Below are 57,671 nucleotides of genomic sequence, written 5' to 3'. Positions count from 1 at the left end.
GATGATATGCTGAAACATTTTTCTATTCCGAGAATGAAAGTGAGCAGCGTAGATCTTACAGTGCCTTTTGCGCAGGCCGGAGCTTCAGCTAAAATGAGTTTTAAAGAATTTATATATGATGAAATTACGACCATTGTAAAAGAAGATTACGACCCGCTTGATGAATCAAACAATACAATTTTAAAAAATTATTTATCTTCTTTAGAACCAGAGTATAATAAGATTATAACAACTATTAAAGCTTATGAAATGCGACTAATAGATACATCAGCTTATCAATTGGACACTCAAATTCAGCGATCAATTGTAGCAGATGATCATCCGCTGATCAAAGAAGGCACTTTTGACGCTTTATCGAAACAAATTCTTACATTTTGCTTAAACAATTTCAACTGGATAAAAACAATAGATGAAAATCTGTTTACTCAAAGCATACGCAACAGAATGATCATAGAATACGAAAACGGTATTAAAAATCTGCCAACTCAGACTAGTGAAATCATTGTAGAAGCAAGCCAACTGATGAAAATAGACCCTAAATATCTGATCTATGCTAAAATGACAATCACAGAATCCGGAATGGAATGGAGTAAATATGAAAACATTAATGGTGATATTGTAGAAACTCTAATACCTGAATAATACGATGAAAAAATCACAATTTATTTTAGTAAGCCAATTAAAAGAAAAACTACAAGAGTTTCCAAACATTGTTTCATCACTGGAAACAAAAGATCCTTATTTTATTGAAAGAATATTATCCTGGTTAAAATCTGTAGAAGATATCCTGTCTACAAATAATATCAGCGAAGTCTCAGAAATGGCAGGCTTTAGAAGTAAAATACTTACTGCTAAATTCAGTAATGAAAGAGGCACAAATATTAAGAAAAATCAAATAAAAATTGCTGCAGGAAGTCTTTATGACATACAAAATACTGTACTCAATGTTTTGATGCCTTATGAACAAAAAATGAATGAATGTCGGGAAATTATCAAACAATTATTGGTTTTAGCAACCCAAACAAAAGCAGTAGAATATGACAGCAAAATAGATTTTGAAGATTTTGTGAGAAAAATATGGCAATATATACTTTATGATGACAACTTAAGAGCCGGAGCTGCAAGACTAAAATCTGTACTTTCAGATATGGATATCATCATGCTTATCGCTGATGAAATTAATCCTGAAGATTTTTCATAAACAAAAAAAATAACTCAAATTTTTTGAGTTATTTTTTTTTATACGTCACCTTTTGTCGCTTCCCTCTTCTATCTTTGGAATAGAAATAAAAACACAAAAAACAATCATTAAAATCTTTTAAAAGCGCTTGAATTCATCATTTTAATATGCTGAACAGCCAGAAATATGTGGAAAATTTACTAAAATTCAAAACCAACAACAACATGGAATCACCAGATCACAACACCGACCTCATCATTGATAAAGATATTTACACCATCAATTGGAACGACATTGAAAATATCGAAATAGACTATAATAATTATCTCAACGAAATTGAAAATTTCTTCAGAGAAGATTTCGAGAATGACATTCTTGAAGAAGATATTTTTTAAATAAAGTTTTACAACACGTCAAGTTTTGTCGCTTCCCACTATTACTTTTGAAATATAAATAAAACACAAACAATCAACTTAAATTTTCCGAAAAGCCTTTGAATTCACCATTCACAAAATGCTGAACAGCCAGAAATATGTTCAAAAACCAACAAATAAAAACATAAAAATGACATTTCCCAACAAAAATTAAGGTGGACATCCTTTGCTGGAAACCACCCTAAAAAATAAGGCTGAAACATGAAGTGACTCTACTAAAAAGGGACTTCGAAAATTTAAATATTATAAAAAAACAATTTATACAAATGAAATCAAAAGAAGAATTGAAACGTTTTTTCGAAAACGGAGACATCCCCAAACAGGAAGAGTTTTGGGAATGGCAGGAGTCTTATTGGCATAAAGACGAACAACTACCTGCAGACCGAGTAGATTATGACTTTTCTCAAAAAGCTGATTTAGTCGACGGAAAGGTTCCTGCATCGCAGTTACCAAGTTATGTGGATGACATATTAGAATTTGATTCAGTAGAAAGTCTTCCAAACCCCGGTGAAAAAGGTAAAATTTATCTAATAACTAATGATAATGTACAGTTTAGATGGAGCGGTTCCGAATATATACAAATTAGTTCGGGGAAGAATTTGATGACAACTGATACATATCAGGAAGTCACAGGCACAAAAAGGTTTTTTAATACAGGAAATTCAGTTAATGATTTAAATCTACAAGTATGGGGTAAAAATGGTGCTAAGGCTGGAGTATTCTTTTATAGTGAAGGAATGGATACAGCGCAAATTAACTTTGACGGATATTTCAATTTTAAGAATCAGAATGATGAAGGATATAGAAATATAAAGTCGGCAGGTTTTATAAAAGATGGATATAACAACGGTTTCATTCTTTTAGCCGGCGGAGGGCATATACCTATTACTGAATTTGTTGCGAATTCTGATTTTGATAATCAATTAGCTTTAGTACATAAAGCAGATATTACAGGTGGTATTTATAATGGTTCTACTGGGAGAACTAACAAATCTTGGTTTGATTATAATTGGGCAGGTACAGGTGGTGCTGGTTCAGTGATGAATTTTTCAGGTTTAGGAGGTAATTACTCTACTGAATTATTTGCGAGCTATAATAACCCTGATAATATAGGGATAAGAACCCATCAAGGTGACACTGGTACATGGAACGAACCGGTATTTTTATGGCATGATAAAAATCTTAATCCTAGTGCTATAGTGCCATATGATAATGCAACTAAAGATGTAAATCTTGCTGCTAAAAAAATTACTTTCATTGAAAATGGTAATATCGTAAAAAAGCAAAATAGTGTACAGATTGCAAATAAAGTTTATCAAAATTATTATGATGCAGGAGTTCACAATGGAATTCTATCAGTAAAATTTCCCGAGGTAAATCCTAATCCAACCATACTTACTGTTGATATTAATATTTATGGATATGGCACAACATATTTAGGAAAACTAACCGTTTCTTTTTATAAATATTTAGGAGGTATAATTACAAATGGATCAAAGGCTATATGGGAAGTAACTGACAATTTTCCTACTACTTTAGTAAGAGCCGGTATGAAAGGAGATGGTTATGTATCTATTTTATTGGGTGAGCCTGATACTGCTTGGGGAGAATATTTTTCTCTTGAAGTCAGTAAAGTTAAAACTCAATATGGAGAGTGGAATAGAGATTGGACTCAAGGCTGGTTTGATGTTTTCGAAAATAACATGTCAGATTATACTACATTAATTGATATACCTTCAGATGTAGCAGCTACTCAATCATGGATTAAAAATAATTTAGAAGATAATTATTGGAAGAAAAATGATATATCAACTACTTATTGGGGACTAGATTCTAATAGACCAATTGCACTTTTAAACAATAATCAAGCTCAAAAAGTATATACAGGCGGATTATTAGCTTCTGACTTTTATGACGATGGAATTAATATCCCTACCAATGGAATCTATTCTAAAGGCAACATCAAAACTCTTAATTATGGTTCTGCAATAGAATGGGCTATAGCTTATAATTGGACTCAAAATGAGGGCGCAACAACGAATTGGGTTAACCAGAATTACATCCCAAAAACTCACCCCGCTAATCATGTTACTGTTGCTAATATTGGTAATTGGCTATCTTATACCAATCATAACTATAATATGTCGATTCAGCCGGATCAGGTTGGTAATAATGAGTTCCAAACGGGCTTTGGTTCCTGGAACAATAATGGGGGTGGCGCAGGAGGTTATATGGATTATATTCATTTTGGAGGTTATATTGATTCTTCAGGGGGCAATCAGAATTTAATCGCTTTCAGAAAAAACGGTCCGGGCTTAAGGCAATTTCAAAACACAAAAGGAAGCCCTACAATTTATGGTGATAATGGCACCTATGTTGACTATTGGCACACAGGAAATTTTGACCCTGCTGACTATGCTACAACAACACAGCTGGATACAGCAGTAGCTAATGGTAGCACTGCATTTAACTGGGGCAATCACGCTTCAGCAGGTTACGCACAAGCCCAGGAAAACGCATCGGCAATAGGTTTTGAATTAGGAAATCCTGAACAGCCCTACATCTATCACAATACAGATGGTCATAAATTTTTAGCGACTACAGATTGGGTTCAATCACAAGACTACACAACTCTCGCATTTGTTGAAGAAAGCATCAATGCAATCACACTAGAAATTACAAACCCAAGTCATTCTGTTGACGCTACAAACAAATTCGTTACCATCATCATTACAGATGATTTCCCTAGCGAGTCTATAGAATGGGAAATATTAAGCCCTGAACAGAATATCACCGTGATCAATCTCGGAATTCATACCATAGATCTCAATTTTGAGGGGAAAACATTTGATCGGCTTGGAGAAAGAGAAACCTCTGAATATTATATCAATAAGGACCGAAAGCTGATAAGAAAAGCAAATTATAAAGAAACCGATGTATTAATATCATAGCCAGTTATCAATTTTCAAATATTATAATAATCTTAAATTAAACAAAATGTCAACAAACAACAAAAACAACGCTTCACAAACCCTTTTTAGATTTGTAAGCTTAAGAAACCCACAATTAACCGAAACTAAAGATAAAAACTTAGGCTTTATTCATAGACCCGGAACATTGACCAGTGCCTTTGATAACCATGTATCTGCAAATGATTCTGCAATAGCAAAATTTCAGGCAATGGAACGTGCTGCAAAAAATTTTATTCCTACCGGATTCGAAAAGGAAGCAGACATTGAATCAGGAGTTTTTGCAGAAGCTTTAAGAATAGGGAGAAAGATTGCCAAAAGAGAAGAACTTTCGGATCAGGACAGAGATTCTGCAATAGATCTACATATTGACAGTACTCAGGATCAATATAAAACGTTATGGGATAACCTTATGTTCCAAACGGTAATGCAGAGTGATTTTTATGTGAAAGAAGCAATCATTCATATTTTGAAAGCATTTCATTTTGGATATGTTTGTCAATTACAGCCTACAGAGGAACTTACAAAAATCAATGGGGACGATTACAAAGTAAAAGCTCTTGAAGCAAAGGTGGTCTTACCTTTAAGATTTTTCGGGGATGGCACAGATAACAGCAATTCGCCAGTATCATATAACAGAGCATTTACTGTCGGGAGATCAACAATCGGAACTGAAGATTCTATCAATTCCCAGCAACTTCCTGTTTCTGTTCAGGAACAGTTAAAAGCTGAAGGAGAAAAAATCTCAGAACTTTCTAGTCTCAACTTAGACAAACAAGGCCTAGACTTACTCAAATCCGAATTGGAAAAAATTCAGAAGTCATATTACAAGATGAAAAATAAGGCTTATGATGTTGCTTATCAAGAATATCTGACACAATATCAATCTGATATTGATGAATACAATAGAAAATCGGAAGAAATTGAAGCTCAGATAACAGAAGAAACACCTGAGGAAGAAATCAGAGCTTTATATGAAGAACTGGGGGAATTGAATGTTCCTCAATTTACATTCAATTATAGAGATGAACTTAATTTTGACGATTTCAAAGCTAAACTTTCTTTAGAGTCTTTAAAACTGTTTGTCAATATTTTCACTGATGCCGGAAGCAGAGATTTAGATTTTTCAAGTGTTAATGTATTGTCTGATCGTCAGCTTCAAATTAGCGAAATGCTTGTGAACATAAATGAAGAATATGATACATACGTTGAAGTTTTTGAAAAATTAAATGAAGATGTTTCTGCGCATTCTCAATCTTTATTTGAAAAAACAGTTTTGAATGAGAGACTATATGCTAATCTGGGTGGAGTTTTGATTCCGGTTAACAATACGACCAGTAGGTCATCAAACGTTATATCAAGAACTTACTACCTGAAAGCTCATCAGTCAAATGGTACAATGTGTTATGCGACTTTCTATTATCAGGCAGAAAGCAACGTTTGGGGATTGGCTTCTGCAAAAATAACGGCAAGTACAGATGTCGGATTATTTGAAGAAACCTATTCAAGCATCAATGTAAGTGGAGACAAAATCACCTTCCCTCCTATCTTGATCAACAAATTTGCAAAATCAATCAGAAGTTTGAAAATACAAATTTTCTTCAACAATGGTGAGGAAGCAAATCTTGATCTTTCAGCAATACAGTTAGAAACTCCATATACTGGGATTTTATATACTGAAAGAGTCAGACAGGAAATTGAAAACCCTACTGAAGTGGGAACCACTCCAAAACCTGGAACTTTTATCCCAAAACATTTTGGGGTCAAGAGACTGGGTATTGCAGATTATTTAAAAGTTGAACAAAGTGTTCATGCTTATGTTCCGGGAGAAGTTTCTAATATTGAAAACGTAATGGCGAGCGAATTGCGTCACAAATCTTCAGTTTCCAGAGATTATTCTGAAATCACCGATACAACATCAGAATCTATCGAAACCGAAAAAATTTCTGATACTACAAAAACTGACAGAAATGAAATGCAGTCTGAAGTTGCCAAAGAGATCGATAAGCAGCAAAGTATTACTGCAAGTACAAGATTCAGCTATGGAGCGGGTAAAACAGTCTTTGAAATAGGAGCGGGTTATGCTAACAATACTGCCCAGCTGGATAGCACAAGACAAGCGGTAACAAAATCTCAGGAAATCACTGAGCGTGCAATGGAAAGAATTCTTACGAAAATCAACAAAGAACGTGTTCAGAAAATCATAAAAGAATATACAGAAACCAATGTGCACGAATTTGACAACCGTGGAAAAGTAACAGATACCGATAATCCTGATGCAGCACAGCCGAAACACATTACCGGAGTTTACAGATGGGTGGATAAGAAAATGAAAAACCAGATCTATAACTATGGTAAACGTACCATGTTTGAATTCATGATTCCAGAACCCGCAAAACTGCACCGTCTGGCTGCTTTTGTGAATAAAGAAACATTCAAAGAACCTGTAGATCCAGAAAAGCACCAAGACCCAATACGATGGCCGATCCGAAATCTGCTACAAAAGAGTTGCTGGAATACTGGGCTAATATTTATGGGGTAACATTAAATCCTCTTCCCGAATTGACAAAGTCTTATAATATCGGAAGACAGAATTTCAGCGGAAATGACGGAAGTCTATTAATTTCGATCCCAGCTAATTACACTGCAAAATCTGCAAAAATTATGTTCGGACACAACAGAGACAAACATGGATGGTTGGGAAACAAATCTCATTCATTACACTTTAATAATTTTAATGGTGGTGAATATCATTCTACCAGTACTATTACTTACGAGCCTAGAAGTGGGCATAAAGAAATCGGTTTTTTTGGAGTCAATATCACAGGGCAGTATAATTATACTTTTAGAGGTGATAATCTGAACGGATGTTTTTTCGCCTTTAATTTTAATTGTGAGCTTTCACAATCATTTTTAGATGCGTGGAAACAGGAAAGTTTTGATGCCATTATTAAAGCTTATGAAGCTGCTTACGCTGATTTCCTTGTTAAGCAAAAAGAAGCAGATGAAAAAGCAAAACAGCAGGAAGAGGAAAACAAAAACAAACTCTCCGTTTTTTACAGAGATATGGAAAGAGTAATTCTGAAGCACAACTGCATTGCATACTTATTACAAGATTACCTAAATGTTTTAGGGCAAAACTTCACTTCTGGTGACCAGATGAAAAACTTCCAGGTCATCTTGGGAGAAGAGCTGGAACAGTACGCTGCTTTAGCCAAATTTATGGAACAGGCATTTGAATGGGAAATCATGGATTATACATTCTACCCTTATTACTGGGCAAACCGTGACGAATGGCAAAAAATGTATCTGACAGAAAATGCTGATCCTTTATTCAGAAGTTTCTTACAATCTGGTATGGCAAGAGTAATTGTTACCGTAAAGCCCGGCTTTGAAGATGCTGTACAATTCTTTATGACAACAGGAAGAATCTGGAATGGCGGCGAAGTTCCTGTAATCGGAGATCCGATGTACATGTCTATCGTAGATGAAATGAGACAGCCAACAGGAGAGCCTCAAGGTAAATTCTGGATTTCGAGAATCCCTACTACTTTGACGATATTACAGGCAGAATCTGTAGGACTAAAAGTAGATCCTGATCAGCCTTTACCAATTTTTGTTGAGGAACATCCTGAGAATTGTGAAAATCCGAAGGAATTGGAAGGTGAAACGAGTTTTAATCAAATTGGATATCATTTAACCGAAGGTAAGGATACGACAACTTTGCCGAAAGAACTAACCACAATTATTAATAAAAAGTAATTTTTTTTGCAGAACTGGGCGCTATATCATATTGCCGCCCTGCTTCTGTAACTATTTAATTTTCAAAAATTTTAAATTATGTATGATTACACACCTATAGGGATATATTCTGCCAAAGCTTTAGCAGATGAGGAAAGAGAAGATAGAAAAAATTTTGAAGAAACAAGAATATTTGATACGGATAAAAATTTCTCACAATTGGCTAATAATATTGTCAGAGAAAACCCAAACATAAAACCTGCAAGACTAAAAGAGTTTTATGATCAAATTATTAAAAGAGATGGAGAACTTTTAGTAGTTAACAATGAAATAAAGCAGATTTATACAAAATTATTAAATTTTCAAGTTCCTAAAAAAGGTATAGACAGATTAACAGCAATTGGAGGGAAAATGCAATATATAAGGGGAAATGATGAAAAGCAAAGTAAAAATGTAAATATGGATTATTTTTCTGTCAGAATTGATAAAATGCCTACATTTGCAGGTAATTTAGCTGATGTTGGAATGCTTTTTAAGAAGATCAGAGATAATTTTTTAATTCTTTCAAAAGGAGATGTCTCTTTTGAATCATATTGTAGAGAAATAACAGTAGGTGGAAATTGGGAATTCATGCCTTATCCCAAAACTTCTCAAGAGGAAATGAGACGGTGGGAAAAACAATTAGGTTTCTCTATATTCAAAATTAAGGCTGGAGGAGATTTGGTTTCTAAAGCAACAGGTGATCATGGTGCTGTGCTTGAAAGTGAAATCTCACAAAACAGTTGGATATTCACTACTGTTTATACGCCGGAGAGTGATACTCAACCATTTTCTGGTCACAGGCAATTTGGTATACATAAAGATGAAGAAGGAAATTATCGTTTCTTCGCTCGAGCAGTTGATAGGATTTGGCCTAGTAGTTTTATAACATTTTGGAATGGAAAAGAATGTTCTGTTTTAGATTATTTACATATTGCAGATTCTACTTGGAATAATTTAATAAGCAATGTATCAAAATTTATAAATAAGAATGGAGGAAAAACAACTGTAATGACGCCTGAACTTAAAAGAGTTAATTTTAATATCTTCTTCAAAAAATTCAGATCCAACAAACCAGTAAATTTTATTGGCAATATAAACCAATTTAAAACAAATTAATTTAAATGAATTCTTTAAAGTCACAAAATATTTCAAATATTTCAATAATTACATTCATATTAAAAATATGGATACTAGGAAATATATTTTCATCATTTTTTTTAGTGTTAATTGAAAAATTAATTGATAAAGAAAATTTTCAAATTCAAGAAATATTGAGTGAAGGAGTATTTTGGGAAGTAATTTTTTATATTATTTGTATCGGTTTAATTCTTTCCGTACCAGCATTATTTATTTTAGCATTAGTAATGAAAATATTAACTAATAATAGATTAATATTAGTTGCAATTATTATAACTCTAATTATTATTACATTTTATTTCACAGGATCAATGAACCTTAAAAATTCTAAATTTCCCATTCCTCTTCCTCCTACTATTTATTCAGCAGTTATATCATTATTGATATTAACAATGAAAATTAAGAAAAACTCTAATAAATTAGATCTGTAATGATTGCTGGAGACAATAGTCAAATTACTTCTATTTAAATTAAAACTGCAAAGTCATCGGCTTTGTAGTTTTTTTATTAATAATTATCAGTATTTGCAATAGATTTAAAAATAGATTGTAAAATTGTTTTCTAGTCTATAATTTGTTTTTTGCTAAAAATAATATAATGAAACCTTACAAAAAGTTTTAGAGTTTATAGCCTATGCAAGCGACTTAGATTCAAAGGTTAAAATTGTAGATAAACTTTTTGATATGAGAGAGCCTTTTCCTCTTTCCTTAATCTATCAGCCATCATACACATATATGAGGATATAGCGGAGAAATCTAACTATATTACAGAAAAAAACCTCACATAAAATGAAAAAATTCTTGCTTTTATTTGTAATTGTATTTTTAAGTTCATGTGAAAAAAAATTACACCCTATTATTGATTCCGATCTCAAATCAATTAATCAAGTTAGGCAGTTAGGACTATACGAATATGATAAAATTGGTAATGATAAAAATGGGGATAAAACTATTTTTTTCTCTAATATTAAACCTGATTATATTTTAAAGTACAGAAAAGATTACCCTTTAGGAAGGTTAAAAAGTTATTCATCTAAAAATCCAGAAGTATTAAAATATTTTGACCAAGAGCTTAAAAATGAGTTTATTTACTATCAATTCCGAAATGATTCATTAATATCGAGACTATATATTATTGATAATTTTTTAAACGAAAATAAAAAAGTTACAAAACTTAGTGAGGTGAAGAAGATTCTGGATTCTCTGAAAACTAATTATAGCTCCTCAGGCTCATATGAAAATTTACTTAGAGAGAAATTTAACTACAAAACGCCTACAACAGATGACATCTTTTTAATTAACAATAAATATCCCGCTATAATACATGCAACACCTAAATTATTCTTTATAGAGATTTTTTATAATAAGAATGATAATTTTAATACGATTTGGTCTTTAGAAAACTAGATTATAAACTCTCTCGCTGCCGCACGATTACATCGTGTGGCTTTTTGTTTTCAAACACTTTTCTATCTTTATAAAAAACACAATAATGAGTCGTAATTACAAATTCTACAATCCCGAAGGATTACACTTAAGTTTTGCCGTTATAGTTGGCTAGATGTATTTATCCGAAACAACAAAGAAGTTCTTTTGCAACGTTAAGAATAAACTCCCAAAAAACTTATCCACAAAAATAAAACACGACACCGTTTGTCGCATTAACCGCATATATTTGTTTTAGAAAATACCAACTGAAAAGCTGGCGTTCCAATTGAAAAAATAGAATACACCAAAGCTGCAAACCTAAAAATACCCGAATGAAAAAAGATTTTTACCTTACAAGATATGCCTTAATTATCAAGAAATTAGAGAGTGCTCCCGCTACCTATTCCCAGTTGGAGGACTATCTTCTCAACTCTTTTGAATTTCAGGATGCAGGAATCAAGAGCTACTCGATCCGTACTTTGCAAAGGGATATCCGTGAAATCTCAGATCTTTTTAATCTTTCCATTCACAACAAAAAGAAGGGCGATAACCGGTATTACATCGAAAGCCGGCCGATGATGGAAGTTGATGAATACAACCAAAAACTTCTGGAATCTTTCCAGGTCAGCAATGCCTTAAATCTACATCCTGATTTTGCAGATTTCATCTTTTTTGAAAGCAGAAAACCGACAGGAGTTGAGCATTTTTATGACCTTTTCTTTGCCATCCGTAATAAAAGAGTGGTCACTTTTGAGCATTATAATTACAAAAACAAACTGATGACTTCCAGAAAAGTTCATCCCCTCGCTCTAAAAGAATCCAAAGATAGATGGTATCTGATCGCCATTGACACCAAAGATAAAGTGCTAAAATCTTTCGGTTTAGACAGAATCAATTATCTGGACGTGAACGCTGCAAAATTCAGAGAAAAATATAAATACAATTTCAGAGAACATTTTAAAAATGCTTTCGGAGTGATGAATTTAACCGAACAGAATCCCCGGAAAATTGTTTTGAAATGCAGCAAACACCAAGGAGAATATATCCGTAGTTTTGCCCTTCATCAGTCTCAGAAAGAAACCAAAGAAACATCGGATGATATTTATTTTGAGTTCTTCCTCCACCCTACTTACGATTTTATGCAGGAGATTTTATCTTACGGAAAAGAGGTGAAAGTTTTAGAACCTAAAGATTTAGTTGAGAATATTAAAAAGCATTTGCAAGAATCGCTCAACAGTTATTTTGAAGATTAATGGTTTTGCATCTTTTTTATTACATTTACATAAATAATAACTTTTGAAAGCCCTGTGTCTCTTTTTTGTATTTCTTTCAGCATTTTGTTTTTCTCAGCAGACTGAGGAATTCAGGCAGGTGAAAAACTATTACGATCAGCATAGAAGTATGCTCAATCAGGAATTTAAAAAGAAATTTGACGCAGAAAAAAACAGCATTATAAAAACTTCCATCAAACAGGATTTTCTTTTCTTTATGAAAAAGATGGACAGTATTGAGAATGTTGCCCTTATCGGAGCTTTGCTTAAGGTAAAAAACCTTGAAGATTTAAGTAAAATCAAAACCAGACTTACACCAGCATCACCTGCTATTTCTAATACCACAGAGCAAACGGCAAATTATCCCGGCGGAATCAATACTTTGAGACAACAGGTTACCAATCTTTTCTATGGAGATGGTGTTTTCAGCGAAACGCAAAACATCAAAACAGTGGTTGCTTTTATTGTAGAAAGAGATGGCAGCATCAGCAATGTGCAGGCAGAAGGAGAAAATTTCACGTTTAACCGTCAGGCTGAGATCGCATTGTATTTGGTTCCGGATAAATTTTCGCCCGCTTCTATTAACGGAATCCCCGTCAGATATAGATTCAGACTGCCTTTGACAATGAATTTTGAGTAATTCTTAAATTTTTCATAGTTGTATCGTTTTAAATATTACTTTTAAAAAAAAAATAACATGAAAAAAATCTTTACCATCTTAACGGTCTCATTAAGTCTGTTCTCTCTTAATGCACAAGAACTAAATTCGAACCAAGAAAACAATTCGGAAAGAAAAAATGACATTCTGATAGATCCATTCTTACTGATAGCAGTGCCGTTGGCAAACGTTTCTTACGAAAGGCTCATCAATAAAGATATGGGGATTGGAGTAAACGCTATGATTACTTTGAGTGATGAGGTAGAAGATTTCAAGCAGTTTTCGCCTTATTTCAGATATTATTTAGGGAAAAAATATGCTTCAGGTTTGTTTTTTGAAGGTTTTGTACCTGTAACGATCCAAAGAGACGATGTTTATTACAACGAATACGACAGCCCAACCAATAGCATTTACTACCAATATGGCGGAGACAAAACAGTTACCACGGTAGGCGTTGGATTCGGCATTGGAGGAAAATGGGTAATCAAAGACCGATTAGTGATAGAAGCAAGTGGAGGTATTGCCAGAAGATTTGGAGACTTCGACAAATACGACATGGGACCTGTAACAGGAAAAATCATGGGCGGAATCGGATATCGATTCTAAATTTTAAAATATATGTTGATGAAAAGCTTAGTTTTGTACTAAGCTTTTATTGTTATGTTTACCGACGAATATTTTATGAAAATGGCTTTTCAGGAAGCCGAAATTGCTCTAGAGAAAGATGAGGTCCCTATTGGATGTGTAATAGTTTCCAACAACCGGGTCATTGCGAGAGCACATAATCTTACCGAAACCTTAAATGACGTTACCGCTCATGCAGAAATGCAGGCTATTACTTCTGCTGCCAATTTTCTGGGTGGAAAATATCTGATCAACTGTACTTTATATGTGACTTTAGAACCATGCGTGATGTGTTCGGGAGCGCTTTCATGGTCGCAGATTTCAAAAGTGGTGATTGGAGCAAGAGACGATCAGCGAGGATTTATCAATAAAAACCTAAAACTTCATCCCAAAACAGAAATCATCACCGGAATTATGGAAAACGAGTGTTCTGCTATTGTGAAAGATTTTTTTAAGTCGAAGAGGTAAATTAATACAAAATCATATTTAAGTTTATCATTCCGCAGGAATCTCAACAGTTTTTACTCGTTTTGTTGAGATTCCTACGGAATGACAAAAATGTTGTTAAATTATTATTGCTTTTGTAATTAAAATTAATCTAAATCTTTTCCTAAAAAGTACAGTCCTTTCAAAGTATGCAGCCTGTCGGCAACATGAATTTTGTCTGTAAGTGGTTTGTAAACGTGAGAAACTCCGCCGGTTGCGATGACAAAACAATCGTCATTCACCTCATCATTGATGCGATCGATAAAACCTTCCACCATCCCCAGGAAACCGTACACCATTCCGCTTTGCATACAGCTGATGGTATCTAATCCCAATACAGATTTCGGTTTTACCAGTTCGATTTCCGGGAGCTGGGCGGTCTGACTGATCAGAGAATTTAATGAAGTAACGATTCCGGGCGCAATGATGACGCCTAATGTTTCTCCATTTTCAGCCACACAACTTGCCGTAAGTGCGGTACCAAAATCGAGCACTATTTTTTTTCTGTCAGGATAAAGATTGTGAGCAGCAACAAGGTTGGCGTAAATATCCGTACCCATCTGCTTAGACTTTGCTATGACTTCTGATGGCGTGTTACGATCTACCATTACAGGAACGATCCCGTGAATTTTTCTTATCGCAGACGTTATTTCCCTTGTCAGTTGAGGTACTACAGAGCCTATGATAATTTTTGTGATATTTTTAGGATCAACTTTATAGGTTTGATATAAGATCAGCATCTGACCATGCAGTTCATCGGCAGTACGGTACGGTTTTGTATTGATCACCCATGAGATATCACAATTATCATCATCAAAAAGACCAAATCTGACATTGCTGTTTCCAACATTGATTACAATAGAATTCATTGAATAGCTTTTCGGTGGTAAATGTAACGATTTTAATAAAAAAGAGTCTTTCAATATTTACAAAAATGGGTTATCATTGTAAAATACATTTTATGAAACTTAAAACTCCTATGAAAAAACTTTTAATTCTGCTTTTAATCAGCCATTTTGCAATACTTTTTTCTCAAAAGAACGTCAAAATGTATTACGAACAAAAACAAGATACTATCACTTATTATGTAGACAATCTTGAAATTTATCCTGCATCCATTAGTTTTGACAGTCAGCCAGAATTAGAGAACATGAAAAAACCTGATCTCTTTAGGACCATTCAAGCATTTCCTGCTAAATCGACGAGAAACAGGGTTACTTACTTTGTAGTAAACGATAAGAAAAAAAGATGGGGAATCAAGAGAATGCCCAGTTATAAAACATTTATCGGAGATATTACCATAAGAAAGTACGACCACACCTATCCATATGATCTTCCTTTTCAGAAAGGAAAATCTTTTACAGTTTATCAAGGATACAACGGAAAGTTTTCTCACCAAAACGAAAATTCTTTAGATTTTACGATGCCTGAAGGAACAGAAATCTTGGCAGCAAGAGAAAGGTCTGGTGATTGACGTAGTTCAAAGCAATAACAAAAGTTGCCCGACCAAAAACTGTGCACCATTCGGAAACTATGTTTCCATCCTGCATTCTGACGGAACGATTGCACAATACTTTCATTTACAGCAAAACGGTGCAAAAGTAAACATCGGAGATACCGTAACCAAAAGCCAACTGATCGCCTTAAGCGGAAATACAGGCTGGAGCAGCGGACCACATCTGCATTTTGTATGTTTCGTTCCGAGTGCTGTTGCCGATAAAAACAGAATTACAGTGAAGACTCTTTTTAATACCGGAAATGAAGATAAGGTGCATTATCTGGAGGAAGGTAAATCTTATGCGAGGGGATATTAAATTACTTAAAAAGAATCTGATGGAGAAATACAAAATCACAATCTTTAGGCAGTCACGTATCTTGCTATGTTTGTTTTCATTACCCCTATTTGTAATTCTCATAATTTTTATTTCAGCAGAAATCAATTCACTGTTGGTTACAATTCCATTCCTTTCACTTATACTTTGCTCAATGTATTATTTTTCTGTTGGAAATCTGGAAATAATAATTGAAAACAATGAGGAAATCATTTTTGAATGGAAAAAGAAATTCATTTTTAATTACAAACCGATTCCTCCTGTCAAAATATCTGATATACAAACTATCGTTGTTGATAGTAATCAATTTATTAGAACAATAAAAACCCGTAGTAGAAAAATATTTATTAATAATTCAAAAATACAGCCTAAAGATGCAGAAAAACTTATGTTAAGACTCGAAAATATTGCTGTAAAATATGACATAAAAATCATCGACAGTTGGATGGAGATTGCTAAAAAAAAGAATTGTTTTTGATATAACTACCGATCTGGCAAATTTGTAATCCGTAAGAATCTGTAAGAGCTTACATTGCTAATAAATGGTCATGACTTACAAATCCACAACATCTATAAAAAATTTAATTTTCTTTAATTCAAAACTTATCGGTTTTAAACAAAACGCAACTTACAGAAAACCCAAACACTCTTTGTCTGTAACCAAATACAGTTTGCATTGATACAAAACAAAATCCCCAAAGAAAAACTCTTCGGGGATTATTTATTATTAAAACTCCATTATTTCACCTCCACAAAATTGTTTTCAGGATTCACATCAGCCATTCTCTGGCTTAAATCTATTCCTAATAATGACAATTGAGATTTTGTGTAAGGAATCGTCAGTGTATATTCTTTCTGCGTCCACGGCCAATATTTTTCAGTGGTAAAATCACCGTAACCGTCTTCCTTTTTCCATGTGTGCGTCATGTTCATCGGGATGTAGTAAGTGACAATTTTCTTGTCGGTTGTCATTACACTGAAATCAATAGGCATCGGAATCTGACTATTATTCAATAAAGTTATGGTTGTAGATTTTGCATCGTATTTTACATTTTTAATTCCGTAATCGATGGTTTTTGTCGTGTTAATCCAATAATGATGAAACCATTTGAGATCCATCCCAGAAACTTTTTGTGCGATATGCAAGAAATCTCTGTCGGTAGGATGTTTCATGCTCCACTCTCTGAAATATTCCGTCATTATTTTTTCCAAATTCTGTTCGCCAACGATATAGCCCAACTGCACCAGATACAATTCACCTTTCACATAACTTGCAAAACTGTACGCCGTACCATTATCGTGATGATCGCCCAACCAAACGGCAGGCTCTTCGATTCCTTTTTGTACAATATTCCGGTATGCGTTGATTTTATCAACGAAAGGATTTGGTCTTTCGTCTTTTGGAGGAAACAGCTGATGCATCACTAGGCTTTCTGCATAACTTGTAAAACCTTCATCCATCCACGGTCTCAGAGGTTCGTTGGTTGCCAGCATTTGCTGATACCAAGAGTGTGCACCTTCGTGAACCATGAGTCCCATTAAATCTTCAATATTATTTGCTTCACCTAAGATCATGGTACACATTCCGTACTCCATACCGCCATCACCACCTTGAATGAAAGCGTAAGAAGGATAGGCATATTTCCCGAATCGGGAATTCATAATCTGGAAATATTTTGTGATGTAAGGCTTTGCTTCACTCCAGACTTTAGTCTTATCATTTTTCTGATATACAAAAAATACTTTCGGACCTTGTTGAACATCAAAACTTTCCACCGAATAATCTTTATCTGCCGCCCATGCAAAATCGAGCATATTTTTGGCAGTCCATTTCCAGGTTGCTTTATTTTTATCAACTTTAATGTTTGCTGATGCATCATAACCTTTCACTTCTGCAGGATTCAAAAGCGTTCCGCCCGCTCCTATTAAATAATCTTTGTTGATTTTAATGGTTACATCAAAATCTGCAAACGGCGCATGAAATTCTCTTCCCACATAGTCGAAAGTTGCCCAGCCATCGTAATCGTATTCTGCAATTTTCGGATACCACTGTGTCATCGTCATATCGACCCCTTCACGGTTATTTCTTCCGCTTCTTCTGATTTGCTGAGGTATTACAGCATCCCATTCCATAGTAAAAGTAGTTTTTGAATTGGGCTTGATCGGTTCATTTAAATACACCTTCATCACCGTTTCCTGAATTTCAAACTTCAGATCTTTTCCATTTTGTTTGATCCAGTGAATATTTTGTGCACCTTCCTGATCTTTCGGAATCGAAGCCAATCTTGAATTACCATCTTTCTGTAATCTTGAATCACCATTTTTTCCCTGTCCGGCAACTCTTTGATCCATCATAGAGTTTGGTTTAAAGGCATTCCAGTACAAATGAAAATACACAACATTGAGTTCGTCTGGTGAGTTGTTGGAATAACTTAGGGTTTGATTTCCCTCGTAGGTAAATTTTTCTGCATTGACGTCAATTTCCATTTTGTATTGGGCAGCCTGCTGATAATAAGCGTTCTGCTGTGCCTGAAACTGTGAAAAGATAAACGCAAAAAGGATTGCAACCGATTTTTTCATTGAAGATTTTATTTTTTTTAAAGGTAAGTAATTAAAATAAAAGCCTCAAATGTGGAGTTTGATGAGGTTTTTGTTTTAGATTAAAATTAATTTTGATTGTTAAGTTTTCTCTTATTTAATGCAATTTCCTAATCTCTTTCATATTTTTGACCAACTGAACTTAAATCATCAAATAAATCGCCTGAAAAATCATTGACGAAAATGTTTTTTAGCTGTTTTTGATTTTCTTTAAAATTTTCATATTCAGTTTTATTAGTTCTCATATTATAGAAATCATTCTTTACCGTATAATCTCCTGTAATTAAATTATACATTTTATTGCAATGTCCACCGGGAACTCTATAGCTATAATCGTATCCTATAAGTTGAATGTCTTTTACTTTTTGGTTAAATCTCAGTTTCAAAGTATGACCACGAACTCCAGTTCCTTCCTCTGTAACTGAAAATGTTAGAACCCCATTCTTATATTTTAAAGGCATCACGTATACTCCATTAAAAATATCAAAATCGATATAATAGTATTTACTTTTTGAAGACAGATAAATTAACAAATATTTTTTCTTTGAAGCATAAAAATCATTTCCCGATTGATAAATAATAGTAAAAGTATCGTCTTTTTTATCTTCATCAAAATCAACAGTAATCCTTTTCATGTCTTTTCCAATAACAGAACCTCCTTTAAATTCAGAAAAACCTTTTGGAATTTTAAATTGAGAAAAACAGTAAAAAGGAAATATTAATAATAAAAGAAAATATATTTTCATTGCTCTTTCAATAATTTTTTAATCAAAGTAATCTGCCCCAAATGATAATAAGCATGCTCAATCATGCCGTCAATATTCCTTACATAAGTTCCGTATTTTTCATCGACAAAAACTTCATTCAGTTTAGAATCAGGCATCTGTTCTAATAATGTTGCGAACTTTTCAGAATCATTCCATAATTTATTTAAAAGTTCTTCCCACTGCTCCTGAGATTCAATCGGAGGAAAGTCAAAGCTGAACTTATCTTTAATTTCCAAATCTCCACCTTCAAAAACATTCAGAATTCCAGAAATGTAATAATCGATGTGAAAAGTTAGCATAGCGATGGTGTTTAAGTCTGCAATTTTCGTTGTTGCTTGCTCCCAAGTGACATCTGAAAGCTGATCTTTAAAATTGGTATTGGCGATCCACAAACCGTCGAGGGTAACTTCTCGGAATCTTTTTGCTAATTGTGAGGTTGTACTCATTTGTTTAGTTTTAATAATTTTAAAGATAATATTTTTTGAGTTTCCCACAGATTACACGGATTCTACAGATATTGCGATTAAAATTTGTGAAAGATTCTTTAAAAGAAATTTTCTTTCCCCAACCCTAAAGGGTGGAAAATTGCTCAAAGTTCAATAAAAGCCTTTAGGGACGGGGAAATTAATTTTGATGCATTTGGCGAGACATTTAAACAAATAATTAGTACTATTCGTAATTTTTTAAACAAAAACCTCAAATGCAAAACACCTGAGGCTGATAAAATTTTAAACTAAATTATTTTGTAGAAGGAATTTCTTATTTTCCGCTTTGTAGAATCTTTTCGAGAATTCTTAGCGTAATCAGGTAGGTTGGCTTTACTCCGGTCAATCCCAAACCACCTGAAGAAAGGGTGGCTCCTGTTTCCAAAGGATTATCTGAAGCATAGTAAGCATAACTTACAAACAGATCCGGTGCAATATGATGTCTGATTTTTGAGGCAACCTGGATCGCTTTCTGGTAATGCGCACCTTCCATTTCGAGCCCGATTGCCTTCCATGAAGTATTCATAAAATATTGTAGAATGTCTCTGTTCTGAAGGGAAGTTCCTAAAACGGTAATCATCGGTCCCTCAAAAGCTTTCAGTTCATCATCTCTAAAATCATCCAGTTTCAAAGCATTTTCAAAAGGATAATTATCTGCGGTTCCTTCAAAAATATGAGAAGTCGGGATCATGATATCTCCTTTTCCACCTGCAAGAATTCCTGCTTTTCCCATGATAGAGACAGATTTCACCTTCATCATATAGACTTCACCTTTTTGCTCGAAAGGTCTCAGTAATTCATCCATTACCTCAAAAGCCTGCTCGCCAAATGCATAATCGAAAACCATGATAACATCATTTCCGTCGTATTTCAGATGTCCGAAAGGAGTGTTTTTAAGATTTGTTTTGCTTAAATCAATGATCTGAACATCGATATTACTCCCGCTTTTGTCATTGATATAAATTAAACCTTCTTCTAAGGCATACTTTGAAACTTTGTCACGAAGATCTTTTTTATCTGAAATCTCTCCATATAATTTGTAATCTACGTCTTTGGTGTCTTTTTTCTTTAAAGCGTCATTACCGTAAAGCATATTTTTTACTGAGTGCATATTTGCGGAAATAATATGTAACGGACGCATGTGAAGGTCGTTTTCAAATAAAATTTCTTTCACTTTGTGAGCCCATTTTTCCCCAAAATAGTGATGTCCTACTCTTTCCTTTAATATAGCACTGAAATAAATTTCTCTCTCGCGGCTTTGCTTAGCATCTTCCAGACTCACTTTTCCTAAATGGTAAATGATTTTGAATAATCTGTCGGGATTTTCATCGTCTCCGAAAGTATTATAAGCATTTAAGGTTTCATCAAAAGTTCTTCCTATTAATGAAGAAAGATGAATCAAGGCAACTTCTTTTTCTCTTCTGCTGAATTTTTTCTCACCTTTTACCACTTCTTCGATAATTTTGAAAGCTCTGGTAGGCTTCCAGTTTTCATCCTGAATAAATGCGAGATTACGTATTTTATCGGCTTCTATAAATAAGAACGTTAAATGCGTAAGAATATCATAGATTTCTGAACGTCCCAAAAGAACCTCAATATTCATCTGATGTTCATCGATTCGGTAACAGTTTCTTCTTCTCTTTTTGGGTACGATCGGCTCAAAACTGCCTTTATCAAAACCTTCATCTGATGTAAGATGAATGAAAGCACATTCTTCTATTCCTTCCGGAAGTCTGTCTAAAACATACATCAAACCATCCAATTCCAACTTACTTGGAACGCTCATGGTACCGTAAATTTCGGGATTGATCGTCTTTAACAAACTTCTGATGCTTTCTCCTGAAACCCCGCTTGGCTTGAAAAAACCTCTATAAAACAGGTGTCTCATAGAAATGTATAGTCTTTCAATTGCCTCGGTGGTTTCTCTTGCTCTGGAATTTGTCATATATTAAATTTTTTATAAAAAGTCTGCTAAGTTACGAAAATTATTATGAGCATTTTAAATAACTAATAAACAGTTATTTAACTTAAATCATTTATTTATCCCTAAATTTTGTAACATGTTTTTAAAATTAATATTTCTAAAGAAAACATAGAAAAAATCAGGAATAAGTTTTCTTCATATTAGAAAATTTTTAATTTGCTTTGAATACTTATTCTTAATTTTAAAACTTAAGTAAATTCAACTCTTTTAATAGATGTTTTATTAAAATGACAAGCAAAATAAAAATAACCCCTAAAAATTTAGGGTAAAAATAATTTCAATTCATTTTTTTTGTAAATTTGCCCCATAAAATTCAACACCTATATGTCAACTTTAAGATTTAAAGCTTTAGAAACTTTACCATTCAAGGACTTTAGAAAAGATAATTCGGTAGAAATTCCTGCTAAATTATCAGAATTATTTTGTGAAAACGTATTCTCTGAGAACACAATGAGAGAATACCTTACAAAAGAAGCATTCCAATCTATAATGGATGCTATAAAAAAAGGAAGCAAAATCCAGAGATTAATTGCAGATCAGGTAGCAGTAGCTATGAAAGATTGGGCAATGAGCAAAGGAGTTACTCACTACACACACTGGTTTCAGCCATTGACAGGAAGCACTGCAGAAAAGCACGATTCTTTCTTCACACCTATCGAAGGTGGCAGAGCCATTGAAAGATTCAGCGGAAATTTATTGATTCAGCAAGAGCCGGATGCATCTTCTTTCCCGAACGGCGGAATCAGAAACACGTTTGAAGCAAGAGGTTACACTGCTTGGGATCCTACATCTCCGGCATTTATTATGGGAACTACTTTATGTATTCCTTCTATCTTTATTTCTTACACAGGAGAAACTCTAGATTATAAAGCACCTTTATTGAGAGCTTTGCACGCTGTAGACGAAGCGGCAACTGACGTCATGCAGTATTTCGACAAAAATGTAACGAAAGTAACTCCTACATTAGGTTGGGAGCAAGAATATTTCCTGGTTGATTCTGCATTGTACCAATCTCGTCCGGATTTGGTTTTAACAGGTAAAACTTTATTGGGCCATTCTCCTGCAAAAGGACAGCAGTTAGACGACCATTATTTCGGTTCAATTCCTACAAGAGTCATGAACTTCATGAAAGAATTGGAAGTTGAATGTATGAAATTGGGAATTCCTGTAACAACAAGACACAACGAAGTTGCTCCAAACCAATTTGAGCTCGCTCCGATGTTTGAAGAAGTAAACGTAGCTGTAGATCACAATTCTTTGTTGATGGACGTTATGGCAAGAATCGCTCACAGACATCATTTTCATATTTTATTCCACGAAAAACCATTCGCAGGAGTAAACGGAAGCGGAAAGCACAATAACTGGTCTTTAGCAACTGATACCGGTGAAAATCTTCTAAGCCCGGGAAAAAATCCTAAGAAAAACTTACAGTTCTTAACGTTTTTCGTAAACACTATTAAAGCTGTACATGAATATGCAGATCTTTTAAGAGCAAGCATCGCTTCTGCAAGCAACGACCACAGATTAGGCGCAAACGAAGCTCCACCGGCAATTATTTCTGTATTTATCGGAAGTCAGTTGTTCAGAGTTTTGGAAGAGCTTGAAAAAGTAACGGAAGGAAAACTTTCACCGGACGAAAAAACAGACTTAAAATTAAATGTAGTTGGAAAAATTCCTGAAATTTTGCTGGATAATACTGACAGAAACAGAACTTCTCCGTTTGCATTTACAGGAAATAAATTTGAGATCAGAGCGGTAGGTTCTTCTGCAAACTGTGCAGAATCTATGACGGTAATGAACACGATTGCTGCAAAACAATTAAGCGATTTCAAAAAAGAAGTTGATGCTTTAATTGAAACAGGTCTTAAAAAAGACGAAGCTATCTTTAATGTATTGAGAGAATACATCAAACAGTGCAAAAGCATTATGTTTGAAGGAGACGGATATTCTGATGACTGGGCTGTAGAAGCTGAAAAAAGAGGCTTAAACAACTGGAAAACAACTCCTGAAGCATTGAAGCAGGAAATGAATCAGAAATTCCTGGATCTGTATGAAGAGATTGGAATTTTCAATCACAGAGAAGTTGAAGCAAGAAACGAAATCAAATTAGAAAAATACTCTACCGTTATTGATATTGAAGCAAGGGTTTTGAGTGACATCGCAAGAAACCACATTATTCCTTCTGCTTTAAATTACCAAAACAGATTGATCGAAAACGTAAGAGGTCTTAAAGATATTTTTGGAGAAAAAGAATTCAAAACATTGGCAAAGGAGCAAATCAGCCTGATTACCAATATCTCTGAAAACATTTCGACAATCAAATTAGGTGTTGAGAATCTTATGAAAGCAAGAGAAACTGCAAAAGCAGTGACAGAAAGCCAAACACAGGCAGAAGATTACTGTAATAAAGTAAAGCCTTTGTTTGACGTAATCAGAGATGCATCGGACGATCTTGAAATGATGGTGGATGATGAACTTTGGCCAATGACGAAATACAGAGAATTGTTATTCACGAGATAACATTCTTACAGTCCTATATAAACAATGGTTCCCTGGAAAAACAGGGAACTTTTTTTATGAATTTTTAACAACGAAAATTTTTTGAAACAATTTTAAAGAATTCCGATTAATACAGCAAAACGGAAATATTATGTTAAAAAATCTTAATAAAAAAAAATGATGATTTACCGAAACAGGCCGATAGCAAAGGTTTTTTCTTTAACATAGTTGCGATGGATGTTAAAATATGTTAAAACAACAACATGACAATAATCATATCGAGGTTGTCTTAGATGGAATATCTACTTTTGTATGGCTTTAGAAAAATAACTAATCCCCTTTTTAACACGGAAATTTAAAAATATATGAAGAAAAGAGTATTGTTTTATTTAGTTGCTTTTGTATCTACAATATCACTACAATCATGCGTTACAAATTACGTAGTTTCAAAACCGGCAACTTACACTAAAGAATACAAAACAGATGCCAAACTTGTTGCTTTAGACACGAAGATAGAAAATGATAAGAAGTTGCTAATCAACTCTTTTATATCTGAAAAATCAGTGGCCATTGCAAACGCAAAAAATTCTTTAAAAAATTCTGAAATCGCAAAAGCGATCAAACATAATAAAACCATTGATAATATCTTAACAGAAGCTCAAACTTATCTTGGAACACCTTACAGATACGGAGGAATGACAAGAAACGGAATCGACTGTTCAGCATTTGTATTATCAGTTTTCGGGGCAGCAGCAGGACTTACATTACCAAGAGTTGCAGCTTCACAGGCTGAGGAAGGAGAAAAAATCGAAAAAGAAAACCTTCAGAAAGGAGATTTAATCTTTTTCTCTCACGGTAGAAGAATTTCTCACGTAGGAATTGTAGAAAGCGTAACAGAAGAGGGAGAAATCAAATTTATACACGCAGCCACTTCAAAAGGAGTCATGATTTCTTCACTGAATGATTCTTATTGGGGACCAAAATTCAGGTTTGCCAAAAGAGTAATTAACGAAAACGGAGACAATTACAACAATTTAGCATCGACTAGTTTTTAGTTTTAAATAATTGATTTATATAATTTATATAAATGAAGCCATCAAAATTTTGATGGCTTTTATTTTTGTCTAAATTTGATCTGTTTAATTATTTTGTCATTCAAAATATAAATAGCAATCATTTTATCAATAGAATCGGGCTTTAGCCCGATAGAATATTTGTAGAAAAAGTTGGCTTTAGCCAAACCTTTAGAATTTTCGGCTAAAGCAAATTGGGATTTATTCTGAAAAAACGGCTTCCTTCAATAAGCTCAGGATAATATATCCGTTTCTCTACGTAATTGAGTTTTCTGTAAAAAATCAATTATTATATTTAGCTGTTTTTATCAATTTCTATATCAAACTGCCTTAAAAGTCCGTGAACTTCTGACAGTGAGAATTTAGTCTTCTTAAGCTTATTAGATTCCGGATTGATGGTATAATTGAATGAAGTTCTGAGATCTGATTTCTCTAACTTGGTTCTTTCAAATATTGTCCCACTGAAATCACAATTTGAAAATGCAGAACTGGTCAAATCACATTCGGTAAAATCAACTTCAATAAGCTTGCAATTTTTGAATGAAATCTTTTTGATGGTCGTTTTATAGAAAACAGAATTATTCAAAGCACATCCTTCAAATCTGAAAGACATTCCAAATGGATTACAATCGTCGAAATGCATCCCGAACATTTTACAGTCCTTAAAAACAACCTCTCGAAAACCAGCTTCGATTAATTGGGTCATGCTTAAATTACATTCAACGAATTCGCAATCGGTAAATTTAAACCGAGAAAGATTTGCATATTCAAAATTACAGTTCTGGAATATGCAGTTTTCATACTCACCCATCTGCAATGGCAATTCAGCAAAATTTATTTGAGAATAATTTTGATCTACAACGTAAGCTTCACTCATAAGAATTTCTAGATTTTTATCCCGTAGATTTTCACGGATTTGCACAAACTTCAGATTCAACAATTAAGAAGGGATATAAAGATTTCTAAAATTTATCAAAAATTTATTTACAGATAATTGTAAACATCATCATCAAGCTTCTAACATCCAGTATTTAAACCAAACTATTCTTATCCGTGTAATTGAGTTTAAAGAAAATAAAGGTCATCATCGAAAATGCAAGCAGCGAGCTCCCACCATAACTGAAGTATGGTAACGGAATGCCTACAGTAGGAAACAAGCCCATAACCATCCCTAAATTAATAGAAAAGTGCATCAACAGAATAGAAGCAAATGAATATCCGAAAACCCTGTTAAAAGATGATTTCTGCTGTTCTGCGAGATAATAAATTCGTCCGATAAAAATCATGTAGCACAATACCAATAGTGTACTTCCTGCAAAACCCCATTCTTCTCCTACAGTACAGAAAATGTAATCTGTTTCCTGCTCAGGCACGAATTTTCCCTGAGTGACGGAACCTTGACGATAACCCTTCCCAAACATTCCGCCAGAACCGATAGCCGTTTTAGAATACAGTAAATTATATCCTGAAGTATCTCTGAAGGCCTTTTCGCCTTTGTACAAAACTTCAATTCTTTCTCTCTGGTGTTTTGGAAGCTTTTCTAAAACGTAAGGGGTAGCAAATGCCAATCCGCACAAAAGAATAATTGATCCTGCTATACTTGAAATGGAAATAACATTCCAGCTCATTTTATAGAAATTCAAAAACATAAGAACTCCTGCAATGATTAATATTCCGATGGCAATATAAATAGGGTTTACTGCCAGTGAAAGTAAAAATACCATAGCCAAAAGAAAGCCTACACCAAACAACCATCCACTTAATCCTTCACGATATAAAGCAATGAAAAACGCCATGAAAACTAACAGAGATCCTACATCCGGAATGGCTAAAACAACAACCGCCGGAATTCCTACAATTGCGAGAGTAGTTAAAAGTGATCTCCTGTTTTTGAGATTAAATTCTGATCCGGAGACGTAATTTGCAAGCATCAATGCCACACCTATTTTTGCAAATTCTACCGGCTGCATCGTGAAACTTCCGAATTTGTACCAGTTTTTCTGACCTAAAATTTCTTTTCCGAAAGGAAAAAGTCCTATTAATAACAAAACACCTCCGATATAAATGATACCAGACATATTTTCGAAAAACTTACTTCTGCTGAAAAATATAATTAACCCTGCAAATAGAGAAATTCCGAAAAAAATCAATTGTTTTTTGCCTAAAGCCTCATCTACACTGTAAATATTAGCAATGGCAAAAATGCAAAGTACAAGATACAAACCAAGTCCTAATTTATCTATTCCTTCTGTCCACTTCATTGCTTAACAGGTTTTTTAGGTTCAGCTTTCTTCTTCTTGGCTTCTAATTTTTCTTTTGCTTTTTTAATAAGGTTTAAGCTATCCTGTATCCTTTTAAGCTTAATAGAATCCGGTTTTGGTTCTTTATACAGGCCTTTTCTTTTCAGATCGGCAATCCATTGTCTTTTATATTCGGGCATAAAGCTCGAAGTGATCATTTTTTTGTAAAGATGTTCTCTCTTAAGATCTCCTGTTATATATTTTTCTGCAATCACAGTTGATGCAGGTCCTGCCCAAGTAGCTCCAAATCCGGCATGTTCCATTACGGCAACTACCACTATTTTAGGCTTATCTGCAGGTGCAATCAGCACAAAAATTGAATTATCTTTTCCTTGAGGAACCTGTGCCGTACCGGTTTTAGCTAACTGGGTAAAGTCATTAGACTTTAAGCCTCTCGCTGTTCCGTTTAAAACCACGGCTTCCATACCTTTTAAAACGGGTCCAAAATGTTTGGGATCTACTAAAGTCTTGTGTTTAACCTTAAATCTCGGATCAGGATTTGGTTTCCCGTCAATCAATTTTACAATGTGAGGCGTATAATACCAACCTCTGTTGGCAATTGCCGCCACATAATTTGCTAACTGAAGAGGTGTTACCATCACATCACCTTGACCCATCCCGTTGTAGATGGCTCCGGTAGACATTTCGTCCCAATTCTTATAGTCCTGTTTAGTAGAACCATTTGCTTTTATGATTGCCTTAAACCTTCTTTCATAAAAATCTCCTGAAGGAATTCTTCCTTTTGCACCCACCGCAAAATCGTTATTCAGAAATTCTCCAACGCCAAAGCTGCTCATGATTTTCTTCCATTCATCAACACCTTTTGATGGGTTTCCGGGATATTTTTTAATAATAGCAATAAAGGCATACGTAAAAAAGCAGTTACTTGAAACCTGAATAGCCGGAATCAGTGGATCTGCTCCTCCATGACCTTTTATCCGTTTTCCTTTATAATAAAAACCACCACCACAGGGGAAAATTGTATTTTCATCCATCACTCCCATCTGCATTGCTGCTAAAGCTGTCAGCAATTTAAATGTAGAACCTGGTGGATAACCTGCCTGTAAAGAGCGATCAAACGTAGGTTTGTTTTCATAAATTGTATCTCTTGAGAGCGCGTATAAATTTTTTGACTTATTGGGTCCGGTGAAAAGGTTCGGGTCAATATCCGGTCCGGTTGCTGCCACTAAAACCTCCCCATTATTGGGATCAATCGCAACGATAGCACCGTGTTTATTCACCAACATTTCTTCTGCAATTCTCTGCAAATCGTAATCGATTGTCAGTGTAATATCTTTTCCGGTAATAACGTCTTTATCCAGAGTTCCGTTTTTGTAAGGTCCTACATTCCTGAGTTTAATATCTTTCTGAATGTATTTAATTCCTTTAACACCTCGAAGTTCTTTTTCATAAGATTTTTCGATACCGGCTTTTCCGATGAGGTCACCCGGCAAATAATAAGTAGAATCTTTTTTGATCTCCCTGTCGTTGACTTCGCTTGTATATCCCAAAAGATTTCCGGAAGTTGAAACTTCATACTGTCTTTGTGGTCGCTGAACGATACTGAAAGCGGGATATTTAAATATAATTTCCTGAACTCGGGCGATTTCCTCTCTGCTAAGATCTTTGATGAACGTCATGGGAGTCAGTTTGGAATAATACTTTTCGCTTTTTATCACTTTAATTTTCTGGATAAAATCTCTTTTATCAATTCTCATTAAATTACAGAAAGCCAAAGTATCAAAATCAGGTTTCATCAATGCCTGAGTAAAAGAAATTTCGTAAGCCGGCTGATTTCCCACCATGATTTTCCCGTTTCGGTCAAAAATAACGCCGCGTTGAGGAATTACATATTCGGTTTTGATGGAAGTATTGGCCGCATTTAAAGCATAACGGTCTGTGAACAATTGTAAATAAGAAAGTCTTGCTATAAAAATAAGAGCAATTACAATAAGCACGGTTAAAATTTTTATATGGCGTGTGTTCAAACTTTCTGTTTGATTTTAAAAATTAATGCGTAAATAACGATAAATATAAAAGAAATTACACTAGTTACCAAGACATTAACCAATATTTCAAAAACTCTGCTGAATTTAAAGAACTCGATGTACTGTACCAAAAGCTGATGTAAAAATATGCTTGAGAAAAGGAACAATAAAAACTGAGACCATTGTAACGACTGAAATGAGAAAAAATCTGTAGAAGTATCTGTAGAAGATCTGAAAATAAGCGTTCTAAAGTAGGCAATCAATGTGGTTGCAAAAGCATTGATCCCTCCGGAATGTAAAAAAGTATCAATTACCAAACCTATTAAAAAGCTTAAAGCCAAAAACTGAAATTTATTTCTGAAAAATGGATAGAACATTACAAAAACCGGATATAAAACCGGTGTGTATTTTCCGAACAGGGTAATTCTGTTCAAAACAAATATCTGTAATGCAACAAGAAAAATCATGATCAAAAGATCTGTAAATAACGTTCTGCTAATCATTTTCTTTTTTTATTACGGCCTGCATAGTGTCACTAATTTTCTGAACCTCAGCTTTTTTCAGATTTTTCACTACAAAAACTTTACTTAAAGCTCCCATCTTTTCACTTAACTCAACAGAAATATCCCAGAATCCGGTTTGGTTATCTACTGTGTAGCCTGCAATGGTTCCGATCATGATTCCTTTAGGAAAAATTGCAGATTTACCATCTGTTACAATAGTGTCACCAACTTTAAGAGAAACATATTTAGGAACATCAGACAAGTGCATTACTCGGGAATTATCGCCTCTCCAAGTCAAAGTACCAAAATATCCTGATTTTTTCAAAGCTGCATTAATTCTGATTTTATTTACACTTAATACAGATTGTACCAAGGCATAACTGTCGGTAGAATTGATCACGATTCCGGCAATCCCTTTTGGAGCCATTACGCCCATCTGAGGAAGAACTCCGTCACGTTTTCCGCGGTTGATGGTAAAATAGTTGTTTCGTCGGTTGATACTGTTGAAAACGATTTCACCGTCTACGAAAGTATAGATCTGACCGCCACCCAAAGTATCATGAACTTTTCTGAAAGAAGGGTTTTTAGTTCCCTGTTTTCCATACAGTTCAAGCATTAAAGCTTTGTTTTGGGCGACAAGATCTTCGTTGGTCTGTTTTAGTTTTAAATAAGAAACTCCTTCATCAATATAACCCGAAACCCAGGAATTAAACGCAGCTGTCTGACCCGCAAGCCAAGATCGCTGCATTGCATTTTTAGAGAATATCAGAACAAGAGCAATGATTTGCAGGAAAATAAAGAAAACAAGAAGAGCATTCTTTGAAAATAATCTCAGCAAAAATCCCATTCAGATAAAGAGTCGTAAAAGTTAAAATTATTTGATTAAGAAGTTGAATTTATCCATATTCTTAAGTGCAATACCTGTACCACGTACAACAGCTCTCAAAGGATCTTCAGCCACAAAAACCGGGAGCCCTGTTTTCTTGTGTAGTCTGTCTGCCAAACCTCTCAATAAAGCACCACCACCAGCAAGATAAATACCTGTTTTGTAAATATCGGCTGACAATTCCGGAGGCGTAAGAGAAAGCGTTTCCATTACGGCATCTTCAATTCTGATGATTGATTTATCTAAAGCGCGGGCAATTTCTTTGTAGCCTACCATAATTTCTTTTGGCTTACCTGTAATAAGGTCTCTACCTTGCACCGGAATATCTTCAATGTCAACATCAAGATCTTCAACCGCAGAACCAACTTCTATTTTTACTCTTTCAGCAGTTCTTTCACCAATGTAAAGATTGTGGTGAGTTCTCAGGAAATAAGCAATATCATTGGTAAATACATCACCTGCAATTTTTACCGATTTATCACAAACAATACCTCCTAAAGCCACAACTGCAATTTCTGTAGTACCACCGCCTATATCGATAATCATATTACCTTCAGGTTTCTGAACATCAATACCAACTCCTATCGCAGCAGCCATTGGTTCATAGATCAACCTTACATCTTTAGCATTTACTTTCTGAGCAGAATCTCTTACCGCTCTTTTTTCAACCTCAGTAATTCCCGATGGAATACAGATTACAATTCTTAAAGCAGGCTGGATAAATCTCCCTTTGATCCCCGGAATTTTTTTGATAAATTCTTTGATCATATGCTCAGAAGCATGGAAATCTGCAATAACACCATCTTTCAACGGACGGATTGTTTTGATATCCTCATGGGTTTTACCCTGCATATGTTTTGCCTGTTCACCCACCGCTATCGGCTTACCTGTAGAACGTTCAATTGCGACAATTGAAGGCTGATCTATAACAATTTTGTTGTTATGGATGATAAGCGTGTTGGCAGTTCCAAGGTCTATCGCAATGTCTTGCGTAAACATATCGAATATACTCATAATTTTGTCCTGATTTAAGTTTACAAAGATATAAATTTAAAGACTACTAATGAATAATATACTTAATATAATTTGGTTAAAATTTTATTAAAATTCTGAACTTCGATTTAAGTTTTGTTTACTTATTGCAGTAATAATTACTTATTAATTTATAGGTTTTTACGATATTTATCATATACAATATCAGCAGTAGTTTAATTTAAAAATACTTAAATTTGCGACTGATTATGATACAGTATTCCAATACACATCAGACGTCAAATTTCGCTGTGCTTTCTGTGAGTTATGAGAAAGCCGATGTAGAAACAAGAGGGAAATTTGCATTTTTCGATGAAAATATTAAAAACTTTGTCACCCGAATTCATGATGAAAATTTAGGGGATGCGTTTGTGGTTTCTACCTGCAACAGAACCGAGATTTATACCACCACATCCAATTATCTTTTTGTCGCTGAAGAATACTGCAAAACTATTGGTGTTAATCTTTCAGACTTTTTGCCGTTCGCCAATATTTTAACAAAAGAAGAAGCACTGAATCATTTATTCAGAGTAGCAGCAGGATTGGAAAGCCAGATCATCGGAGATTTTGAAATTATCGGGCAGATCAAAAAAGCTTACGCAAGATTTAAAAAAGAAAGACAAAACTCAAATCCTTTTTTGGAAAGATCGATTAACTCTGCAATCCAGATTTTCGAAAAGGATAAAAAACGAAACCGCTATTTCAAACGGAGCAGCCTCGGTTTCTTATGCTGCCGTTCATTATATCTTAAATAATCAGAAGAAACTGAACGAAAAGAATATTTTACTTCTTGGTGTGGGCGAGATCGGACAAAACACCGTAGAAAATCTGGTAAAACACGTTTATCAGCCGAAAATAAAAATAGCCAACCGAACTCAGGAAACTGCAGAGAAAATTTCTGAAAAATACCATATCCCGCATGTTGATTATGCCAATTTTGATAAAGAATTACAAAATACCGATATTCTAATTGTGGCAACGGGAGCTAAGACTCCTATCATCAATGCATCTCATTTCCAAAACGGAAGGGAAACTTTGGTGATTGATCTCTCTATTCCTCACAACGTAGACAAAAATGTTTCTGAAATTGAAAATGTAACATTAATTGATGTTGATGAGCTTTCAAAACAAATTCAGCAAACCATTCAGCAAAGGGAAAAAGAAATTCCGAAAGCAGAAAAAATCATCAAGGAAATGACCAAAGACTTCCTGGAATGGGAGAAAAAAAGAAAACTGGCACCCAATATCCACCATTTCAAAGCGGTCTTAAAAAACATGGAACGCAACGAAATGCACAATTTCTACAGAAAAAATAAGTACATCAATATCAACGACATGGAGCTTTCTGAGAAGATGATTCAGAAAATTACCAATCGTTTTGCAAAATATATCATCGATAATCCTCTCAAAGCCGAAGAAATTAGTAAATTAATGCACGAAATATTAGTTGAACAACCAAACAACGAATTCAATGAAAAGCATTAGGATAGGAACCCGAAATTCGGCACTTGCACTTTGGCAGGCTAGAGAAGTAGCCAGGCATTTGCAAAACAACAATTACCTCACAGAGATCACTCCAATCGTTTCGTCAGGTGATAAAAATCTCAATCAGCCACTTTATTCTTTAGGAATTACCGGTGTTTTTACAAGAGACCTGGATGTAGCTTTATTAAACGACGAAATTGATATTGCCGTACATTCTTTAAAGGATATACCTACGCAATTACCTCATAACATAGAATTGATTGCACATCTTGAAAGAGATTTTCCGCAAGATGTTCTGATCAGAAGAAAATCTGCCAAAGACAAAGAATTTCACGAACTGAAGCTGGCAACAAGCAGTTTGAGAAGACGGGCTTTTTGGTTAAAACATTATCCGAATACAGAATTTTCTGATATCAGAGGAAACATACAAACAAGATTGCAAAAACTGGAAGAACAGGATTTTGACGCAACCATATTATCTTTAGCCGGAATCAAAAGAATGAAGATGGATATCAATTACGAGATGCTTCCCGTAATGATTCCTGCGGCTTCCCAAGGTGTAATTGCCGTTGTGGGACATTCTGAAAAGCCGGAAATCAATGAAATTTTAAAATCAATTAACCATCAACAAACGCAAATCTGTGTAGAAATGGAAAGAAATTTCCTGAGCACATTAGAAGGCGGGTGTACTGCTCCTATCGGTGCTTTTGCAGAGAAGATTGAAAATCAAATCCGCTTCAAAGGGGCACTTTGCTCACTTGACGGGAAAAACTACATCGGCATCGACGAAAGTTTTGAGTATAATGAAGAAGAGAATTTTGGAGAGAAATTTGCCAACATCGTTTTAGAAAACGGAGGAAGAGAATTGATGGCAGAGATTAAAAGCCAGCTTTAACTGATTTAAAATTATTAAATTCCAGATTTTACATCAATGAAAAAGTATTTATCCATACTTGTCATGTTGGTTTTTGTTTTTACAGCACAAGCTCAGTTTTCTCAGAAACTTTCTGATGCGGCTTTGAGTTTAACAAAAAACAAAGTCACTTACGATCCCGCTTATTTTTCAATCAAATATCCAAATGGTGATGTTCCGGCGGACAAAGGTGTTTGCACCGATGTTGTTATCAGAGCGTACAGAAAACTCGGAATTGATTTACAAAAGGAAGTGCATGAAGATATGAAGAAAAACTTTTCTAAATATCCTAAAAACTGGGGTCTGAAAAGACCAGATACGAATATTGACCATCGCAGAGTTCCCAATCTGAGAGTTTTCTTTGCAAAATTCGGGAATTCAAAATCTATTGAAACAAATCCTGCTTTTTATGCTCCCGGAGATATTGTCACATGGCTTTTGCCGGGAAATTTGACCCACATCGGAATTGTAGTCAATAAAAAATCGGCTGACGGAAAAAGATATCTGATCGTTCACAACATCGGTGGCGGACAAGTAATTGAAGATTGCCTGTTTAAATTTACAATTACCGGGCATTATCAATATCCGAAATAATTATTCATGAAGAATTTTATCTGCACTTTATTTTTATTGATATTAAATTTTTCTTTTGCACAGAAGATTGATTTTAAGGTGATTAATAAACCCATCAATTATTCAGAAGAGAGAATTCGTCTCAGCTTAGAATATCTGAAAGACCACCACGGTTTGATTCAAAAATCGGCGACGATTGTTCCGAAAATGATTGTTCTGCATTACACAGCAGGCGGAACTGTTGAAAGTAATTTTAAATATTTCAACAATACTCATTTAGAAAGTGCCAGAAATACTTTAAAAAAACAAAGTACACTCAATGTTTCTTCACAGTATATTGTTGACCGAGACGGAACCATTTATCAATTGATGGAACCCAATCTGTTTGCCAGACACACCATCGGACTGAATTACTGCGCCATCGGAATTGAAAATATAGGCAGTAAAAAACAACCGCTTACAGAAAAACAAGTTGCAGCAAACGCACAGTTAGTAAGATATTTAACTCAAAAATATAAAATAGAATACTTAATCGGGCATTCAGAGTACGGAATATTCAGAAATTCAAAACTTTGGAAAGAATCTGACCCAAAATATTTTACAGGAAAAGAAGATCCCGGAAAAGACTTCATGAGCAAAGTAAGAATTCAGGTCGCTGATTTAAAATTAAAAGATAAGCCGGGTAATTAATTCCTTTTTTAAAAACTTGTGATCTTTGTTAAGTGAAACGCCTTAACGAACTCAAAACAGTTAGTAGTTAAAAAAAGTCTTTGGGGACTTTGCGTTAAAAATTTTATTCTTATTTAAATGTAAGATTTAGAAAATGAACATTTTATTTACCAAAAACATAGATTCAGAAATACTTTCCAAAGAATTGGGAAACGGTATTTCGGCTGAATGTGTTGAGGTTGTTCATATCGAAAATTTGCAGGTTGAAGCATTTGATTTAAAAAATTACTCTTTGATTTTTACAAGTTCGAACGGTGTAAAATCTTTTTTTGAAAATCAGTTTAAACCCAATGAAGATTTTGCAGCAAAAAATTACAATAAAATCTACTGCGTTGGTGAAAAAACAAAAAAAGAACTTCGGAAAAACGGATTCGGAACTTTTAAAGTTTTAAAAAATGCTGATACCCTTTCAAAATTCATCATTGATCATTGTCAGAACGAGAAATTTATCCATTTCTGCGGAAAATCTGGCGATTGATGTTTTAGACAGAAAACTTCCGCTTCAAAATATCGCCTACAAAAAAGCGACTGTTTACAGCACAAAAGAAATCTATCCTGTAATAACTGAAAAATATCATGCAATAGTTTTTTTTAGCCCAAGTGGAGTTCGTAGTTTTGCGAAAAATAATTCTTTAGAAAATGTGGCTCTTTTTTCAATCGGAGAAACGACCTCAAAAGAGTTAAGAATGCATACAAAATCTGAGATTTTTACAAGCAGAAAAAATACTTTATCAAACCTGTTGTTGGTCATCAAAGATGTTTTAAAGAACAATAATCTTGAAGCAATCAATTAAAAACCAACAATTATCAACTTATATTATGATTAAAAACGACCTATATTTAAAAGCACTTCGTGGAGAAACCGTAGAAAGACCGCCGGTTTGGATGATGAGACAGGCAGGAAGATATTTACCCGAATTCATTGCACTACGTGACAAATACGACTTTTTTACGAGATGTCAGACTCCGGAATTGGCTTCAGAAATCACCGTTCAGCCGATCAGAAGATATCCTCTGGATGCTGCGATTTTATTTTCCGACATTTTGGTGGTTCCTCAGGCGATGGGAATTGATTTTAAAATGAAAGAAAACGTAGGTCCGTGGTTGGATAATCCGATCAGAACAATGGAAGATGTACAGAATGTGATTGTTCCGGATGTGAATGACACTTTAGGATATGTTTTTGATGCTATTGAACTAACATTAATTAAATTAGACAACGAAATTCCATTGATTGGTTTTGCAGGTTCGCCTTGGACACTGCTTTGCTACTGTGTGGAAGGAAAAGGCAGCAAAGCTTTTGATATTGCTAAATCTTTCTGTTTCCAGCAGCCGGAAGCTGCCCATTTATTGTTGCAGAAAATCACAGATACTACGATTGCTTATCTAAAAAGAAAAGTTGAAAAAGGTGTTTCTGCAGTTCAGGTTTTTGATTCTTGGGGCGGAATGCTTTCTCCACAGGATTATCAGGAATTTTCATGGAAATATATCAGCCAGATTGTTGAAGCTTTAGCTCCGTTAACTCATGTTGTCGTGTTCGGAAAAGGATGCTGGTTTGCATTAGAAGATATGACGATGTCGCCTGTTTCTGCTTTGGGTGTTGACTGGACAATCAAACCGGAATTGGCAAGAACGTTGACGAATCACACGATGACTTTACAAGGGAATTTTGATCCCGCAAGATTACATTCTACTCCTGAAACCATCAAAAAAATGGTGAACGAAATGATCAATCGTTTCGGTAAAGATAGATACATTGCCAACTTAGGTCACGGAATTCTACCAAATATTCCTTTAGAAAATGCGGAAGCATTTATCAGAGCGGTTGTAGACTGGAAACCGAATAATTAATAGTTTAAGCATTTTCTGGATAAAATTCCGGGGAAATCTAAGCTATCTTAAAACATTGCCGCAATTCTTATACGGAATGATATTTAAATACCATAAAAAACCCTTTCAACAAAAAGCTGAAAGGGTTTTCTTTATCAATAAATGATTAGTTAATCTCTGTGATGAAATCTTCTTTTGATTTTCTTACTTTCGTCAGGTTTGCCAACCAGTCATTTTCTTCATCTCTGTAGCCTAAAGGTAGAAGCAGAACGCTTTTCAGTCCTTTTTCTTTTAGGTTTAAAATTTTATCAACCTCTTCAGGAGAAAAACCTTCCATGGGTGTAGAGTCTACTTCTTCGTAAGCTGCTGCAATAATGGCCGCACTAAAAGAAATGTACGCCTGCTTTGATGCATGTGTAAAGTTTTCTTCTGCCGTTCTCGGCGGGTACATAGCCAATAACTGTTGTCTGTAGTTTTCCCAGCCCTCGTTTTTGAAACCTCTGATTTCGTTGGTCAGATCAAACATCGCATTGATTCTTTCCTCCGTGTAATTGTCCCAAGCTGCAAACACCAACAAATGGGAAGAATCTGTAATCTGCGGCTGATTCCAGGCATGAGGTTTTATTTGCTCTTTAATTTCCTGATTAGAGATCACAATAATTTCGATAGGCTGCAAGCCGCTTGATGTAGGCGCTAATCTTGCTGCTTCTAAAATTTTATCTATTTTCTCCTGAGAAACTTTTTGCCCGTTCATCGCTTTTGTAGCGTATCTCCAGTTTAATTTTTCTAATAATTCCATAATTTTATTTTACGGGGCAAAATTAATTCAAATCAAATGAAAAAAATACCACAAATTAAAATTTGAAATATTGTTAAAATCTATAATGTAACAATTATTATTACATTTATCTTTTACGATAGCATTCTCTTCGCTTTTTTTACACCTTCTACCAACAAATCGATCTCATGAAATGTATTGTAAACTGCAAAACTTGCTCTCACCGTTCCCGCAATATCAAAGAAATCCATAATCGGTTGTGTACAGTGATGTCCGGTTCTTACGGCAATTCCCATTTTATCGAGAATCATCCCTACGTCAGAAGAAATTCCCACTCCTTCGAGATTGAAAGAAACAACTCCTGTTCTGTTTGCTTTTTCGCCATACACTTTTAAACCTTCAATTTCTAAAAGATGCTTTTGAGCATATTCCAACAAAGCATTTTCATGCTGCTGAATATTTTTGTGACCTAAATGATTGATAAAATCAACAGCTGCACCAAGAGCGATATTTCCGCCTACGTTAGGAGTTCCTGCTTCATATTTAAAAGGTAAACCTGCATAAGTAGTTCTGTCAAACGAACAAACTGCAATCATTTCTCCACCTCCGTGAAATGGTGGAAGATCTTCAAGAACTGATTGTTTACCGTACAAAATACCGGTTCCCATCGGAGCATACATTTTGTGGCCCGAAAACACAAAGAAATCACAATCTAAAGCCTGAACATCAATTTTAAAATGCGGAGCCGACTGAGCACCGTCAATAACAATATAAGCATCAGAATGAGCTCTTGTTCTGGCGATAATCTCTTCAATCGGATTAATAATACCCAATGCGTTAGAAACCTGGTTCACAGATACTACTTTTGTTTTCTCACTCAAAAATTGATCTAAATAATCAAGCTGAAGAATTCCGTTTTCATCGAGTGGAATGACGCGGAGCTTAGCCCCTGTTCTTTCACACAGCAATTGCCACGGAACGATATTGGAGTGATGTTCGAGATAAGAAATGATAATCTCGTCATCTTTTTTAAGCTTTTGAGTTAAAATATAGGAGATGAGGTTGATTCCCTCTGTTGTACCTTTTGTGAAAATAACTTCAAAATCATGTTTTGCATTGATGAACTTCTGAATTTTTCTTCTCGAAAGCTCCATTTCTTCGGTTGCCAGCTGGCTCAATGTATGAATTCCTCGATGCACATTGGCATTGATTTCTGTATAATATTGATTCCAAACTTCTAAAACTGAATTTGGTTTTTGCGACGTTGCTGCATTGTCTAGATAAACCAAAGGCTTACCGTTTACCTCTTGGTTTAATATAGAAAACTGACTTCTTATTTCCTGAATGTCAAACATTTATTACAATTTTTATTATTCAATGTTCTTATTTAGAACACTTCAAATTTACGACTTTTTAATTTGATGGATGTTGATTGAAGTCAGGATTTGATTTTGTTTAATACTAAATATTTAATAAAAATTACAAATGCTCAGTCCTGGCTTTTTAGTGTAGCCGTAAAAAAACCTGCCAATAAAATTGACAGGTTTTAGTATTATGATTAAGAAAATTCTTACTCAGCTGTTGCTTCTTCTGATGCAGGAGCAGCTCCTTCAGTTTCAGTTTCAGCTACAACTTCTTCTTCGTCATCATCAACCAATGCACCACCTTTAGCAGCATTTCTAGACATTTTAACAGCAACTACTACTGCATTGTCTGGGTGCACGAATGAATAACCTTCCGCTTTAAGACCTCCTACATAAAGTTTGTTACCAATCTTTAATGCAGTGATATCTACAACTACCTCGTCTGGCAAGTTTGCAGGAATAGCTTTTACTTTCAACTTTCTGAAAGACTGACGTAAAACACCACCAGCTACCACACCTTTAGAACGACCTGTTAATCTTACCGGAACTTCCATAACTACTGGCTTATCGTCAGATAATTGATAAAAGTCTGCGTGAAGAATTTTGTCTGTAACCGGGTGGAACTGAATATCTTGAAGAACTGCAGGAATTACCTGACCGTCAACTTCAATAGATACCGTGTGTGCTTCAGGAGTATACACCAACCCTTTGAACGCTTTCTCTAATGCAGAGAAGTTCAATGGCTCGCCACCTCCGTAAACAACACAAGGAACTAATTCAGCATCACGTAAAGCTTTTGTCGACTTTTTGCCCACGCTTTCTCTTTTTGTACCTTGAATTGTAATAGATTTCATTTATAAAAATTTAAAAATTTGTTTTGATTTTAATTCGCAAACAGCTTATTACCAATTAGATAACGAACTTGCTGCTAATTGATTGATGCTCATGCACCATCTTCATAACGTCAGCAAATAATGGGGCGCAAGATAGCACTTTTATTTTAGATGACAAATTAGTTTTTACAGGAATTGAGTCAGTTACAATCACTTCCAGCAATTGTGAGTTCTCAATATTCTCATAAGCCTTCCCGGAAAGCACACCGTGAGTAGCCATTGCTCTTACAGATTTTGCTCCTTTTTCCATTAAAATATCTGCAGCTTTGCAAAGTGTTCCTGCGGTATCAATCATGTCATCAATCAGGATTACATTTTTACCTTCCACATCTCCGATAAGGAACATTTCTTCTATAACATTTGCTTTTTTTCTTTCTTTATAAGCAATTACAACGTCTGCTCCTAAGTGACCTGCGTAGTTTTTAGCTCTTTTTGCACCTCCCATATCCGGAGACGCAATAGTAAGATTATCAAGATTCATATCTCTGATGTAATCTACAAAAATCGTAGAAGCATACAAATGATCTACAGGAATTTCAAAGAATCCTTGAATTTGATCTGCATGCAGATCCATCGTCATGATTCTTGTGGCTCCGGCAGCCGTTAAAAGATTTGCGACCAATTTTGCTCCGATAGGAGCTCTGGGTTTATCTTTTCTGTCTTGCCTTGCAAGCCCGAAATAAGGAAGAACTACAGTAATGCTTTTTGCAGAAGCTCTTTTTGAGGCATCAATCATTAGAAGAAGTTCTAAAAGATTGTCAGCCGGTGGAAATGTAGATCCGATAAGGAAAACTCTCCCGCCTCTTACAGATTCGTCTAAAACAGGTTCAAATTCACCATCACTAAACTCCTGAAAGTTGATTTTTCCTAATGCTTTGCCATAGTATTGGGCAATTTTTTCTGCAAGATCCTTACTGGTTCTTGTCGAAAACAGATAACTTTGTTGATCGGCCATTTTTACTTTTTAAAAGATTTTGCAAATTTAAAAAAAAACCACAAGAATAGTCTTGTGGTTTCCATTTTTATTTTTTTCCCTTTTTTATGGGAATGTAACGCCTGAATATTTATTAGGATCCACTTGGGGTAAAGTAGATTTATACTTTGCATTGATAGATTTTATAAATTCGTTGGCAACAATAGCATATCCTCTACCAGTAAGGTGTACACCGTCTAATGAAAACGCTCCTCCTGTAACGAATGTTGCTGTATATCTCACTCCGTTCCAAGAAATTCCTGATTTAGAGTTTAGTTCTATCATTTTAGCATTCATATCAACAAATGCCAAACCTTTAGAATCTGCCAAAGACTTGATTGTTGTATTATAGGAAGCCGTTGCCGTTAAAACTTTCGCAGCCTCCATTTCTGTAAGAACCAATTTATCTTCCAAAGGTACAGATGTACCACCACCAGCTTGAGGAGTAAGCACTGCGCTTGCTGTCAATAGAATATAATCTTTAGCTGTAGTTTGTCTGTATTTTGGCAAACCTGGAACCGTTGCCAAGTCTTTATCTGCGATTACCGCACCATTAGCGACTGCTCCAGCTGTAAATTTGATTAATCTTTTTTGATATTCGGCATCATTTATTGCTCCTAAAGCTTTTGCCTGTGCTAATCCTGCGTTGTATGCTGCATAACCTCCATTCAGTTGGGTAACTTGTGCATCTGTAAGATTAGTAAGAGGCATTGCCGGAACTCTTGTAAAGAATGGTACATTGGTTACGTTTGGAATATTCGCAACCACACCTTTTCTTGTAGTACCTGCAGGAAATACGGCACTTACCAAAGCAGTATACGTATTTGTAAATCCTACGCCTACTGCACCGTCTACCGGAGTAATAGGGTTTGTTCCGTCTCCTCCTGTGGTTGCATATCCTAAAACATCATTATTTCCAATCCATAAAGAAACAAAAGTTGGGTTTTGAGCCAATGCATCCCCAACAACTGAAGCGGTAGTAGAAGAAGCAAATCTTACAAAATAAGGATTTGCAAGTCCTAAAGGAAGACCAGCAGGATTACCATAACCCGGAGCTAATAAGTGAGATACTTTAGCACCAGGAACTCCCATATTTTGGTATGGTGCACCAGAAATTACATTATCTAAAGCAGCAGCCGGATTATTAGGCACCGGACTCAATGCTCCATTCACCATTTTAAGCTCGAGTTTTCCTGGAAAACCGGGTAAACCAATAAATCCTCCTACGTTATTCGGCATCAAAGGTTGTTTAAAATCTCCTCCTCCGGCAAGCTTCATCTGCATTGCGATCATACTTGGAAAAGATTCGTTTTGTCCACCAGAATATAACGCTCCGTCTCTGTATCCTGAAGTCAGTGAATTTCCTAAAGAAATAAACCTCGAAAAATCTGCTTCACCTTTGGTCACAACGATGTCTTGTACGTCTGTATCAAAATCTGTTTCACAGCTTGTTGTAAAAAACAATGCCGAAACAGCCAATGTTGATATTATTATTTTTTTCATATTATTCAATTAAAAAGGGTTGTAAGATAAACCTAAACCAACATAAAATGCTTTAGCTTTTGCCTGACCATAAAAACCAAGATATTCATTTTTCACATCTCTGCTCTGTGGCATTACATATCCACCGGCAACATCTACTCCGAATTGTTTCAGTTTAAATCCTAAACCGCCTGTAAGCACGAAAGAATCAAAAGAAGGTGTTTCGGGGATGAAGTTTTCATCCGTATAAGGAGACTCGTCATAGTAAGCACCTAGACGACCAAATATCATATTGGTAAATGCATATTGAGTTCCTAATCTCACAGTTTTCGAGTTTCTGAAATTTTTAGGAGCAACAAGCACTGTAGGATCTGCCTGATTACCGATCGGGGCATTGGCAAAATCTAATGTCAGCTTGCTGTATCTTTCCCAACCGTGATAATTAAAGTCTGCCGAAATTAACCACTTCGGTGTTACTTTATAAGTTAGACCAATGGTATATTCTTCTACTAAAGGCAAAGTTGCCGTAAAGCCATCCTGTCCAGCCGAATTCAAGCCTAATAAACCGTTAACCGTACTTTGTGCGGGAACAGTAAATGTAGCGGTTCCTTTTTTAGCTTTCATATCAATCGGAGAACGATAAGCGATACTCATATCAAACTTAGGATCGGGTCTGAAATAGAAACCAAAACCATAGCCGTGACCACTTGCCTTTTCATCGTTGATATTAACTGTTCCTCCGAATTGCGTCACCGCTTTATCCCAGTTTACCTGTCCTTTTGCATAAATATAACTTGCTCCAAAAGCTAACCAATCAGCCATTTTTACAGACACCATCGGCTGAAAGTAGAAACTTTTCAATTCTAATTTCTGCACCATCTCTCTGCCTTCCCAATCGTAAGGATATTGAATAGTGCTTCCGAAAGGCGTTGTGAAACTGAAACCGATGGATAATTTATCAATTGGCTTGTACGCAATCGCAGCATAAATAGGTGTTCCGATAGGATTATCAGTTTCTGTACTCTGCAGTGTATTTAAATTTTGAAAAGTAACTTTATTACTTGCTCCAAAACCTCCGGCAACAATGCTCAGTTTAGACGGAATGAATGACATACCTGCAGGATTGAAGAATGCAACACTCGCATCTTCAGCATGAGCACTGGTATGTGCCATCGCCAATTGCTTTACCCCTTGCAATGAAACCCTGAAGCCTCCTGCATAAGATAGAACCCCAGCCAATAAAGCAGTTGATACTAATATTTTTTTCATAGACATATATTATATAATTCAAATATAAAATTATTTTGACTACAAGTGTTAATTATTCTTAACATTTTAAACAAACCGACAAAAGAAAATTATGTTTAAAATAACACTTTTGATAATTCAACAACTAAGTGACTATTTATAAACACTTTACACACGAAAATAATTAACTATAAATGCTGACGTTTAAGTTTAAACATTGAAGAAAATAAAGATTTACTATATTTGGAATTGTGTAAAGATAAAAATCAATAAATTTGCAAGATTAAATAAATTATAATATATGAGTTGTGGATGCAAAACATCCGGCGATTCTGCACATTCTTGCGGAACGAAATCCGCGAATGGCTGTGAAAGTGTAAATACCTGTGGTAATAGTTATAAATTAAGTGTTTTCGATTGGTTATCTAACGTACAAAACCCCGCATCTAACAGATGTGATTTTGTGGAAGTTAGATTTAAAAATGACAGAAAATCATTTTATAAAAATGTAAACAATATCCCTTTACATATAGGTAGCGTAGTAACAGTAGAATCTAGCCCCGGACATGATGTAGGTGTGGTAAGTCTCTCAGGAGAATTGGTAAAAATTCAGATGAAAAAGAAAAGATTTTCAACTGAAGACCCCCTTAAAATATACAGATTAGCTAACCAGAAAGATATTGAAATCTGGCAGGAAGCAAGAAAAAAGGAAGAAATAGTAAAAGTTGACGCCAGAAAAATATCTCACAGATTAGGTCTTGAAATGAAGATCACGGATGTGGAATATCAAGGCGACGGATCAAAAGTAACATTTTACTACACAGCAGACAGTCGTGTAGATTTCAGAATGTTGATTAAAGAATTTGCCGGAACGTTCAGAACTAAAATCGATATGAAGCAGATCGGTTTCAGACAGGAGGCCGCAAAAATCGGAGGAATTGGCTCATGTGGAAGAGAACTGTGCTGTTCAACCTGGTTAACAGATTTCAGATCTGTGAACACCAACGTTGCAAGATATCAGCAATTAAGCATCAATCCTCAAAAATTAGCTGGACAATGCGGAAAGCTGAAATGTTGTCTGAACTATGAATTAGACAGTTACCTGGATGCATTAAGTCATTTCCCGTCTTCTTCAACAATGCTTGACACTGAAAAAGGAAGAGCTTTTTGTATTAAAATTGACGTTTTCAAAAAGAAAATGTGGTTTGCTTACGTTGACAGTTCAATGGCTTGGTACGATTTCGATATCGATTTAGTTAAAAAACTGATTGCACAAAATAAGAAAGGTGAAAAAATACTTCCGCTTGAAGAGCTGAAAGTACCGGATATTGCTTTACCAAGCGTAGATCTTATTCAGGAGAACAGTGTAGACAGATTTGAGAAGAAAAACAGAGGAGGTTTTAATAAAAGCAGAAATCCTAATCAGAATCAAAACCCACATCAACCCAGACCGAATAACAATCAGGGACCAAGAAAAGATCGCCCGGAAAGGACTGACAGAAATGACAGACCTCAAAAAGCAGAGCGACCTGCAACTGATAAACCAGCAAACTCTGAAAGACCGAGAAATACAAATCCCAATGCAAAACCTAATCCTAACCAAAACCAAAGACAGCCAAGGCCGCAGCAACCAAAGGTTCAGTTAGAAAACGCAGAGGCTAATGTAAATCCTGAACAGAAAGCGCAACCGGCAAAAAAGAAGTTTAAAAAGAAATTTCCTCCCAAAAAAGATAACAATGCATAGAATTTTAGGGATAATAATGCTTTCTTTTTTAATCGGATGCAGCACTTCCGGTGAAGATGTTATCATGAACTCTGTTGATAATAAATGGAGTAAGAAAGCCGAACAAAAATTTAAACTCGAAATCACAGATCCTCAAAATCCTAAAAATATTATATTTGTGGTAAGGAATAATAATGAATATCCTTACAGCAATATCAGATTTATTGTTAATTTTAAAAACCAAAAAAGCAAGATTGCTCAGGTTGATACCTTGAATTACATTTTGGCAAAACCAAATGGCGAATGGCTGGGTACAGGATTTGGAGAAACGAAAGAAACATTATTTCAATATAAAACAAATTATAAATTCCCGGCTAAAGGAACTTATGAAATTGGAGTATTGCAGGCCATGCGAAACGACAATCTTCCGGGAATTGAAGACTTAGGTATAAAAGTAGAAACGGCTAAACCGTAATTATACATGGAAGACAACAGACAAAATATAGGAAACAAGGGAAAAACGTTCCCGCTTCCTCCTAAAAAAAACGGTAAAAATACTGCGTGGAAGAAGTGGGTCAAATTCATTTGGGTTGGCTTTATTGCAGTAGTTTTAGGGATTTCAGGACTTTTCTTTGCGGTTTCCCAAGGGTTTCTTGGTGAAATGCCGGATGTAAAAGAACTTGAAAACCCCGATATTTATGTGGCATCGCAGATTATTTCTTCAGACGGAGTTGTTTTAGGCAAATTCGAAAAAGAAAAAACACAGCCAGTAACCTATCAGGAGCTTCCTCCTCATCTTATTTATGCACTTCAGGCTAAAGAAGATGAGCGATTTAAAGAACATTCCGGTATTGATCTGAAATCAATTCTTAGAGCTGTAAGATACAGAGGTGACAGAGGTGGAGGTTCAACAATTACACAACAGCTTGCAAAGCTATTGTTTACCAAAGAACCGTCTCGAAATCCTGTAAAAAGAGCGATTCAGAAACTTAAAGAGTGGGTAGTAGCAGTAAGTCTTGAAAAAAGATATACTAAAGAAGAAATCATCACTTTGTATTTCAATAAGTTTGATTTCACTTACAATGCCAATGGTATTGAGATGGCTTCAAAAATCTATTTTAATAAATCCGCAAAACAGCTTACTTTACCTGAGGCTGCTGTTTTCGTATCGATGTTAGAAGCTCCCATTGCCAATAATCCTTTGAGAAATCCTGAAAGAGCAAAGAGAAGAAGAGATGTTGTTCTTGAGCAAATGCTTGGTACAGGTTATGTAGATCAGACAACTTATGATAAAGCGATTGCCACTCCAATAACTACGGAATATACTCCCATCAAGAATATAAATGACAATCACTCTGCTTATTATAAATTTTATCTGAAAAAAGAAATCGACAAATATTTAGGTGACTATGAAAAAGAAACAGGCAAGCAATTAAATCTTTATAAAGACGGTTTAAAGATTTATGTGACTCTTGATTCCAAAATGCAGCAGTATGCTGAAGAATCCATCAAAGAACACTTAACAGATCTTCAGAAAAGATTTGATGCAGAACAAAGAGGAAGAAAAAACAGACCTTTCTACCTGATTTCCGACAAGCAGGCAAATGGTATCATGATGCAGGCGGTAAAAAGAACCGGACGTTACAAACAACTTGAAAGAGCTGGTGTTCCTGAAGATTCTATCCTGATGGAATTCCATAAACCTATAAAAACTTCTCGTTTTACTTGGGCAGGCGAAGAAGAAGTTGAAATGTCGCCTTGGGATTCTATCAGATATCACAAACAAATCGCACAGGCAGGGTTGATGTCAATAGTTCCAGGAACCGGTGAAATTAAAGCCTGGGTTGGAGGAATTGATTGGCAACATTTCCAGTACGATCACATTAAACAGGGGAAAAGACAAGTAGGATCTACATTTAAACCTTTTGTTTATGCTACGGCTATTATGAAATTAGGTTTAACACCTTGCTCTACCATCTCAAATGCAAGTTTTAATAAAGGAAGTTATCATGTTCCTGGGAGAGGAGGAATGCTTACGCTGAAAGATGCTTTAGCTCATTCTCAAAACCCTGTAGCATTAAGACTTGCTGAAATGTCTGGAACCCAGAGTGTCATACAAACTGCAAGAGATCTGGGTGTAACAGAAGAAATATCTACCAGCTTGCCGATGGCATTAGGTGCTTCTGATATTACCATTTATGAAATGGTGGGTGCTTACAGTACTTTTGCTAATTATGGTAACTATAATAAACCTGAGATGATCTGGAGAATTGAAGATGCCAACGGAAGAGTGATCAAAGAAGTAAACGGAGAACCGAAAGAAGTAATGAATCCTAACTACGCTTACACCATGATTGAGCTGATGAAAGGGGTAGCACAATTTGGTACTGCTTCCGGAGAATTAGGAAGAAAAGGAATATCAAAAGATGTAGAAATAGCAGGTAAAACTGGTACTACACAGAACAACTCAGACGGTTGGTTTATGGGGATTACTCCAAAACTTGCAACCGGAGCTTGGGTTGGCTGGGAAGACAGAGCTACTCACTTTTGGGGAACCGGTGAAGGACAAGGAGCGAAAATGGCATTACCAATCTGGGCGATTTACATGAAAAAGTCTGGGCAGATAAAACGCTTAAGATTTCTCCTGATGATAAATTTGTGAAACCGGGCGACTGGAAAGACGGATGCTCCAATCTTCAAGGACTAAGCGGTGGGTATGGTGATGACGGCGGATTACAAACCATCGATCAAATCAAAAATCCTAAACCTGCAGACCCTACACCAAAAAATAATTCAGGTAAAAAAGAAGACAATGTCAACGAAAATCTGAATACAGGAGAAGAAATAGATTTTAATAAATAAAAATCTTATAACAATCATAAGACCTTTCAATCACTGAAGGGTCTTTTTTTTGAACTCATTTTCATAAATTTGAATTATGAATCTTCAAAACATCAAACAACCGTTCATCGAAAATTTTCCAGGAGATTTTTCTAAAAATCCCATTCAGAGAAATACACCAAAAGTATTATTCTCAATCATTGATCCGGTAGGATTTGCTGAGCCGAAATTAATTGCTTTTAATGAAAAACTTTCTGAAGAGATCGGTTTAGGAAAATTTGAAGATCATAATGTTGACTTTCTTGTGGGGAACAACTTACCTGAAAACATAAAAACTTATTCAACAGCCTATGCAGGTCATCAGTTTGGAAACTGGGCCGGACAACTCGGCGACGGAAGGGCCATCCTTGCAGGAGAAATCGAAAATGAAGCAGGAGAAAAAACCGAAATTCAATGGAAAGGTGCGGGAGCGACTCCTTATTCAAGACACGCAGATGGAAGAGCAGTCTTAAGATCATCTGTGAGAGAGTACCTGATGAGTGAAGCGATGTATCATTTGGGAATACCTACAACTCGGGCATTAAGTCTTTGCTTCACCGGAGAAAACGTAGTTAGAGATATGATGTACAGTGGAAATCCGCAGGAAGAGAAAGGCGCGGTTGTCGTAAGAACGGCTGCAAGTTTTTTACGTTTCGGACATTTTGAACTGATGTCTGCTCAAAAGGAAATTGATACGTTACAGAAACTCACTGATTTTACGATTAAAAATTATTTCCCGGAAATCACTTCTGAAGGTGAACAAAAATATAAGGATTTTTTCCAGTCGGTTTGCACAAAAACGGCAGATTTGATGGTTGAATGGTTCAGAGTAGGTTTTGTACATGGAGTGATGAATACGGATAATATGTCAATTCTTGGATTAACAATCGATTACGGTCCTTTTTCTATGATGGATGAATATGATCTGAATTTTACTCCAAATACTACAGATCTTCCTGGTAGAAGATATGCATTCGGTAAGCAAGGTCAGATCTCCCAATGGAATCTTTGGCAACTTGCCAATTCTCTTTTTCCATTAATAAAAGATGAAAAATTTCTTGAAGAAACCTTAAATTCTTACGGAACTTATTTTTGGGAAACGCATGATCAAATGCTTTGTAAAAAATTTGGGTTTGATCAGCTCTTGGAATCTGATGAAGAATTTTTCAGTAATTGGCAGGGTTTGATGCAGGAACTTCAGTTAGATTATACTTTATTTTTTAATGTACTGGAAAGATTAGATGAGGTTTCAGATTTAAAAGCTGATATTCAAAAAATATCTTACATTATTTTAGATGAGTTTAAAGTAAAAAAACTGGAGAATTTTATCCAATTATATAAAGAGCGATTGGATAACAACACCATTTCAAAAACGGAATCTTTAGATTTAATGAAAAGAACCAACCCGAAGTTTCTTTTGAGAAACTATCTTTTATTCGAGTGCATCGATGAAATCAACGAAGGAAAAATTGAAATGCTTAATAAATTGACTAAAGCTTTAGAAAATCCTTATGAAGAAATTTTTCCGGAATTTTCGGTAAAGAGACCTTCAAATTATGATGATATTAGTGGGTGTTCAATGCTTTCTTGTAGCTCATGAGTATAAATATTGTAACAAAATTAAAATTTAACATAATAATTTATTCCAGATACTATTTTATTACTAATTTTATAAAAAATTTTTTTATGAAAAAACTTCTACTATCTGCACTTGCACTAACAATAAGTGTATCTGCATATTCTCAAACTTTATTAGATGAAAGTTTTGAATCTTATACAAATTTTGCAATCACAGGATTTGGTGGATGGCAAACGTTGGATCTTGATGGCCTGAATACATACACTGGAGGTGGACCTGTTGTTGGTGGAACTACAACATGGGCTCCAGATTGGCTAAACGCAGGCGATCCAATGGCTTTTCAGATTTTCAATCTTTCGGCTAGTAATGCAACTAATAATGCTACATCTACAGCTACCGATGAAGAAGTAAGAGATTTTTCGCCACACTCTGGACAAAAAGCAGCCGTATCGTGGGCTGGAGTGCCTACCACATCTGTAACAGCCAACAATGACTGGCTGATTTCACCAGTCGTTACACTTGGAGCTAGCAATAATATATTAACTCTATGGGTTAAAGCATTATCACCAGCATTTGTTGAGAGATATAAAATTGGAGTATATGTTGGTAGTGGTACACCAACATCGGTTTCAAACTTTACGATTATTGCGGGAAGTACGGGTGGATCTATAGCTCCTTCAACTTGGCAACAAGTTACTACTAGCTTAAATGCATATTCTGGACAGAGTATAAGAATAGGTATACAATACATGGCTGCAGATAAATACATGTTATTAGTTGATGATGTTAAGATTACAACAGGAGTTTTATCAACAGATGAAGTTTCAAGATCGAAAACAAGCATTTACCCAAACCCTACAAAAGGAGAAGTTAACATCAAAACTGATAATAAAATAAAATCTTCTACAGTATTTGACCTGTCTGGTAAAGTGTTACTCCGAACGGATTCACAAAAAGTAAATATCGGTTCTTTCACAAAAGGAACTTATTTATTAAAAGTTGAATTTGCTGACGGAAGCATAAAAACCGAAAAAATAATTAAAGATTAATTATTTAATTATTTTACCAATACATTAAAACTCACCATAACTGGTGGGTTTTTTTATTTGATTTGCAGTAATATAAGCCGTCTATCTATATTAATTTCAAAGTCAATATTCAAGATTATTCTTCTTCTACTCTTATGAACTTATAATCATATTTCAAACAACTAATCCTTGACTAAACTTAGCAATTAATTACAGAATTTTTTAATTACCAACTATTTAGGTTTTTTTTATTAAGTTTGTAAAAAAAATTATGAACAAATTACTACTTTCTGCATTTGCGTTAACAATATGTGCAAATGCATATTCACAATTAACCTGGACTCCACAAAATTCGGCTTTTGCTAATGCAAGCACAGGAATAAGTACTATTTCTATTGTGGATAACAATACATCATGGGCATTAGGATATGATGGAAGTGCTTTGCCTGCCAACTATCAGACATTTACCAAAACAACCAATGGAGGTACAACCTGGTCTTCAGGAACTATTAGTGTAGGTAATGCAGCTTACCTAATTTCTGACTTGACTGCAGTTTCTGGAACTACAGCTTGGGCAACAGCAACTCCTACCTTAGGAGGAAACGGTGGTGGAGTATGGAAAACGACTAATGGTGGAACAACGTGGACAAAGCAAACATCAGCTTTATTTAATTTATCTGCATCTTTTGCAAATACGATTTATTTTTGGGATGAAAACAATGGTGTTGCTATGGGAGATCCGACCGGAACTTTATTCGAGATCTATACAACTGCAAATGGTGGCACAAACTGGACTAAATTGACAGCTGCGTCTGTTGCAGCAGCAACTTCAGGAGAATTTGGCTATGTTCATCTTAAAGAAGTTGCAGGAGACAATATTTGGTTTGGTACTTCGGCTGGAAGAATTTTTAAATCCGCTAATAAAGGTGCCACATGGACTGTTGTTTCAACACCAATTTCAGATTTTGGCGGTACAACATCAAGTGGAAAAATAGCTTTAAAAGACGCAAATAATGCTTGGATTTTGGGTAACGATGGAGCAGTTTATTCTACTACAAATGGAGGAACAACTTGGACTACATTACCTATAATTCTAACACAAGCATCAGATATCACTTATGTTCCTGGGACTACTTCAACTTTAATAGCAGTAGGTAATGCGGCAGGATCTAGTATAAGCTCGAATGGTGGTACTAGTTGGACAACCATTGAAAGCTCAAACGATTTGGTCAGTGTAGCTGCTTTGAATACATCTACAGTTTTTGGGGGAAGTTTTAACACGAGTTCTACAGTAGGGGGAATGTTTAAATTATCTGCAATATTAGCAGTTAACGATATTGCAAATGTAAAAACTACTTCCATCAACGTATACCCTAACCCAACAAAAGGAGAAATCAACATCAAAACTGACAAAAAGATCAAGTCTTCAACAGTATTTGACCTTTCAGGTAAAGTATTATTGCAAACAACTTCAGAAAAAGTTAATATTAGTTCTTTCACAAAAGGAACCTACTTATTAAAAGTTGAGTTCGCTGATGGAAGCACAAAAACTGAAAAAATTATGAAAGACTAATTTATTCTCAGATATAAAGTATAACTCACCCTAATCGGTGAGTTTTTTTATTTTATTTTTGCACAAAATTAATCTTGTGTCTGTACAATCAAAATTTATAAACTTCCTTAAAATTGTTTTTCCATCAACCTTTATTGAGTTGGGTCTTTTCGTTTTCTTTTTATTAGCGTACGGAGTTTTGGGATCATATATTGCAGTCAATTACAGAATAATTTTTGACAGCAGAATTCCTTGGGATGCTTATTTTAGTTTTGACAATAAAGCTATTATTATGACTGGCGGAAGTTTTGAAAGACATCCTTTGTCTTATTACTTTTTCAACTGGATGCGAGATTCCGTCTTGTTTTTCACCAATGGAAAAATGGATGTGAATTTCAGACTGATTTTAGCATGGCTAAGCAATTTTGTTATAAGTTTAAGCTTAGTTCAGGTCTACAAGTATTTAAACAATATCATCAGACTCCCTTTGTTTTTAAGTTTACTGATTGTCTTCTTTTTCAGTTTATTTTCAACAAACATTCTCCTTTCATTCACACCGGAAACATACACATACACTCTATTTCTACTGGTTTTATACAATTATTACACTGCCATTAAATTTAAAAAAGATGGGAAAATTGCAGGCTCAGCACTCATTCTTGCGGGAGTAACAATCGGTGGATTGACTGTGACAAATATTGTAAAAATCTTCATCCCTGTTATTTTCGAAAAAGGTTTATTCAAAAGCTGGAAAAAATTTGGGAATGCCTCATTCAGAGTACTCCTTTCTTGCCTTGTATTTATACTTTTATACCTGAATCGGATCGATTTTAAATATCAAAATATTCTTGCAAAATCTGGTGAGCAATATGAGAAATTCTCCAATGTGAAGTCAACACCGATTTGGGATATGATTTATTCCTATTTTTTCGGAGGAAATATCCTTTTTCCAAGCTTTTTTATCCGTGAAAAGCATAATATGAAAGGTTTTTATTTCAAAGCTATTTTCATGGAGGTGTACTCTACTGCTTTTGCATACCTATTTATCGGTCTGATATTGGGGTTTTTATTGTGGAGTTATTTTAAGAATTTCAGGAATAAATTGGTGCAGATTCTCATGCTTTCGTTTTTAGTAGATATTGTCATTCACTGTATCTTCAGATTTGGACTTCATACTTCATACATCTACGGCGGACACTTTGTTTTTGTTTATCCTGTATTGTTTGGATGGCTGTTTTTTGCATATAAAAATTCACCAAAAATACTTTCTTTTCTTACGACAGCTACAAGTATTTTTACCTTTTATCTATTGCTAAACAATTACCACAGAATGATTGATTTTTTTGATTTTCTAAACACATATTATCAATAAAAAAGCGCAGAGAAGACATCTTCCCTACGCTATTATTTATATTTTCTAATCTTTATTTTGCTTCAGCACAGAAAATTCTGTATTGCACTGCCATAGCAGATTTGAAATATTCTTTTACTCTTGAAAGATCTGCAGCGGCGCTCTGTTTGGTAAAATAGCTTCCTGCCAAAATCTTGTAGTTGGGTCTTAGAGAAGCATCCGTTTCTACTTTCAGATTGGGAAATCTTTTTCTGAAGTATGCTTTCACTTCATTCGCCTCTTCATTGCTCTTTACTGTTGTTATCTGAATTTTAAATCCTAAGATTCTCGGATTTTTTCTGCAAACTTCAGCATTGGTAAGCTCTCTGTTGGGAACAAAAATCTTCGCAGGTCTTGTTGGGGTTTCATAATCTGTGGTAGAATTATTCACAGCAACTCTTGCGCATTTTTCTTCCAAGACCGCTCATCACGTCATTAACACGTGAATCCATAGTCATTACCAGCTCAGTTCCAGACAATGTATCTCTCTTTACAACCTGTTGGGCATCAACGCTATAAAAACCGAAGAAAGAAAGCATTGAAAATATTTTGATGAAATTTCTCATTTAAACTTATTTCTGCAAATTTAGAATAATTTAAAAATACAGCAACCATAGTTATTTAGAATAGTTACAAATTATACGTTGATGACATTTTCCCCTCTGCTTATACCGTTAAATTCCTGTTAAAAATATTATTTTTGCGGAATTGATTACTAATTCAATATTTACTAACATAAGATAATTTAAATGATTAGTTGGAGAAAGCATTATAAAAAAGGGCTGATTGCGATAGGTTTATTGCTATCAACAAGTGCTTCAATTTACGGGCAAGACGGCGATCCTAAAAATGGTGAAAAACTTTTTAAGGCAAACTGTACAGCATGTCACGCGTTGGATAAACAAGTTATCGGTCCTGCACTGAAAGGTGTAGTAGATAGACTTAAAACCGAACAAGGACTTGATACAGATTGGCTTCATAAGTGGATTAAAGATAACAAGGCACTTAGAGCTTCTGGCGACAAGTATGCAAATGAGGTCTTTGAAAAATTTAATAAAACTGAAATGTTGGCGTTTCCTAATCTTGCAGATAAGGATATTGATGACATCTTAGCTTATACAACTAATCCTCCTGCTGAAGAGCCTAAAGTAGATGCAGCAGCACCTGCTGCTGGAACAGCAAACTCCGCATCTACAAATAATACGACTTCAAGCATTGTAATTATTTCACTTCTGGCAATTGCCGGTTTACTGGTTTGGATCTTAGTCAAACTAAGACAATTGGTAAAATTAGGTCAGTCTGATGATTTGGCCGGGCTTAATGAAACAAGAGTAAAATCTTTCAGTGAAATCTATGAAAAATACCACTACATCGGCAAAGGTCTTTTGGCTGTTTTAGCCCTTTTAGCAACTTACGGTGTATGGAACTGGATCATGTGGATCGGTGTTTATAAAGGGTATAAGCCTGAACAACCTATCTACTTCTCTCACAAAATTCACGCTGGAGAAAATAAAATCGACTGTCAGTTATGTCACTCAAGTGCAAAATACGGTAAGGTTTCTGAAATCCCTTCTATGAACGTTTGTATGAACTGTCACAGAACAATTTCTGAGTACAATGGTAAATACCTTGAACCAGGAAAAGACAAAGCATTCTATGACGGAGAAATCCAGAAGATTTATGCTGCAACGGGATGGGATCCTGCAAAACAGCAATACACAGGTAAGACAACTCCTGTAGAATGGACAAGAATTCACAATATGCCGGATTTTGTTTACTTCAACCACTCACAACACGTAGTAGCAGGTGAACAAGCGATTATCAATTCATTCAACAAGAAAAATCCTGATAATAAGATTGATGTTGTATGTAAAGCATGTCACGGAAAAATTGACACAATGAATGTGGTACAAATGGCAAACGACTTCACTATGGGATGGTGTATCGAATGTCACAGAACTACTGAAGTTGATATGAACAACGGTTATAATAAAGAATACTTCAAAAATCTACACGAAAAGCTTAAAAAGCAATACCCTCAAGATGGCGGTAAAATTACTGTAGATGCGATTGGAGGTCTTGAGTGTGGTAAATGTCATTATTAATAACTAAAAAATCAGAAGTATAAATGGCTTCAAACAAAATACAATTTAGAAGTATTCACGAACTTAAAGACCCTGCCCTAAACGGTAAGCTGGCTCTTAAAGAGTTCCAAGAAGAAATTCCGGTAGAAGATTTCTTAGGAGATGCTGAGAAAAGTGATGCTAGTACAACAAGAAGAGATTTCTTGAAGCTATTAGGTTTCTCAACCGCAGCAGTTACTTTAGCAGCTTGTGAGGCTCCGGTAATCAAAACAATTCCTTATGTGGTAAAGCCGCATGATATTATTCCGGGAGTTCCTAACTATTACGCTTCAACATATTTTGACGGTTTCGACTTTGCAAGTGTTTTAGTAAAAACCAGAGAAGGAAGACCAATCAAAATTGAGCCGAACCCTGCAGCTGGTGACTTAGGTAAAACCAATGCAAGAGCTCAGGCAAGTGTACTTTCTCTTTACGATAACGATAAAGTAAAGCAACCAAAACTTGAAGGTAAAGACGAAACTTTCGATAAAGTAGATGATTTTGTAATCAAAGGATTAAATGAAGCAGCAGCTTCAGGTAAAAGAATTGTTTTATTATCTCACTCTTTTGCTTCGCCTACATTCAAAAAATTATTTGCTGAATTTAAAGCTAAATATCCTACCGCTGAACTGGTAACTTACGATGCAATTCCTTACGCTGCTTCTTTGGATGCTTCACAGGAAGTATTCGGACAGAGAGCTTTGCCTGTTTATGACCTTAAAGGTTCTGAGTTGGTAGTTTCTTTTCAGGCAGATTTCTTAGGAGAATACAATGCTGCAAGTTTAGAATCTTCTTACGCCGCTGCAAGAAAGCCTGGAGCAAGCATGTTGAGACACATTCAGGTGGAATCAAACATGTCGTTAACGGGTGCTAATGCAGATTCAAGATATAGATTAAAGCCAAGTGCTGTAAACAAAACTTTAGTTGAAGTTTACAACGCAATTGTTGGAGGTGGCTCTTCAGATAAATTAGCAAACGAAATTTCTAAAGAAGTAACTGCAAAAGGCAGCAAAGCTGTTGTTTTCGCAGATGGTTCAAAAGGTGCTCAGGTTTTAGCTCACTTAATCAACCAAAAATTAGGTTCAGTAGCTTTCACTGGTAAAGCAAACTTCCTTAAAGAATTTGACAAAGCAAGATTTGAAGAATTTTTAGGTTGGGTAAATGGCGGACAGGTTGGTGTATTAATTACCAACAACGTAGACCCTATTTATT

General features: G+C 35.1%; 50 protein-coding genes and 2 pseudogenes (2 of these 52 cut by a window edge). 34 read left to right on the top strand and 18 right to left on the bottom strand.

The genetic code is table 11. From position 1 onward, the window contains the following. The 13 genes from ACZZ9T_RS04750 to ACZZ9T_RS04690 form a co-directional block, all read left to right on the top strand. Positions 1-642 carry the 3' portion of a hypothetical protein gene (locus ACZZ9T_RS04750; RefSeq protein WP_463441136.1) on the top strand. Its footprint begins 105 nt before the window's first position, so the window shows 642 of its 747 coding nt (coding positions 106-747); its start codon lies beyond the left edge, outside the window; it ends in the stop codon at positions 640-642. Positions 643-646: 4 nt separating this feature from the next. Then, entirely contained in the window at positions 647-1,201 is a 555-nt protein-coding gene (locus ACZZ9T_RS04745; RefSeq protein WP_463441135.1) for a hypothetical protein, read from the top strand. Positions 1,202-1,404: 203 nt separating this feature from the next. After that, positions 1,405-1,575, top strand: coding sequence for a hypothetical protein (locus tag ACZZ9T_RS04740; RefSeq protein WP_463441134.1), 171 nt, complete (start codon positions 1,405-1,407; stop codon positions 1,573-1,575). Between the two features lie 323 nt (positions 1,576-1,898). Then, complete coding sequence (locus tag ACZZ9T_RS04735; RefSeq protein WP_463441133.1) at positions 1,899-4,565, top strand: hypothetical protein; 2,667 nt, start codon at positions 1,899-1,901, stop codon at positions 4,563-4,565. 46 nt (positions 4,566-4,611) lie between these two features. Further along, positions 4,612-7,125: a hypothetical protein gene (locus ACZZ9T_RS04730; protein ID WP_463441132.1), complete on the top strand. Its 2,514-nt coding sequence runs from the start codon at positions 4,612-4,614 to the stop codon at positions 7,123-7,125. Then, positions 7,062-8,345 (top strand): hypothetical protein, encoded by a 1,284-nt coding sequence (locus tag ACZZ9T_RS04725; protein WP_463441131.1) that lies wholly within the window; start codon positions 7,062-7,064, stop codon positions 8,343-8,345. Before ACZZ9T_RS04730 ends, ACZZ9T_RS04725 begins: the two co-directional genes overlap by 64 nt. Before the next feature lie 78 nt (positions 8,346-8,423). Then, on the top strand, positions 8,424-9,482 hold the full coding sequence (locus ACZZ9T_RS04720; protein ID WP_463441130.1) for a hypothetical protein: 1,059 nt from the start codon (positions 8,424-8,426) through the stop codon (positions 9,480-9,482). 5 nt (positions 9,483-9,487) lie between these two features. Further along, positions 9,488-9,934, top strand: a complete 447-nt coding sequence (locus ACZZ9T_RS04715) for a hypothetical protein (RefSeq protein ID WP_463441129.1) — start codon at positions 9,488-9,490, stop codon at positions 9,932-9,934. 357 nt (positions 9,935-10,291) lie between these two features. Continuing rightward, positions 10,292-10,909 (top strand): hypothetical protein, encoded by a 618-nt coding sequence (locus ACZZ9T_RS04710; RefSeq protein ID WP_463441128.1) that lies wholly within the window; start codon positions 10,292-10,294, stop codon positions 10,907-10,909. Between the two features lie 353 nt (positions 10,910-11,262). After that, a complete protein-coding gene (locus tag ACZZ9T_RS04705) occupies positions 11,263-12,183 on the top strand; it encodes a helix-turn-helix transcriptional regulator (protein ID WP_463441127.1) in 921 nt (306 codons plus the stop codon). Positions 12,184-12,301: 118 nt separating this feature from the next. Further along, the gene (locus tag ACZZ9T_RS04700) at positions 12,302-12,841 is read left to right on the top strand and encodes an energy transducer TonB (RefSeq protein ID WP_463441126.1); all 540 of its coding nucleotides are present in this window, start codon (positions 12,302-12,304) and stop codon (positions 12,839-12,841) included. Between the two features lie 57 nt (positions 12,842-12,898). Then, positions 12,899-13,465, top strand: coding sequence for a hypothetical protein (locus ACZZ9T_RS04695; protein ID WP_463430221.1), 567 nt, complete (start codon positions 12,899-12,901; stop codon positions 13,463-13,465). A 54-nt stretch (positions 13,466-13,519) separates the two neighbouring features. Then, positions 13,520-13,951, top strand: a complete 432-nt coding sequence (locus tag ACZZ9T_RS04690; protein ID WP_463441125.1) for a nucleoside deaminase — start codon at positions 13,520-13,522, stop codon at positions 13,949-13,951. 125 nt (positions 13,952-14,076) lie between these two features. Here the strand turns inward: ACZZ9T_RS04690 and ACZZ9T_RS04685 are convergent, their stop codons facing one another. Continuing rightward, on the bottom strand, positions 14,077-14,838 hold the full coding sequence (locus ACZZ9T_RS04685) for a type III pantothenate kinase (protein ID WP_463441124.1): 762 nt from the start codon (positions 14,836-14,838) through the stop codon (positions 14,077-14,079). Positions 14,839-14,930: 92 nt separating this feature from the next. Here ACZZ9T_RS04685 and ACZZ9T_RS04680 point away from each other — a divergent pair, with 92 nt between their 5' ends. From ACZZ9T_RS04680 to ACZZ9T_RS04670, 3 genes are read left to right on the top strand one after another with little or no spacing between them, the layout of a single operon-like run. After that, a complete protein-coding gene (locus ACZZ9T_RS04680) occupies positions 14,931-15,443 on the top strand; it encodes a hypothetical protein (RefSeq protein ID WP_463441123.1) in 513 nt (170 codons plus the stop codon). After that, complete coding sequence (locus ACZZ9T_RS04675) at positions 15,436-15,783, top strand: M23 family metallopeptidase (RefSeq protein WP_463441122.1); 348 nt, start codon at positions 15,436-15,438, stop codon at positions 15,781-15,783. Before ACZZ9T_RS04680 ends, ACZZ9T_RS04675 begins: the two co-directional genes overlap by 8 nt. Positions 15,784-15,802: 19 nt before the next feature. Further along, positions 15,803-16,279, top strand: coding sequence for a hypothetical protein (locus ACZZ9T_RS04670; protein WP_463441121.1), 477 nt, complete (start codon positions 15,803-15,805; stop codon positions 16,277-16,279). Positions 16,280-16,539: 260 nt separating this feature from the next. On the opposite strand, the gene ACZZ9T_RS04665 is transcribed toward ACZZ9T_RS04670, so the two are convergent. The 4 genes from ACZZ9T_RS04665 to ACZZ9T_RS04650 all read right to left on the bottom strand — a co-directional run bounded on the left by ACZZ9T_RS04665 (position 16,540) and on the right by ACZZ9T_RS04650 (position 21,596). Beyond that, on the bottom strand, positions 16,540-18,381 hold the full coding sequence (locus ACZZ9T_RS04665) for a M1 family metallopeptidase (RefSeq protein WP_463441120.1): 1,842 nt from the start codon (positions 18,379-18,381) through the stop codon (positions 16,540-16,542). Between the two features lie 128 nt (positions 18,382-18,509). Then, positions 18,510-19,145, bottom strand: coding sequence for a hypothetical protein (locus tag ACZZ9T_RS04660; protein WP_463441119.1), 636 nt, complete (start codon positions 19,143-19,145; stop codon positions 18,510-18,512). Beyond that, the gene (locus tag ACZZ9T_RS04655; RefSeq protein ID WP_463441118.1) at positions 19,142-19,612 is read right to left on the bottom strand and encodes a DUF1572 domain-containing protein; all 471 of its coding nucleotides are present in this window, start codon (positions 19,610-19,612) and stop codon (positions 19,142-19,144) included. Before ACZZ9T_RS04655 ends, ACZZ9T_RS04660 begins: the two co-directional genes overlap by 4 nt. A gap of 313 nt (positions 19,613-19,925) precedes the next feature. Beyond that, the gene (locus ACZZ9T_RS04650) at positions 19,926-21,596 is read right to left on the bottom strand and encodes a DUF6909 family protein (protein ID WP_463441117.1); all 1,671 of its coding nucleotides are present in this window, start codon (positions 21,594-21,596) and stop codon (positions 19,926-19,928) included. Positions 21,597-21,959: 363 nt separating this feature from the next. On the opposite strand from ACZZ9T_RS04650, the gene ACZZ9T_RS04645 reads away from it, so the two are divergent. Further along, complete coding sequence (locus tag ACZZ9T_RS04645) at positions 21,960-24,155, top strand: glutamine synthetase III family protein (RefSeq protein WP_463430213.1); 2,196 nt, start codon at positions 21,960-21,962, stop codon at positions 24,153-24,155. Positions 24,156-24,499: 344 nt separating this feature from the next. Then, a complete protein-coding gene (locus ACZZ9T_RS04640; protein ID WP_463441116.1) occupies positions 24,500-25,189 on the top strand; it encodes a C40 family peptidase in 690 nt (229 codons plus the stop codon). A 313-nt stretch (positions 25,190-25,502) separates the two neighbouring features. On the opposite strand, the gene ACZZ9T_RS04635 is transcribed toward ACZZ9T_RS04640, so the two are convergent. The 6 genes from ACZZ9T_RS04635 to ACZZ9T_RS04610 form a co-directional block, all read right to left on the bottom strand. Continuing rightward, positions 25,503-26,084, bottom strand: a complete 582-nt coding sequence (locus ACZZ9T_RS04635; protein WP_463441115.1) for a pentapeptide repeat-containing protein — start codon at positions 26,082-26,084, stop codon at positions 25,503-25,505. 154 nt (positions 26,085-26,238) lie between these two features. Further along, on the bottom strand, positions 26,239-27,468 hold the full coding sequence (gene rodA, locus ACZZ9T_RS04630) for a rod shape-determining protein RodA (protein WP_463441114.1): 1,230 nt from the start codon (positions 27,466-27,468) through the stop codon (positions 26,239-26,241). After that, entirely contained in the window at positions 27,465-29,495 is a 2,031-nt protein-coding gene (locus ACZZ9T_RS04625) for a peptidoglycan D,D-transpeptidase FtsI family protein (RefSeq protein WP_463441113.1), read from the bottom strand. The genes rodA and ACZZ9T_RS04625 overlap by 4 nt, the downstream gene beginning before the upstream one ends. Beyond that, complete coding sequence (locus ACZZ9T_RS04620; RefSeq protein WP_463430209.1) at positions 29,492-29,998, bottom strand: rod shape-determining protein MreD; 507 nt, start codon at positions 29,996-29,998, stop codon at positions 29,492-29,494. The genes ACZZ9T_RS04625 and ACZZ9T_RS04620 overlap by 4 nt, the downstream gene beginning before the upstream one ends. Then, positions 29,991-30,845: a rod shape-determining protein MreC gene (gene mreC / locus ACZZ9T_RS04615; RefSeq protein WP_463441112.1), complete on the bottom strand. Its 855-nt coding sequence runs from the start codon at positions 30,843-30,845 to the stop codon at positions 29,991-29,993. Before mreC ends, ACZZ9T_RS04620 begins: the two co-directional genes overlap by 8 nt. Positions 30,846-30,872: 27 nt before the next feature. Next, complete coding sequence (locus tag ACZZ9T_RS04610; protein ID WP_129535330.1) at positions 30,873-31,898, bottom strand: rod shape-determining protein; 1,026 nt, start codon at positions 31,896-31,898, stop codon at positions 30,873-30,875. A gap of 227 nt (positions 31,899-32,125) precedes the next feature. Here ACZZ9T_RS04610 and hemA point away from each other — a divergent pair. The 7 genes and pseudogenes from hemA (at position 32,126) to hemE (ending at position 37,467) form a co-directional block, all read left to right on the top strand. Then, a pseudogene (gene hemA, locus ACZZ9T_RS04605) lies at positions 32,126-33,401 on the top strand (glutamyl-tRNA reductase). Next, positions 33,388-34,296: a hydroxymethylbilane synthase gene (hemC, locus tag ACZZ9T_RS04600; RefSeq protein ID WP_463430206.1), complete on the top strand. Its 909-nt coding sequence runs from the start codon at positions 33,388-33,390 to the stop codon at positions 34,294-34,296. Before hemA ends, hemC begins: the two are co-directional and overlap by 14 nt. A gap of 36 nt (positions 34,297-34,332) precedes the next feature. Beyond that, positions 34,333-34,908 (top strand): DUF1287 domain-containing protein, encoded by a 576-nt coding sequence (locus ACZZ9T_RS04595; RefSeq protein ID WP_463441111.1) that lies wholly within the window; start codon positions 34,333-34,335, stop codon positions 34,906-34,908. Between the two features lie 6 nt (positions 34,909-34,914). Beyond that, complete coding sequence (locus ACZZ9T_RS04590) at positions 34,915-35,577, top strand: peptidoglycan recognition protein family protein (protein WP_463441110.1); 663 nt, start codon at positions 34,915-34,917, stop codon at positions 35,575-35,577. A 133-nt stretch (positions 35,578-35,710) separates the two neighbouring features. Beyond that, on the top strand, positions 35,711-36,094 hold the full coding sequence (locus ACZZ9T_RS04585) for a uroporphyrinogen-III synthase (protein WP_463441109.1): 384 nt from the start codon (positions 35,711-35,713) through the stop codon (positions 36,092-36,094). Beyond that, entirely contained in the window at positions 36,012-36,410 is a 399-nt protein-coding gene (locus ACZZ9T_RS04580) for a uroporphyrinogen-III synthase (protein ID WP_463441108.1), read from the top strand. Before ACZZ9T_RS04585 ends, ACZZ9T_RS04580 begins: the two co-directional genes overlap by 83 nt. Before the next feature lie 25 nt (positions 36,411-36,435). Further along, positions 36,436-37,467 (top strand): uroporphyrinogen decarboxylase, encoded by a 1,032-nt coding sequence (hemE, locus tag ACZZ9T_RS04575; protein WP_463441107.1) that lies wholly within the window; start codon positions 36,436-36,438, stop codon positions 37,465-37,467. 145 nt (positions 37,468-37,612) lie between these two features. Here hemE and ACZZ9T_RS04570 read toward each other — a convergent pair whose 3' ends face one another. The 6 genes from ACZZ9T_RS04570 to ACZZ9T_RS04545 form a co-directional block, all read right to left on the bottom strand. Then, entirely contained in the window at positions 37,613-38,245 is a 633-nt protein-coding gene (locus ACZZ9T_RS04570; protein WP_463441106.1) for an NAD(P)H-dependent oxidoreductase, read from the bottom strand. 113 nt (positions 38,246-38,358) lie between these two features. Then, the gene (locus ACZZ9T_RS04565; protein WP_463441105.1) at positions 38,359-39,579 is read right to left on the bottom strand and encodes an aminotransferase class V-fold PLP-dependent enzyme; all 1,221 of its coding nucleotides are present in this window, start codon (positions 39,577-39,579) and stop codon (positions 38,359-38,361) included. A gap of 215 nt (positions 39,580-39,794) precedes the next feature. After that, positions 39,795-40,442, bottom strand: a complete 648-nt coding sequence (locus ACZZ9T_RS04560) for a 50S ribosomal protein L25/general stress protein Ctc (RefSeq protein ID WP_463441104.1) — start codon at positions 40,440-40,442, stop codon at positions 39,795-39,797. A 55-nt stretch (positions 40,443-40,497) separates the two neighbouring features. Beyond that, a complete protein-coding gene (locus tag ACZZ9T_RS04555; RefSeq protein WP_463430199.1) occupies positions 40,498-41,436 on the bottom strand; it encodes a ribose-phosphate pyrophosphokinase in 939 nt (312 codons plus the stop codon). 84 nt (positions 41,437-41,520) lie between these two features. Next, positions 41,521-42,957 carry a G-D-S-L family lipolytic protein gene (locus tag ACZZ9T_RS04550; protein WP_463441103.1) on the bottom strand — a complete coding sequence of 479 codons (1,437 nt, stop codon included), beginning with the start codon at positions 42,955-42,957 and terminating at the stop codon, positions 41,521-41,523. A gap of 9 nt (positions 42,958-42,966) precedes the next feature. Then, positions 42,967-44,205, bottom strand: coding sequence for an OmpP1/FadL family transporter (locus ACZZ9T_RS04545; RefSeq protein ID WP_463441102.1), 1,239 nt, complete (start codon positions 44,203-44,205; stop codon positions 42,967-42,969). A gap of 280 nt (positions 44,206-44,485) precedes the next feature. On the opposite strand from ACZZ9T_RS04545, the gene ACZZ9T_RS04540 reads away from it, so the two are divergent. The 7 genes and pseudogenes from ACZZ9T_RS04540 to ACZZ9T_RS04510 all read left to right on the top strand — a co-directional run bounded on the left by ACZZ9T_RS04540 (position 44,486) and on the right by ACZZ9T_RS04510 (position 54,318). Continuing rightward, positions 44,486-45,928, top strand: a complete 1,443-nt coding sequence (locus tag ACZZ9T_RS04540) for a PSP1 domain-containing protein (protein WP_463441101.1) — start codon at positions 44,486-44,488, stop codon at positions 45,926-45,928. After that, positions 45,921-46,382 carry a gliding motility lipoprotein GldH gene (locus ACZZ9T_RS04535; RefSeq protein WP_463430195.1) on the top strand — a complete coding sequence of 154 codons (462 nt, stop codon included), beginning with the start codon at positions 45,921-45,923 and terminating at the stop codon, positions 46,380-46,382. Before ACZZ9T_RS04540 ends, ACZZ9T_RS04535 begins: the two co-directional genes overlap by 8 nt. Positions 46,383-46,388: 6 nt before the next feature. Continuing rightward, a pseudogene (locus ACZZ9T_RS04530) lies at positions 46,389-48,769 on the top strand (penicillin-binding protein 1A). Positions 48,770-48,845: 76 nt separating this feature from the next. After that, positions 48,846-50,387 carry a protein adenylyltransferase SelO gene (locus ACZZ9T_RS04525; protein WP_463441100.1) on the top strand — a complete coding sequence of 514 codons (1,542 nt, stop codon included), beginning with the start codon at positions 48,846-48,848 and terminating at the stop codon, positions 50,385-50,387. Positions 50,388-50,473: 86 nt separating this feature from the next. Continuing rightward, positions 50,474-51,415 carry a choice-of-anchor J domain-containing protein gene (locus tag ACZZ9T_RS04520; protein WP_463441099.1) on the top strand — a complete coding sequence of 314 codons (942 nt, stop codon included), beginning with the start codon at positions 50,474-50,476 and terminating at the stop codon, positions 51,413-51,415. 250 nt (positions 51,416-51,665) lie between these two features. Further along, positions 51,666-52,967 (top strand): WD40/YVTN/BNR-like repeat-containing protein, encoded by a 1,302-nt coding sequence (locus ACZZ9T_RS04515; protein ID WP_463441098.1) that lies wholly within the window; start codon positions 51,666-51,668, stop codon positions 52,965-52,967. Between the two features lie 76 nt (positions 52,968-53,043). Beyond that, on the top strand, positions 53,044-54,318 hold the full coding sequence (locus ACZZ9T_RS04510; protein WP_463441097.1) for a DUF6080 domain-containing protein: 1,275 nt from the start codon (positions 53,044-53,046) through the stop codon (positions 54,316-54,318). A 52-nt stretch (positions 54,319-54,370) separates the two neighbouring features. On the opposite strand, the gene ACZZ9T_RS04505 is transcribed toward ACZZ9T_RS04510, so the two are convergent. After that, positions 54,371-54,754, bottom strand: a complete 384-nt coding sequence (locus ACZZ9T_RS04505) for an SPOR domain-containing protein (RefSeq protein WP_463441096.1) — start codon at positions 54,752-54,754, stop codon at positions 54,371-54,373. A 331-nt stretch (positions 54,755-55,085) separates the two neighbouring features. Between ACZZ9T_RS04505 and ACZZ9T_RS04500 the strand changes: the two genes are divergently transcribed. Together ACZZ9T_RS04500 and ACZZ9T_RS04495 are read left to right on the top strand one after the other, a co-directional pair. Beyond that, the gene (locus ACZZ9T_RS04500; protein WP_463441095.1) at positions 55,086-56,441 is read left to right on the top strand and encodes a c-type cytochrome; all 1,356 of its coding nucleotides are present in this window, start codon (positions 55,086-55,088) and stop codon (positions 56,439-56,441) included. Positions 56,442-56,464: 23 nt separating this feature from the next. Then, positions 56,465-57,671: the start of a TAT-variant-translocated molybdopterin oxidoreductase gene (locus tag ACZZ9T_RS04495; protein WP_463441094.1), read on the top strand. Its footprint extends 1,838 nt past the window's final position; only the first 1,207 of its 3,045 coding nucleotides appear in the window; the start codon lies at positions 56,465-56,467; the stop codon falls past the right edge of the window.

This window comes from Chryseobacterium sp. AC417 (assembly GCF_979258215.1).
The sequence above is the reverse complement of the archived record's forward strand: the minus strand, read 5'-3'. Positions and strand labels throughout refer to the sequence as shown.

Coding starts and splice junctions, on each gene's coding strand:
- ACZZ9T_RS04745 (WP_463441135.1), top strand. CDS start 647: ATGAAAAAATCACAATTTATTTTAGTAAGCCAATTAAAAGAAAAACTA.
- ACZZ9T_RS04740 (WP_463441134.1), top strand. CDS start 1,405: ATGGAATCACCAGATCACAACACCGACCTCATCATTGATAAAGATATT.
- ACZZ9T_RS04730 (WP_463441132.1), top strand. CDS start 4,612: ATGTCAACAAACAACAAAAACAACGCTTCACAAACCCTTTTTAGATTT.
- ACZZ9T_RS04725 (WP_463441131.1), top strand. CDS start 7,062: ATGGCCGATCCGAAATCTGCTACAAAAGAGTTGCTGGAATACTGGGCT.
- ACZZ9T_RS04720 (WP_463441130.1), top strand. CDS start 8,424: ATGTATGATTACACACCTATAGGGATATATTCTGCCAAAGCTTTAGCA.
- ACZZ9T_RS04715 (WP_463441129.1), top strand. CDS start 9,488: ATGAATTCTTTAAAGTCACAAAATATTTCAAATATTTCAATAATTACA.
- ACZZ9T_RS04710 (WP_463441128.1), top strand. CDS start 10,292: ATGAAAAAATTCTTGCTTTTATTTGTAATTGTATTTTTAAGTTCATGT.
- ACZZ9T_RS04705 (WP_463441127.1), top strand. CDS start 11,263: ATGAAAAAAGATTTTTACCTTACAAGATATGCCTTAATTATCAAGAAA.
- ACZZ9T_RS04695 (WP_463430221.1), top strand. CDS start 12,899: ATGAAAAAAATCTTTACCATCTTAACGGTCTCATTAAGTCTGTTCTCT.
- ACZZ9T_RS04690 (WP_463441125.1), top strand. CDS start 13,520: ATGTTTACCGACGAATATTTTATGAAAATGGCTTTTCAGGAAGCCGAA.
- ACZZ9T_RS04685 (WP_463441124.1), bottom strand. CDS start 14,838: ATGAATTCTATTGTAATCAATGTTGGAAACAGCAATGTCAGATTTGGT.
- ACZZ9T_RS04680 (WP_463441123.1), top strand. CDS start 14,931: ATGAAACTTAAAACTCCTATGAAAAAACTTTTAATTCTGCTTTTAATC.
- ACZZ9T_RS04670 (WP_463441121.1), top strand. CDS start 15,803: ATGGAGAAATACAAAATCACAATCTTTAGGCAGTCACGTATCTTGCTA.
- ACZZ9T_RS04665 (WP_463441120.1), bottom strand. CDS start 18,381: ATGAAAAAATCGGTTGCAATCCTTTTTGCGTTTATCTTTTCACAGTTT.
- ACZZ9T_RS04660 (WP_463441119.1), bottom strand. CDS start 19,145: ATGAAAATATATTTTCTTTTATTATTAATATTTCCTTTTTACTGTTTT.
- ACZZ9T_RS04655 (WP_463441118.1), bottom strand. CDS start 19,612: ATGAGTACAACCTCACAATTAGCAAAAAGATTCCGAGAAGTTACCCTC.
- ACZZ9T_RS04650 (WP_463441117.1), bottom strand. CDS start 21,596: ATGACAAATTCCAGAGCAAGAGAAACCACCGAGGCAATTGAAAGACTA.
- ACZZ9T_RS04645 (WP_463430213.1), top strand. CDS start 21,960: ATGTCAACTTTAAGATTTAAAGCTTTAGAAACTTTACCATTCAAGGAC.
- ACZZ9T_RS04640 (WP_463441116.1), top strand. CDS start 24,500: ATGAAGAAAAGAGTATTGTTTTATTTAGTTGCTTTTGTATCTACAATA.
- ACZZ9T_RS04635 (WP_463441115.1), bottom strand. CDS start 26,084: ATGAGTGAAGCTTACGTTGTAGATCAAAATTATTCTCAAATAAATTTT.
- rodA (WP_463441114.1), bottom strand. CDS start 27,468: ATGAAGTGGACAGAAGGAATAGATAAATTAGGACTTGGTTTGTATCTT.
- ACZZ9T_RS04620 (WP_463430209.1), bottom strand. CDS start 29,998: ATGATTAGCAGAACGTTATTTACAGATCTTTTGATCATGATTTTTCTT.
- mreC (WP_463441112.1), bottom strand. CDS start 30,845: ATGGGATTTTTGCTGAGATTATTTTCAAAGAATGCTCTTCTTGTTTTC.
- ACZZ9T_RS04610 (WP_129535330.1), bottom strand. CDS start 31,898: ATGAGTATATTCGATATGTTTACGCAAGACATTGCGATAGACCTTGGA.
- hemC (WP_463430206.1), top strand. CDS start 33,388: ATGAAAAGCATTAGGATAGGAACCCGAAATTCGGCACTTGCACTTTGG.
- ACZZ9T_RS04595 (WP_463441111.1), top strand. CDS start 34,333: ATGAAAAAGTATTTATCCATACTTGTCATGTTGGTTTTTGTTTTTACA.
- ACZZ9T_RS04590 (WP_463441110.1), top strand. CDS start 34,915: ATGAAGAATTTTATCTGCACTTTATTTTTATTGATATTAAATTTTTCT.
- ACZZ9T_RS04585 (WP_463441109.1), top strand. CDS start 35,711: ATGAACATTTTATTTACCAAAAACATAGATTCAGAAATACTTTCCAAA.
- ACZZ9T_RS04580 (WP_463441108.1), top strand. CDS start 36,012: ATGCTGATACCCTTTCAAAATTCATCATTGATCATTGTCAGAACGAGA.
- hemE (WP_463441107.1), top strand. CDS start 36,436: ATGATTAAAAACGACCTATATTTAAAAGCACTTCGTGGAGAAACCGTA.
- ACZZ9T_RS04570 (WP_463441106.1), bottom strand. CDS start 38,245: ATGGAATTATTAGAAAAATTAAACTGGAGATACGCTACAAAAGCGATG.
- ACZZ9T_RS04565 (WP_463441105.1), bottom strand. CDS start 39,579: ATGTTTGACATTCAGGAAATAAGAAGTCAGTTTTCTATATTAAACCAA.
- ACZZ9T_RS04560 (WP_463441104.1), bottom strand. CDS start 40,442: ATGAAATCTATTACAATTCAAGGTACAAAAAGAGAAAGCGTGGGCAAA.
- ACZZ9T_RS04555 (WP_463430199.1), bottom strand. CDS start 41,436: ATGGCCGATCAACAAAGTTATCTGTTTTCGACAAGAACCAGTAAGGAT.
- ACZZ9T_RS04550 (WP_463441103.1), bottom strand. CDS start 42,957: ATGAAAAAAATAATAATATCAACATTGGCTGTTTCGGCATTGTTTTTT.
- ACZZ9T_RS04545 (WP_463441102.1), bottom strand. CDS start 44,205: ATGAAAAAAATATTAGTATCAACTGCTTTATTGGCTGGGGTTCTATCT.
- ACZZ9T_RS04540 (WP_463441101.1), top strand. CDS start 44,486: ATGAGTTGTGGATGCAAAACATCCGGCGATTCTGCACATTCTTGCGGA.
- ACZZ9T_RS04535 (WP_463430195.1), top strand. CDS start 45,921: ATGCATAGAATTTTAGGGATAATAATGCTTTCTTTTTTAATCGGATGC.
- ACZZ9T_RS04525 (WP_463441100.1), top strand. CDS start 48,846: ATGAATCTTCAAAACATCAAACAACCGTTCATCGAAAATTTTCCAGGA.
- ACZZ9T_RS04520 (WP_463441099.1), top strand. CDS start 50,474: ATGAAAAAACTTCTACTATCTGCACTTGCACTAACAATAAGTGTATCT.
- ACZZ9T_RS04515 (WP_463441098.1), top strand. CDS start 51,666: ATGAACAAATTACTACTTTCTGCATTTGCGTTAACAATATGTGCAAAT.
- ACZZ9T_RS04500 (WP_463441095.1), top strand. CDS start 55,086: ATGATTAGTTGGAGAAAGCATTATAAAAAAGGGCTGATTGCGATAGGT.